Annotated in this window: 45 protein-coding genes; 25 read left to right on the forward strand and 20 right to left on the reverse strand. The window is 73.6% G+C overall.

What is annotated here, in order from left to right; translation table 11 throughout:
- Positions 1 to 409: 409 nt before the first annotated feature.
- Positions 410 to 859 carry a PTS sugar transporter subunit IIA gene (locus AC07DA_RS31640; protein ID WP_479131654.1) on the forward strand — a complete coding sequence of 150 codons (450 nt, stop codon included), beginning with the start codon at positions 410 to 412 and terminating at the stop codon, positions 857 to 859.
- Positions 860 to 937: 78 nt separating this feature from the next.
- A complete protein-coding gene (gene ptsP, locus AC07DA_RS31645; RefSeq protein WP_479131655.1) occupies positions 938 to 2,608 on the forward strand; it encodes a phosphoenolpyruvate--protein phosphotransferase in 1,671 nt (556 codons plus the stop codon).
- 72 nt (positions 2,609 to 2,680) lie between these two features.
- Here the strand turns inward: ptsP and AC07DA_RS31650 are convergent, their stop codons facing one another.
- Both AC07DA_RS31650 and AC07DA_RS31655 read right to left on the reverse strand, forming a co-directional pair.
- Entirely contained in the window at positions 2,681 to 3,565 is an 885-nt protein-coding gene (locus AC07DA_RS31650; protein ID WP_479131657.1) for a hypothetical protein, read from the reverse strand.
- A gap of 166 nt (positions 3,566 to 3,731) precedes the next feature.
- Positions 3,732 to 5,699 carry an acetoacetate--CoA ligase gene (locus AC07DA_RS31655; protein ID WP_479131658.1) on the reverse strand — a complete coding sequence of 656 codons (1,968 nt, stop codon included), beginning with the start codon at positions 5,697 to 5,699 and terminating at the stop codon, positions 3,732 to 3,734.
- A 212-nt stretch (positions 5,700 to 5,911) separates the two neighbouring features.
- Here AC07DA_RS31655 and AC07DA_RS31660 point away from each other — a divergent pair, with 212 nt between their 5' ends.
- Complete coding sequence (locus AC07DA_RS31660) at positions 5,912 to 8,278, forward strand: glycoside hydrolase family 31 protein (protein ID WP_479131659.1); 2,367 nt, start codon at positions 5,912 to 5,914, stop codon at positions 8,276 to 8,278.
- Positions 8,279 to 8,280: 2 nt separating this feature from the next.
- On the opposite strand, the gene AC07DA_RS31665 is transcribed toward AC07DA_RS31660, so the two are convergent.
- Positions 8,281 to 8,814, reverse strand: coding sequence for an NUDIX domain-containing protein (locus AC07DA_RS31665; RefSeq protein WP_479131660.1), 534 nt, complete (start codon positions 8,812 to 8,814; stop codon positions 8,281 to 8,283).
- 44 nt (positions 8,815 to 8,858) lie between these two features.
- The gene (locus AC07DA_RS31670; RefSeq protein WP_479131661.1) at positions 8,859 to 9,668 is read right to left on the reverse strand and encodes a M15 family metallopeptidase; all 810 of its coding nucleotides are present in this window, start codon (positions 9,666 to 9,668) and stop codon (positions 8,859 to 8,861) included.
- Positions 9,669 to 9,833: 165 nt separating this feature from the next.
- On the opposite strand from AC07DA_RS31670, the gene AC07DA_RS31675 reads away from it, so the two are divergent.
- The 5 genes from AC07DA_RS31675 to glpK all read left to right on the forward strand — a co-directional run bounded on the left by AC07DA_RS31675 (position 9,834) and on the right by glpK (position 16,553).
- A complete protein-coding gene (locus AC07DA_RS31675; RefSeq protein WP_479131744.1) occupies positions 9,834 to 10,259 on the forward strand; it encodes a Zn-ribbon domain-containing OB-fold protein in 426 nt (141 codons plus the stop codon).
- Positions 10,256 to 11,446, forward strand: coding sequence for a lipid-transfer protein (locus AC07DA_RS31680; protein ID WP_479131662.1), 1,191 nt, complete (start codon positions 10,256 to 10,258; stop codon positions 11,444 to 11,446). Before AC07DA_RS31675 ends, AC07DA_RS31680 begins: the two co-directional genes overlap by 4 nt.
- Positions 11,447 to 11,694: 248 nt before the next feature.
- Positions 11,695 to 13,392: an EAL domain-containing protein gene (locus tag AC07DA_RS31685; RefSeq protein ID WP_479131663.1), complete on the forward strand. Its 1,698-nt coding sequence runs from the start codon at positions 11,695 to 11,697 to the stop codon at positions 13,390 to 13,392.
- 826 nt (positions 13,393 to 14,218) lie between these two features.
- The gene (locus AC07DA_RS31690; RefSeq protein ID WP_479131664.1) at positions 14,219 to 15,016 is read left to right on the forward strand and encodes an MIP/aquaporin family protein; all 798 of its coding nucleotides are present in this window, start codon (positions 14,219 to 14,221) and stop codon (positions 15,014 to 15,016) included.
- Positions 15,017 to 15,035: 19 nt separating this feature from the next.
- Positions 15,036 to 16,553 carry a glycerol kinase GlpK gene (glpK, locus tag AC07DA_RS31695; RefSeq protein ID WP_479131665.1) on the forward strand — a complete coding sequence of 506 codons (1,518 nt, stop codon included), beginning with the start codon at positions 15,036 to 15,038 and terminating at the stop codon, positions 16,551 to 16,553.
- Between the two features lie 85 nt (positions 16,554 to 16,638).
- Here glpK and AC07DA_RS31700 read toward each other — a convergent pair whose 3' ends face one another.
- The 4 genes from AC07DA_RS31700 to AC07DA_RS31715 form a co-directional block, all read right to left on the reverse strand.
- Entirely contained in the window at positions 16,639 to 17,244 is a 606-nt protein-coding gene (locus AC07DA_RS31700) for a GTP-binding protein (protein WP_479131666.1), read from the reverse strand.
- A 220-nt stretch (positions 17,245 to 17,464) separates the two neighbouring features.
- Positions 17,465 to 17,860 (reverse strand): DUF742 domain-containing protein, encoded by a 396-nt coding sequence (locus tag AC07DA_RS31705; RefSeq protein ID WP_479131667.1) that lies wholly within the window; start codon positions 17,858 to 17,860, stop codon positions 17,465 to 17,467.
- Positions 17,861 to 17,869: 9 nt separating this feature from the next.
- Positions 17,870 to 18,304 carry a roadblock/LC7 domain-containing protein gene (locus AC07DA_RS31710; RefSeq protein ID WP_424874507.1) on the reverse strand — a complete coding sequence of 145 codons (435 nt, stop codon included), beginning with the start codon at positions 18,302 to 18,304 and terminating at the stop codon, positions 17,870 to 17,872.
- Complete coding sequence (locus AC07DA_RS31715; RefSeq protein WP_479131668.1) at positions 18,301 to 21,615, reverse strand: sensor histidine kinase; 3,315 nt, start codon at positions 21,613 to 21,615, stop codon at positions 18,301 to 18,303. Before AC07DA_RS31715 ends, AC07DA_RS31710 begins: the two co-directional genes overlap by 4 nt.
- A 422-nt stretch (positions 21,616 to 22,037) precedes the next feature.
- Between AC07DA_RS31715 and AC07DA_RS31720 the strand changes: the two genes are divergently transcribed.
- On the forward strand, positions 22,038 to 22,562 hold the full coding sequence (locus AC07DA_RS31720) for a hypothetical protein (RefSeq protein ID WP_479131669.1): 525 nt from the start codon (positions 22,038 to 22,040) through the stop codon (positions 22,560 to 22,562).
- A 23-nt stretch (positions 22,563 to 22,585) separates the two neighbouring features.
- On the opposite strand, the gene AC07DA_RS31725 is transcribed toward AC07DA_RS31720, so the two are convergent.
- Both AC07DA_RS31725 and AC07DA_RS31730 read right to left on the reverse strand, forming a co-directional pair.
- Positions 22,586 to 23,884, reverse strand: a complete 1,299-nt coding sequence (locus AC07DA_RS31725) for an NAD(P)/FAD-dependent oxidoreductase (RefSeq protein WP_479131670.1) — start codon at positions 23,882 to 23,884, stop codon at positions 22,586 to 22,588.
- 267 nt (positions 23,885 to 24,151) lie between these two features.
- Positions 24,152 to 24,475 carry a bifunctional 3-phenylpropionate/cinnamic acid dioxygenase ferredoxin subunit gene (locus AC07DA_RS31730; protein ID WP_479131671.1) on the reverse strand — a complete coding sequence of 108 codons (324 nt, stop codon included), beginning with the start codon at positions 24,473 to 24,475 and terminating at the stop codon, positions 24,152 to 24,154.
- Positions 24,476 to 24,783: 308 nt separating this feature from the next.
- On the opposite strand from AC07DA_RS31730, the gene AC07DA_RS31735 reads away from it, so the two are divergent.
- From AC07DA_RS31735 to AC07DA_RS31760, 6 genes are all read left to right on the forward strand, one after another.
- Positions 24,784 to 25,650, forward strand: a complete 867-nt coding sequence (locus tag AC07DA_RS31735; RefSeq protein ID WP_479131672.1) for an IclR family transcriptional regulator — start codon at positions 24,784 to 24,786, stop codon at positions 25,648 to 25,650.
- 227 nt (positions 25,651 to 25,877) lie between these two features.
- Positions 25,878 to 26,093, forward strand: coding sequence for a hypothetical protein (locus tag AC07DA_RS31740; protein WP_479131673.1), 216 nt, complete (start codon positions 25,878 to 25,880; stop codon positions 26,091 to 26,093).
- Positions 26,090 to 26,707, forward strand: a complete 618-nt coding sequence (locus AC07DA_RS31745; protein ID WP_479131674.1) for an MBL fold metallo-hydrolase — start codon at positions 26,090 to 26,092, stop codon at positions 26,705 to 26,707. The genes AC07DA_RS31740 and AC07DA_RS31745 overlap by 4 nt, the downstream gene beginning before the upstream one ends.
- Before the next feature lie 227 nt (positions 26,708 to 26,934).
- Entirely contained in the window at positions 26,935 to 29,385 is a 2,451-nt protein-coding gene (locus AC07DA_RS31750; RefSeq protein WP_479131675.1) for a GcvT family protein, read from the forward strand.
- Between the two features lie 12 nt (positions 29,386 to 29,397).
- Positions 29,398 to 30,621 carry an aromatic ring-hydroxylating oxygenase subunit alpha gene (locus AC07DA_RS31755; RefSeq protein WP_479131676.1) on the forward strand — a complete coding sequence of 408 codons (1,224 nt, stop codon included), beginning with the start codon at positions 29,398 to 29,400 and terminating at the stop codon, positions 30,619 to 30,621.
- Entirely contained in the window at positions 30,618 to 32,180 is a 1,563-nt protein-coding gene (locus AC07DA_RS31760; RefSeq protein ID WP_479131677.1) for an APC family permease, read from the forward strand. Before AC07DA_RS31755 ends, AC07DA_RS31760 begins: the two co-directional genes overlap by 4 nt.
- Positions 32,181 to 32,338: 158 nt before the next feature.
- Here AC07DA_RS31760 and AC07DA_RS31765 read toward each other — a convergent pair whose 3' ends face one another.
- From AC07DA_RS31765 to AC07DA_RS31780, 4 genes are all read right to left on the reverse strand, one after another.
- The gene (locus AC07DA_RS31765; RefSeq protein ID WP_479131678.1) at positions 32,339 to 36,967 is read right to left on the reverse strand and encodes a coiled-coil domain-containing protein; all 4,629 of its coding nucleotides are present in this window, start codon (positions 36,965 to 36,967) and stop codon (positions 32,339 to 32,341) included.
- Between the two features lie 60 nt (positions 36,968 to 37,027).
- Positions 37,028 to 37,909, reverse strand: coding sequence for a hypothetical protein (locus AC07DA_RS31770; RefSeq protein ID WP_479131679.1), 882 nt, complete (start codon positions 37,907 to 37,909; stop codon positions 37,028 to 37,030).
- A gap of 51 nt (positions 37,910 to 37,960) precedes the next feature.
- On the reverse strand, positions 37,961 to 39,487 hold the full coding sequence (locus AC07DA_RS31775) for a hypothetical protein (RefSeq protein WP_479131680.1): 1,527 nt from the start codon (positions 39,485 to 39,487) through the stop codon (positions 37,961 to 37,963).
- A gap of 71 nt (positions 39,488 to 39,558) precedes the next feature.
- Positions 39,559 to 40,254, reverse strand: a complete 696-nt coding sequence (locus tag AC07DA_RS31780) for a GntR family transcriptional regulator (RefSeq protein WP_479131681.1) — start codon at positions 40,252 to 40,254, stop codon at positions 39,559 to 39,561.
- A 174-nt stretch (positions 40,255 to 40,428) separates the two neighbouring features.
- On the opposite strand from AC07DA_RS31780, the gene AC07DA_RS31785 reads away from it, so the two are divergent.
- From AC07DA_RS31785 to AC07DA_RS31805, 5 genes are read left to right on the forward strand one after another with little or no spacing between them, the layout of a single operon-like run.
- A complete protein-coding gene (locus tag AC07DA_RS31785) occupies positions 40,429 to 41,730 on the forward strand; it encodes an MFS transporter (RefSeq protein WP_479131682.1) in 1,302 nt (433 codons plus the stop codon).
- Complete coding sequence (locus tag AC07DA_RS31790) at positions 41,727 to 42,554, forward strand: putative hydro-lyase (protein ID WP_479131683.1); 828 nt, start codon at positions 41,727 to 41,729, stop codon at positions 42,552 to 42,554. The genes AC07DA_RS31785 and AC07DA_RS31790 overlap by 4 nt, the downstream gene beginning before the upstream one ends.
- A 17-nt stretch (positions 42,555 to 42,571) precedes the next feature.
- A complete protein-coding gene (locus tag AC07DA_RS31795) occupies positions 42,572 to 43,330 on the forward strand; it encodes a LamB/YcsF family protein (protein WP_479131684.1) in 759 nt (252 codons plus the stop codon).
- Positions 43,327 to 43,944 (forward strand): 5-oxoprolinase subunit B family protein, encoded by a 618-nt coding sequence (locus tag AC07DA_RS31800; protein ID WP_479131685.1) that lies wholly within the window; start codon positions 43,327 to 43,329, stop codon positions 43,942 to 43,944. The genes AC07DA_RS31795 and AC07DA_RS31800 overlap by 4 nt, the downstream gene beginning before the upstream one ends.
- A complete protein-coding gene (locus tag AC07DA_RS31805; RefSeq protein ID WP_479131686.1) occupies positions 43,941 to 44,810 on the forward strand; it encodes a 5-oxoprolinase subunit C family protein in 870 nt (289 codons plus the stop codon). Before AC07DA_RS31800 ends, AC07DA_RS31805 begins: the two co-directional genes overlap by 4 nt.
- Positions 44,811 to 44,977: 167 nt before the next feature.
- Here the strand turns inward: AC07DA_RS31805 and AC07DA_RS31810 are convergent, their stop codons facing one another.
- The 5 genes from AC07DA_RS31810 to AC07DA_RS31830 all read right to left on the reverse strand — a co-directional run bounded on the left by AC07DA_RS31810 (position 44,978) and on the right by AC07DA_RS31830 (position 50,675).
- A complete protein-coding gene (locus AC07DA_RS31810; RefSeq protein WP_479131687.1) occupies positions 44,978 to 45,817 on the reverse strand; it encodes an SGNH/GDSL hydrolase family protein in 840 nt (279 codons plus the stop codon).
- Between the two features lie 236 nt (positions 45,818 to 46,053).
- Positions 46,054 to 47,229, reverse strand: coding sequence for a glycosyltransferase (locus AC07DA_RS31815; protein WP_479131688.1), 1,176 nt, complete (start codon positions 47,227 to 47,229; stop codon positions 46,054 to 46,056).
- Positions 47,226 to 48,353: a glycosyltransferase family 4 protein gene (locus AC07DA_RS31820; RefSeq protein WP_479131689.1), complete on the reverse strand. Its 1,128-nt coding sequence runs from the start codon at positions 48,351 to 48,353 to the stop codon at positions 47,226 to 47,228. Before AC07DA_RS31820 ends, AC07DA_RS31815 begins: the two co-directional genes overlap by 4 nt.
- A gap of 209 nt (positions 48,354 to 48,562) precedes the next feature.
- Complete coding sequence (locus AC07DA_RS31825) at positions 48,563 to 49,981, reverse strand: HEAT repeat domain-containing protein (protein WP_479131690.1); 1,419 nt, start codon at positions 49,979 to 49,981, stop codon at positions 48,563 to 48,565.
- A gap of 301 nt (positions 49,982 to 50,282) precedes the next feature.
- The gene (locus tag AC07DA_RS31830; RefSeq protein WP_094056373.1) at positions 50,283 to 50,675 is read right to left on the reverse strand and encodes an ankyrin repeat domain-containing protein; all 393 of its coding nucleotides are present in this window, start codon (positions 50,673 to 50,675) and stop codon (positions 50,283 to 50,285) included.
- A gap of 297 nt (positions 50,676 to 50,972) precedes the next feature.
- Here AC07DA_RS31830 and AC07DA_RS31835 point away from each other — a divergent pair, with 297 nt between their 5' ends.
- Both AC07DA_RS31835 and AC07DA_RS31840 read left to right on the forward strand, forming a co-directional pair.
- Entirely contained in the window at positions 50,973 to 51,167 is a 195-nt protein-coding gene (locus AC07DA_RS31835) for a hypothetical protein (protein WP_030843336.1), read from the forward strand.
- A gap of 52 nt (positions 51,168 to 51,219) precedes the next feature.
- Positions 51,220 to 53,166, forward strand: coding sequence for a hypothetical protein (locus AC07DA_RS31840; protein WP_479131691.1), 1,947 nt, complete (start codon positions 51,220 to 51,222; stop codon positions 53,164 to 53,166).
- 50 nt (positions 53,167 to 53,216) lie between these two features.
- Here AC07DA_RS31840 and AC07DA_RS31845 read toward each other — a convergent pair whose 3' ends face one another.
- On the reverse strand, positions 53,217 to 54,716 hold the full coding sequence (locus AC07DA_RS31845; RefSeq protein WP_479131692.1) for an SCO1417 family PLP biosynthesis transcription factor: 1,500 nt from the start codon (positions 54,714 to 54,716) through the stop codon (positions 53,217 to 53,219).
- Between the two features lie 102 nt (positions 54,717 to 54,818).
- On the opposite strand from AC07DA_RS31845, the gene yczE reads away from it, so the two are divergent.
- From yczE to AC07DA_RS31860, 3 genes are read left to right on the forward strand one after another with little or no spacing between them, the layout of a single operon-like run.
- On the forward strand, positions 54,819 to 55,472 hold the full coding sequence (yczE, locus tag AC07DA_RS31850) for a membrane protein YczE (protein ID WP_479131693.1): 654 nt from the start codon (positions 54,819 to 54,821) through the stop codon (positions 55,470 to 55,472).
- Positions 55,469 to 56,236, forward strand: coding sequence for a glycerophosphodiester phosphodiesterase family protein (locus AC07DA_RS31855; RefSeq protein ID WP_479131694.1), 768 nt, complete (start codon positions 55,469 to 55,471; stop codon positions 56,234 to 56,236). The genes yczE and AC07DA_RS31855 overlap by 4 nt, the downstream gene beginning before the upstream one ends.
- Positions 56,237 to 56,286: 50 nt before the next feature.
- Positions 56,287 to 57,633 (forward strand): MFS transporter, encoded by a 1,347-nt coding sequence (locus AC07DA_RS31860; protein ID WP_479131695.1) that lies wholly within the window; start codon positions 56,287 to 56,289, stop codon positions 57,631 to 57,633.
- Positions 57,634 to 57,671 lie beyond the last annotated feature (38 nt).

Raw genomic sequence — 57,671 nt, forward strand, 5'->3', positions numbered from 1 at the left:
GGCGTTGACTTTTGGCACGCTGTTGAGTTCTCAAGGAACGGTCGCTTCCTTTGTACTCACCCTCTCGGGCTTTCCTCCGGGCGCTTCCCTTCGGTGTTCCAAACTCTATCAGTGTTTTTCCGGCCCTCCGACCACCGTCCTGCGGGCATGCAGAAGGCGACCCAGAGATAGGATCTGACAAGTTGGATGCTGCCGGGCCGGGATGCGGACTCGCGTCGTTCAGCCCCAAGCAGGAGTACGACTGTACACGCGGCCAGGGAGCCGGTGCAAATCGGTATGCGGTATGGTCTAGACCACTCCGGAGTGCCCGCGCGGAACCGGCACTTCAGGTGACATACGCTGCTGAACAGTGTGCCGTCCGGTACCTACAGGGACGGCCATATCGATCTCCACCCCTGGGAGGCTTCCCATGACCACCGTGACGTCCCCGCTCGCCGGACGCGCCATCGGACTGGCAGCCGTGCCGGATCCGGTCTTCTCCCAGGCCATGGTCGGCCCGGGCACAGCCATCGACCCCGTGCGTGAGCCGTCCGAGGCCGTCTCGCCCGTGGACGGCGTCATCGCCTCCCTGCACCCGCACGCGTTCGTCGTGGTCGACGAGAGCGGGCACGGTGTGCTCACCCACCTCGGCATCGACACCGTGCAGCTCAACGGCGAGGGTTTCGAGCTGCTGGTGAACAAGGGGGACACCGTCCGGCGCGGACAGGGCGTCGTGCGCTGGAACCCGGCCGCTGTCGAGGCCGCCGGCAAGTCCGCCGTCTGCCCGGTCGTGGCGCTGGAGGCCACGGCGGAGGCCCTCTCCGATCTTCGCGACAACGGCGATGTGAAGGCCGGCGACAGTCTCTTCCTCTGGAAGTGACGTCAGTGCCGTCGTAGGACGGCGAGTACGACAACCAACGCGGCGGCGGGACCCGCCGCACTATCGGAGACGGGTGAGATGGAGACAACGCTGCGAGGCGTCGGTGTCAGCCACGGTGTGGCGATCGGCGAGGTTCGGCACATGGGAACGGCGGTGCTGGAGCCGCCCGCGAAGCAGATACCCGCGGACGAGGCGGAGCGTGAACAGGGGCGCGCCCGCAAGGCCGTGGAGGCCGTGGCCGCCGACCTGATGGCGCGCGGCAATCTGGCGGGGGGCGAGGCCCAGGCGGTGCTCGAGGCGCAGGCCATGATGGCTCAGGACCCCGAGCTGATGGCCGACGTCGAGCGGCGGATCGCGGTCGGGAGCACGGCCGAGCGTGGCGTGTACGACGCCTTCGCCTCCTACCGCGAGCTGCTGGCGGGTGCCGGTGAGTACCTCGCGGGCCGGGTGGCCGACCTCGACGACGTGCGGAACCGTATCGTCGCCCGGCTGCTGGGGGTGCCGATGCCCGGTGTCCCCGACAGCGACGAGCCCTACGTGCTCGTCGCCCGGGACCTCGCGCCCGCCGACACCGCGTTGCTCGACCCGACTCTGGTGCTCGGCTTCGTCACCGAGGAGGGCGGTCCCACCAGCCACAGTGCGATCCTGGCGCGGGCGCTCGGCGTTCCGGCCGTGGTGGCGTTGCCGGGTGCCGGTGAGCTGGCCGAGGGCACGATGATCGCCGTCGACGGCAGTACGGGTGAGATCTTCGTGGAGCCGAGTGACGAGAAGAAGGCCCAGCTCGAAGCCGCGGCCGCTGAGCGGCGGGCGGCGCTGGCGGCTTCGACCGGGCCCGGTGCCACGGCGGACGGGCACAAGGTGCCGCTGCTGGCCAACGTCGGCGGCCCCGCCGACGTGCCGGCCGCCGTCGAAGCCGGTGCCGAGGGTGTCGGCCTCTTCCGCACGGAGTTCCTCTTCCTGGACGACAGCAAGCAGGCGCCCTCCGAGGAGAAGCAGGTCGCCGCGTACCGGCAGGTGCTCGAGGCGTTCCCCGAGGGGCGCGTCGTGGTGCGGGTGCTGGACGCGGGTGCCGACAAGCCACTCGACTTCCTGACGCCGTCCGACGAGCCGAACCCGGCGCTGGGCGTGCGTGGTCTGCGGACCCTGCTCGATCACCCCGAGGTCCTGCGCACGCAGCTGACGGCGCTCGCCAAGGCGGCGGAGGGGTTGCCGGTCTACCTCGAGGTCATGGCCCCGATGGTGGCGGACCGTACCGATGCCAGGGCCTTCGCGGAGGCGTGCCGTGAGGCGGGGCTGCGGGCGAAGTTCGGCGCGATGGTCGAGATCCCGTCGGCCGCCCTGCGGGCGCGTTCGATCCTGCAGGAGGTCGAGTTCCTGTCGCTGGGGACGAACGACCTCGCGCAGTACACCTTCGCCGCCGACCGTCAGGTGGGTGCGGTCTCCCGGCTGCAGGATCCGTGGCAGCCCGCGCTGCTCGACCTGGTGGCGCTGTCCGCCGAGGCGGCGAAGGCCGAGGGCAAGAGCTGCGGCGTCTGCGGCGAGGCCGCGTCCGACCCGCTGCTGGCGTGTGTGCTGACCGGTCTGGGCGTCACCTCTCTGTCGATGGGCGCCGCGTCGATCCCTTACGTCCGGGCGACGCTGGCCAAGTACACGCTGGCGCAGTGTGAGCGTGCCGCCGCGGCGGCACGTGCGACGGACAGCGCGGAGGACGCGCGCAGTGCGGCGCAGGCGGTGCTGTCGGGCGAGTAGTCCGGCCCGGCCTGGTCGGCCGCGGCCCGCCGGAAGGGGCGCTCCACTGCGGTGGGGCGCCCCTTCGGCGTTTCAGTGGTGGTGTGCCTGTGGCTCCTCCCCGAGGTCGGGCGGACGGCAGTAGTCGACGTTGGATTCCGGGGCGATGGGATCTCCGGATTCGATGTCCGTGCAGTAGGCGTCGAAGACCTCGCCCGCGGTGAGGGGGTCGAGGCCGTGGGAGCGGAGCCGCCAGCCGTAGACGCGATCGGGAGTGCCCGGGGAACTGGCGCGCAGGACGAGTCCGCCGGGGCTCTCGGTGGCCAGGCCGAGGGCCAGGACGGTGGTGAACTCGAGGGCTTCCGTCTCGTCGAGGTCCAGCGAGTCGCCGGTGTCGGTGGCGTGGAGGGCCGCGACGAGGGTCTCGGGTGGTCCGGTGACGCTGCACACGAGGTGCCGGTCGCCGGGAGGGGCCGTGTCGAGGATGCGGGCGAGAAGGTCCGAGGCGCGGCCGAAGGCCGCTCGTCCGATGTCCTCGCCGCAGGAGGCGCAGGCGCCCAGGCGGGCGAGGAGCGTGGTCGCGTACTCCCAGGTGGCCTGCCGGACGGCCTCGTCCACCAGGGCCGCGAGGAGGTCGGCCAGCGGCTGGCCTTCGTACGGGAGGACCGGGCCGGTCCGAGCGAGGTGTGCCGTGAAGCGTGTGCGGCTGGACGGGAGGTCGGGGTCCAGGCTCTCCCGCCGGCAGAAGTCGGCGTACTCCTCCGGGTCGAAGAGGGTGACCGCGGTGTGGCCGCCCTGCAGGGCACGTGTCCTGAGCAGGCCCTCGATCTGTTCGAGGTAGGTCTCGTGGTCGTCGAAGGTGAAGGTGCGGTAGCGCCGCATGGCCCGGAAGTCGTGTTCGTCGGTGAGCAGGCCGATGGTGCCGGCGATTTCGCGGCGCAGGACGCGTCGCATGGTCCGGCTGTCGGTGTGCGCCATGTGTTCCCCCTGTGCACGGTCGATCAATGCTCACTCACAGTAATCGGCGGCACTGACAGCGAGGGCGGCGGCGGGTGATCCGGCGACCGAGGGACGCGCGAAGGCGCAGGTCACGGCGGTGTTCGTCGTGACCTGCGCCCGCAGCTTCGGTGACGGGGAGTGCGGGTCAGGCCCGTTTGCGGGCCAGGTCCTCGTAGAAGCCCAGCAGGTCGAGGTTGTCGATGGAGCCCGGGTTGACCGCCTTCTCCAGAGGGGTGCCCTGGAGCAGGCGCTTGACGGGGACCTCGATGCGCTTGCCGGTGAGGGTGTGCGGGATGCCGGGCACTTCGATGATTTCGTCGGGGAGATGGCGCGGGGACAGTTGCTCGCGGATGGTCCGCTTGATGCGGTCGAGAAGGTCCTCGTCGAGGGTGGCGCCGGGGGCCAGGTGGACGAAGAGGGGCATCCAGTAGCCGCCGTCGGGCTGCTCGATGCCGATGACGAGGGATTCCTTGATCTCAGGCAGGCGTTCGACGGCCTCGTAGATGTCGGCGGATCCCATGCGCACGCCCTGGCGGTTGAGCGTGGAGTCGGAGCGGCCGTGGATGACGACGGATCCGCGTGAGGTGACCGTGATCCAGTCGCCGTGCCGCCACACGCCGGGGTAGGTGTCGAAGTAGCTGTCGTGGTAGCGGCTGCCGTCGGGGTCGTTCCAGAAGTGGATGGGCATCGACGGCATGGGGTTGGTGACCACCAGCTCGCCGACCTCGTCGATCAGCGCGTTGCCGCTCGGGTCCCAGGACTGCAGGTCGGTGCCGAGGCAGGGGGCCTGGAGTTCGCCGACGTGGACGGGCAGGGTGGGGACGGCTCCGGCGAAACAGGAGCAGACGTCCGTGCCGCCGCTGACGGAGGCGATCCACAGGTCGTCGCGGACCTCGTCGTGGAGCCAGCGGAAGCCGTCGGGCGGCAGGGGCGAGCCGGTGGTGGCGACGCACTGGACGGAGGAGAGGTCGAAGTCGCGGGACGGGTGCACCCCGGCCTTGCGGCACGCCATGACGTAGGCCGCGGAGGTGCCGTAGAGGGTGGCCTTCGTGCGTTCGGCGATCCGCCACTGGGCGCCGGTGTCCGGGTATCCGGGGCTGCCGTCGTAGAGGACGACCGTGGTGCCGGTGAGCAGGCCGGAGACGAGGAAGTTCCACATCATCCAGCCGGTCGAGGTGTACCAGAAGAAGCGGTCCTCGGGGCCCAGGTCGCAGTGCAGGCCGAGCTGTTTGAGGTGCTCGACCAGGATGCCGCCCTGGGACTGGACGATGGCCTTGGGCAGGCCGGTCGTGCCGGAGGAGTAGAGCACCCAGAGGGGGTGGTCGAAGGGCACCTGCTCGAAGACCGGGTCCGTGTCCACGGAGGTGAGGGCGGACCAGTCCAGGGCCCCGTCGGGTGCCTCGGTGCCGAGGAGCGGGATGTGGACGACGGCGCGCAGGGTGGGCAGTTCGCGGCGCAGTTCGGCGACGACCTCGCGGCGGTCGTGTTCCTTGCCGCCGTAGCGGTAGCCGTCGACGGTGAACAGTACGATGGGTTCGACCTGCTGGAAGCGGTCCAGGACGCTGCGCGCTCCGAAGTCGGGTGCGCAGGAGGTCCAGACGCCGCCGACGGCCGCTGTGGCGAGGAGGGCGACCACGGCCTGCGGGATGTTGGGGAGGTAGCCGCTGACGCGGTCTCCGGGGCGGACGCCCAGGGCGCGCAGTTCGGCGGCCAGGGAGCCGACCTGGCGGCGCAGTTCCGCCCAGGTCACGGGGCGGGGTTCGTGCGTCTCGTCGACGTGGAGGAGGGCGGGCTCGTCGGCGCGGGTGCCGGCGGCGCGCAGGGCGTGTTCGGCGTAGTTGAGGGTCGCCCCGGGGAACCACTGGGCGCCCGGCATGGCGCGGTCGCCGAGCACGCGCGCGCAGGGCGTGGAGAAACGTACGTCGAACCACTCGGTGACGGCGGTCCAGAAGGCTTCCAGGTCGTCGACGGACCAGCGCTGCAGGGCCGCGTATCCGCCGTCGGCGGGGGCGCCGTGGTGCTCGGCGGCCCAGGCCTGGAACCTGGTGATCCGTGCCCGTGCGATGCGCTCGGGGTCTGGCTGCCAGAGCGGCTGGGGACTTTCGGTCGACATGGTCGGCTCCCGGACTGTGCGCGTCGTGTGCGTCCTCCGCGCACGGGCTGGGGTGTGCGCGTGACGCGGCTGGGACGGACAATGCCATCTGATCGACTTCGACACCAGGGTGCGCCCCACATAGTCCCTGTCGTGAAGATGTGGTCTTGGCACGGGTGAACGGCAGTTGAACGACACACTCCCGGGCGGCGGTCAGTGGCAGGGTGAGCAGCATGAACGGTCGTGGCCTGGTGCGTTCGGTGAAAGCGGTGGGTTCGGTGGGGGCGGCGCAGGGGGTGCGTACCGTACGAGCAGCGTGGCGCAGGCGGCGGGCCGACGCCACCGGGCTGCCGGCGCGCGGGGCGGAGCGGGCGCGGGTGCCCGGGCCCGTGCGGGAGGCGGAGCCGGGGCCGGGCGGCGGTGTCGTCCGGTTCAGCCGGTCCGACCTTCGGATCCTCGTCGCGGTGAACGGTGCCGTCTTCTGGGGCTGGGACGGTGCGGAGCCCGAGCCGTCGTACGCGCTGGCCGGCCGCTGTCCGGAGCCGGACCCGCGGGCGGCGCTGGAGCCGGACAAGGACGGCGGCTGGCGTGTGGTGGCGGAGCGGGTGACGGTCGTGGTCTCGCGGCACGGCGCCGTAGAGGTGCGCACGCCCGGTGGTGTGACGCTGCGGCGCGATCTGCCGCCGCGGTGGTGGGAGCCGGTCGACGGCGGCCCGGCACGGTGGATGCAGCGGTCGGAAGTGGCTGCCGACGCGCGGTTCTTCGGGCTCGGCGGGCGGACGTCGGGCCCGCGGCTGCCGGACGGCACCTACCGGCTGTGGAACACCGGCCCCGGCCGTGCCTTCGGGCCCGGCGACGATCCGTCGTCCATCACCATGCCGGTGCAGGTGGTGGTGGCCGACGGCGGTACGCACCTGGTGTTCCACGACAGCACGTGGGACGGCACGGTGACCCTGCGGGAGGGCGAGGAGGGCGCGGGTTCCGGCCATGACCGGGCCGGGACCAGTGAGCTGCGGATGGCCGGCGGTCCCCTGCGCTGCTGGGTGATGGTGGGCACCCCCGCGCGGGTGCTGTTCGGCTGGGCCTCGCTCACGGGGGCTGCCGCGCTGCCGCCCGTGTGGGCGCTGGGCCATCACCACGCGCGGTGGGGCTCCGGCAGTGAGCAGGAGGTGCGCCGGATCGTCGCGGGGTACGTGGAGCACGGTCTGCCGCTGGACGCCCTGCACCTGGACACCGATCACCTGGACGCGCAGCAGGTGTTCACGGTCGACCAGGACCGCTTCCCGAAGCTGCCCGTGCTGGCGGAGGAGCTCCGGCGGGACGGGATCCGGCTGGTGTCGATCGTCGGCCCGGCCGTCAAGGCCGTGCCGGGGAACGCGGTGTACGACGGCGGGACGGCCGAGGACGCGTTCGTGCGGGACGCGGCGGGGCGGGTCGTGGAGGGGGTGGCGCGCCCTGGGGAGGCGGTGTTCCCCGACTTCACGCACGCGCGCGTGCGTGCCTGGTGGGGCGGTCTGTACGCGGAGCGGCTCGCCCAGGGGTTCTCGGGCTTCTGGCACGACATGGACGAGCCCACGTCGTTCGCGGCCTTCGGGGAGCCGACCCTGCCCCGGTCGGCGCGGCACTCGCTGGAGGGGCGGGGCGGGGACCACCGCGAGGCGCACAACGTGTACGCCCTGTGCATGGCCAGGGCGGCGTTCGATGGGGTGCGGCGGCTCGCTCCCGAGGAGCGGCCGTTTCTGTTCTCGCGCTCCGGGTGGGCCGGGACGCAGCGCTACGGCGGGACGTGGTCGGGTGACGTGGCCACCGGCTGGCCGGGCCTGCGGGCGTCCCTGGCCATGGTCCTGGGGCTGGGGCTGAGCGGCGTTCCGTACTCGGGGCCGGACATCGGCGGCTGCGCCGGGGAGCCGTCGCCCGAGCTGTACCTGCGGTGGTTCCAGCTGGGATCCTTTCTGCCGCTGTTCCGCACCCACGCGGGTCCGCGGGCGGGGCGGCGGGAGCCCTGGGAGTTCGGTGCCGAGGTCCTGGAGCACGCGCGCGTGGCGCTCCTGGAACGCCGCCGGCTGCTGCCGTACTTCGTGACGCTGGCGCATCTGGCACGCCGTACCGGGGCGCCCTATGTGCGGCCGGTGTGGTGGACGGCGCCGGAGGACCGGGCCCTGCGCGACTGCGGGGACGCCTTCCTGCTGGGCGACTGCCTGCTGGTGGCACCGGTGCTCGCCCCGGGCGTGGAGCGGCGTGCGGTGCGGCTGCCTCGGGGGCGCTGGTACGACACGCTGACGGAGCGGGCGTACGAGGGGCCGGCGCAGGTGCTCGTGGACGCGCCCGTGTCGCGGATTCCGGTGTTCGCGCGCGCGGGTGCCGTGCTTCCCGTGCGCGGGGAGGACGGCGGACTGGAACTGGAGGTGTGGGCGCCCGCCCGGGGACGGACCGGGGGCGGGCTGGTCGTGCCGGACGGGGGCGGGGACCGGGGCGAGCCGGAGATCGAGCGCTACACCGCCCGGTGGCTGGGCGCGCGGGTGGTCGTCGAACGCGAGGGTGAGGACGGCGGGGGTGAGCCGCCCCACCCCGTGCGTGTGCGCGGGACCGGGGAGCGCTGAGCTCAGTAGCGGCCCTCGAACCAGGCCCGTACGGCCACCGTGTGCAGGGGGAAGGCGAGCTCCTCCGGCCGGCGCAGGAGGTGCCAGCCCTCCGTCTCGTCCGTGGCGGTGGAGGGCGGCAGGCCCTCGGCCGGGCGTTCCGGGAGGAGACCGAAGAGCAGCAGGTGCCCGTCGGGCGAGCTCATGGCGTCGACGAGGCGTACGTCCCGGCCGGCCGCGTCGATGCCGGTCTCCTCCTTGAGCTCGCGTACGACGGCCTGGCGCCAGTCCTCCTGGTGGTCGATGTAGCCGCCGGGCAGGGCGGTGCCCCCGCGCGCGGGGGCGACGGTTCGTGTGATGACGACCAGGGCGGTGCCCTTGGTGTCGTACACGGGCTGGAGGGCCACGGCGACCGGGAGGGGGTTGCGGTAGGCCACGGCGCCGCACACCGGGCAGGTGCGGGGCCAGCCGGAGAGGCCCTCTCCGTAGGGCGCGCCGCAGCTCGAACAGTGGGAGTCCGGCGCGGAGTTGGAAGTGGAGTGCTGAGTTTCGGACACGCGGCGGACTGTAGCCGATCACTCGGAGGGCGTCGCGGGCAGGCTCAGTGCCGGTGGGTGAGCGACTTCGCGGACACGGGGAAGTCGAAGTAGGTGTCCGGGTAGGGCTCCGGTTGGAAGGTGTAGTGCCACCACTCCTCCGCCAGGTTCACGAAGCCCCGGCCTTCCAGGGTGCGCTTGAGCAGCAGCCGGTTGGCGCGCTGCGTGCCCTGGACGCGCGGGTCGAGGGTGTGCGAGAGGGTGTCGAAGCAGTCGAAGCCGGTTCCCATGTCGACGGAGTTGTCGGGGAACCGTTCCCCCTGGGCGGCGTAGCACGGCACGAGGGGTTCCCCGGGGCGGTAGGGCCGGGTCGGCTGCGCCGGGAGCCGGACGAGGGTGACGTCCAGGGTCGATCCGCGACTGTGGCCGGACTTCTCGGCGATGTAGCCGTCCGTGAACAGCCGGGTCTTGTCGACGTTCGGGTAGAACTCGCCCTTCATCGCCTGGTCGTCGAGGTCCTGCGCCCAGCGGACGAAGTGGTCCACCGCGCGTTGCGGCCGGTAGCAGTCGTACACCTTCAGCGTGTAGCCCTGGCGGAGGAGCCGGCGTTGTGCCTGGTGGAGGGCGTCGGCGGCGGGGCGGGTGAGGATGCAGGTCGGCCGCGCGTAGCCGTCGATCCGCTCGCCGACGAAGTTGTGCGGCGTGTAGTAGCGCATCTCCTGGAGGATCGTCGGGTCCACGCTGCGGAGCGCCACGAAGTCCTGCGGTGCCTTGGGTTCCGTCCCGGCCTGGGCGGTCGCGGTCGGGACGGTGGCCGCCGGCAGGGTGACGAGTGCGGTGAGCAGGCCGCGGGCCACGGTGGTGAGTCGCGTCATGCCTCCTGCGTCTACCAGGAGCGGGGACCGCCGGGGAAGCACCTGGCGGGGAACCGCCGTTCGCGGACGGACCGGGTGGTCTGCCGATCTCGGGCGTGCCGTGCCACACTTCTGACGGTTCGTCAGGTCTGGTGGGGAGGCGTCGTGTCGCACAGACGGGAACCTGTGGTGGCGGGGTGGTTCACCGGAGACGGGGACGGCTTCCGGCTGCTCGGCACGCGGTGCGGGGCGTGCGCCTCGGTCTTCTTCCCTCGGGAGGACCAGCGGTGCCGCAACCCGGCCTGCGGGTGCGGGGAGTTGGCCGAGGTGCCGCTGTCACGGCGGGGACGCGTCTGGTCGTACACGGACAGTCGGTACCGCCCCCCGTCACCCTATGCGACCGACCCGGAACTTCCCTGGGAGCCGTGCGCGTTGATCGCTGTGGAGCTGGCGGCCGAGCGGATCGTGGTGCTCGGCCAGGCGGCTCCCGGTGTCGCCGTCGCGGACCTGACGGTGGGCATGGAGGCGGAGGTCGTGCCGGGTGTCCTGCATGAGGACGCGGAGACGACCTGGACGACGTGGCACTGGCGGCCGACGGGGGGCGTGGCATGACGGGGGACGTGGCGGTGCTGGGTGCGGGCATGCATCCGTGGGGCAAGTGGGGGCGGAGTTTCGTCGAGTACGGCGTGGCCGCCGCCCGGGCGGCGCTTTCCGACGCCGGAGTGGACTGGCGGGACGTCGGCGCGATCATCGGCGCCGACACCGTGCGCGGCGGCTACCCGGGATACGTGGCGGGAGCGACGTTCGCGAAAGCACTGGGCTGGCAGGGGGCTCGGGTGGCGAGTGTGTACGCGGCGTGCGCGTCCGGGGCCCAGGCCCTGGACGCCGCGCGGGCGCAGATCCTCGCCGGACTGGCCGACGTGGTGCTGGTGGTCGGGGCGGACGCCGCCCCCAAGGGATTCTTCCGCCCGGCGGGCGGCGAGCGGCCCGACGACCCCGACTGGCTGCGGTTCCGGATCCTCGGGGCGACCAACCCGGTGTACTTCGGGCTGTACGCGCGCAGGCGCATGGCGGTGCATGGCGACACACCGGACGACTTCGCCCGTGTGAAGGTGAAGAACGCGGCCATGGGAGCGCTGAACGCCAACGCGCGCTACCGGGACCGCGTCACTGCGGAGCAGGTCGCCGCCTCGGCCGTCGTGGCCGACCCGCTGCGGCTGCTCGACATCTGCGCGACGTCCGACGGCGGTGCGGCCGTGGTGCTCTCCAGCATGGAGTTCGCGCGGCGTCACGGGCCGGCCGGTCCGGTGCGGATCCGGGCCGTGTCGACCGTGACGCCGCGCTTCCCGAACACCGTCCTGGACCTGCCGGACATCGCCACGGACTCCGCTGTGGCGGTCGATCCGCCGGCGGAGCCGTTCCGGGAGTCGATCGCCCGGGCGGCCTACGAGGAGGCGGGCGTCGGACCGGAGGACCTGTCGCTGGCCGAGGTGTACGACCTGTCCACGGCCCTGGAGTTGCAGTGGTACGAGGATCTCGCGCTGTGCGGCCAGGGCGAGGGCGCCAGGCTGCTGCGGGAGGGGGCGACGGCGCTGGGCGGGCGGATACCGGTGAACGTCAGTGGTGGACTGGCCTCCTTCGGCGAGGCCGTTCCGGCACAGGCGATAGCCCAGGTGTGCGAGCTGACGTGGCAGTTGAGAGGCGAGGCGGGCGACCGCCAGGTCGCGGGGGCGCGCGTCGGCATCAGTGCGAACCAGGGGCTGTTCGGGCATGGGTCGGCGGTGGTCGCGGTGCGGTGAGGGGCGGTGAGATGTGATGCGGTGAGTCGTGGTGTGGGGCGGGACGGCTCCCCGGGGCGCGGTGGCCTCGATGGGTTCGCTCGCGGGCGGTGCACTGTGCGGGGGTTCGGGCGGGGTTCGGGCGGGCAGCCCAGGGGTTCGAGGTTCTCCCACCCCCTTGTTCCTACGCTCCGTGATCGCTCCGGAATGCTGCGTGAACGTCTCATGAACTGCGCTTGGGCGTGCGCCGGTCGCGTCATCATGCTCGCGTGCACTCCTGGACGGACACTCTCCGCTTCGCTTTCCAACCGGTGGTCAACCTGACGACCGGCGCGGTCGCCGGACTGGAGATACTCGCCCGCCCCGAGACCGGCGACATCCTGGCCGAGGCCCGCCGGGACCCCGAGCTGGACTGCCGGCTGGCGGTGTCGGCCGTCCGCACCGCGGTGCACAAGGAGACTCTGCTTCCGCTGTTCGTCAACGTCTTCGCGGGCACGCTCGCCGACCTGGGCGGGCTGCCGTCGCTGCACGACGCCGTGCGCGAGGCGGGAAGGCTCCCGTGGGAGGTGACGATCGACCTCTGCCCTCCCTTCACGCACGTGCCGCAGCCCGCGCTGCTGGAGGCGGTGGCCGCGCTGCGCGGCCAGGGCTTCCGGATCTGCGCGGACGGCGTCGGGGACGGGGACGTGCCCCTGCGGCTGCTCTGCGACCTCACCCCGGAGCTGGTGAAACTGGACGCGTCGCTGCTGGCCCGGCTGGCGGTGGTGCGGTCGATGCGGACGCTCTGCGACGAACTGGGGGCGCTGCTGGCCGTCGAGGGGGTGGAGACCGAGGGGCAGTGCGCCGCGGCACTGGCGGCCGGGGCGCAACTGGCGCAGGGCGAACTGTTCGCGCCGCCGGCCCGGCTGCCCGCCGCGGACGTCTACGTCCCGCCCCGCTCCCCCGCCGACCTCTGCGTGCCACGGTCGGGACCGTCGGTGCGGGAGTTCGTGCGGCCCGCCGCGCTGTTGCCCGCCACGGCGTCGGCGGGACAGGTGCGCGCCCTGCTGACCGGGTCACCGGACGTGTCCGGCGTGCTGCTCGTGGACGCCGCGGGCGTGCCCGTCCGGTCGGTGCACCGGTCCCGGTTCCTGTTGTCGATGTCGGGGCGCTACGGGCATGCCCTGTACGCCGACCGGCCCGCGGCCAAGCTCGGCGACACGCCGCGGACGGTGGGTGTCGACGCCACCGCCTGGGAGGTGCTGGACGTGGTGGCGGTCGGCGGGCGGGACCGCACCTCGGACGACGTGGCCGTGGTGGACGGGCACGGGCGGTGTGTGGGCGTCGTCCGGCTGGCGGACCTCGTGCGCGCGCTGGCCGAGACGCGCGTGGAGGAGGCGGTCGGGCTGAACCCGCTGACGCGGCTGCCCGGCTCGGACGCGATCACCGGCGAGGTGGACCGGCGGATCGCGGCGGGGCGGCCCTTCGCGCTGAGCTGGCTTGACGTCGACCACTTCAAGCAGGTCAACGACGGGGCGGGGTTCGCCACGGGCGACGAACTGATCCGGGCGGTGGGACGGGCACTGCAGCAGGCGGCGACGGGCGGTGTGCGCGTGGGACACATCGGCGGGGACGACTTCCTGGTCCTCACCGATCCGGACGACCTTGATCCGCTGGCCGCCGCCGTGCTGGACGCGCCCTGGTCGGCGGGCGGACTGCCGGTGACGCTCTCGCTGGCGACGGTGCTGTGCGCGCCGGGCAGCGTGGCCGGCCACCAGCAGGCTGCGGCATGCCTGGCACCGCTGAAGAAGGCGGCCAAGGCGTTGGGCGGGGCCAGTTGGGTACTGGGCCGGGCCGGTGTGCCCGGCCACGAGACGCGCCGCGGGGTGGCGTCGGCAGCGGTACCGGCGCCGGCGGGGTGTGTCGCGGCGGAGCCGGGAGGGCGTCAGGACGGGCGGGGTCGCGTGGCGGGGGCGTGGCCGCGGTAGGCCGTAGTCCTCGTGCCCCTCTCCGGCCGGAGGGCGGCCGCTCGCGGCACGTCCGGCGGGAGCGGCGTGGCCGGCGGCGCGGGACCCGGGACGAGGAGCCGCAGCCCCTGGGCCGGGCTGCGGGCAAGGTCGTCGACGGTACGAGGGACCCGTCGACGCCCCCTCCTGCCCGCGGCCCGGTCGCGAGGGGACGTCGGATCCCACGCCCGACCGGGCCCCACGCCCGACCTGGCCCCCACGCCCGACCGGGCCCTCGTGCGGCGGCCCAGAGCGGGAATCCGCTCGTCCGGTTGAGAAGCCGCCAGGTCAGGTAGATCCTGGACACTAGCAAGCTGGGTGTCGGGTACGGCTGATCGATCGCCGACGGCGAGGCTCGGTACCGGCCGGGCACCGAGCGGAGGCCGGACACCATCCGCCAGGGCTCGCGCGGCTCACCGGGGCGCGCGGGTCCGACCAGATCTGAAGAGTGACCCACCGGGCGCCGCCACGGCCGTGCCACCGGCCCCGGCCCGGCAGGAGCCCGCGACCGTCACATGGCCGTCAACCGTTGCGGTCGGCGACCTTGACGCCCCATGGGTGCCGGTGAACACTTCCGGTGTCAGCCGACATCGCCGTACATACACGGTGTATTCCGGCACTGCGGCGCGCGGACGCGCCTGCGCCAAGGCCCCTTCCCCCACGGGCGAGTCGGCTGCGACGGCACGCTCGTCACGGACGCCGGGCGGGGCGCGGGATCTCCCTGCCTTCGGCCGAAGTAGCCGTGGGAAACGCACCCTGCACGTGAGGCCCGGGGCGGACCGTCCCGGGTCACGGCCTAGGAGCCGCCATGAGCAACGTAGACATCTTCGTCGGCGAGATCATCGGCACGGCGATCCTCATCCTGTTCGGCGCCGGCGTGTGCGCCGCCGTCACCCTCAGATTCTCGAAGGCGCGAGCTTCGGGCTGGATCGTCATCACATTCGGTTGGGGCTTCGGTGTCCTGGCCGGCGCGTACACCGCCGCGCCGCTGTCGGGCGGCCACATCAACCCCGCGGTCACGTTCGGCCTGGCCGTCGACACCGGCGTGTGGGACAAGGTCTGGGTCTACGTGCTCGGGCAGATGGTGGGGGCGATGCTGGGAGCCGTCCTGGCCTACCTGTTGTACTTCGCCCAGTTCCGGGCCAACGTGCGGCAGACGGGCACCACGGACGGGACGGTGGACGAGCCGGTGCCGACCCTGGGCATCTTCTCCACCATCCCGGAGATCAGGAACCCGGTCGCGAACCTGATGACGGAGATCCTCGCGACCATCGCCCTGGTGCTGCCCATCCTCGCGCTCGTCGGCGACAACCGGGTCGTCCAGGGGGTCGGCATCGGCCCGATCCCGGGGGAGGGAGCCGGGATCTACGGCTCCGGCATCTCGATCCTGCTGGTGTCCCTGTTGGTCGTCGGCATCGGTCTTTCGCTCGGCGGGCCGACCGGTTATGCGATCAATCCGGCACGTGACCTGGGCCCGCGCATCGTGCACCAGTTCCTGCCCATCCCGAACAAGGGGGCGTCCGACTGGGGATACGCGTGGGTCCCGGTGGTGGGGCCTCTGGCCGGCGGAGTCCTCGCGGCCCTCATCTACAACGCAGCCTTCTGAACGAGCCCGAGGGGTAGTCATGACGGACAACGCCGAGAAGTACGTTGCGGCCATCGACCAGGGCACCACGTCGAGCCGCTGCATCGTCTTCGACCAGAACGGCGCGATCGTCGCCGTCGACCAGCGCGAGCACCGCCAGATCTTTCCCAAGCCGGGCTGGGTGGAGCACGACGCCACCGAGATCTGGTCCAAGACGCAGGCGGTCGTGGCCGGCGCGCTGGCCAAGGCCGGTCTGCGGGCCGGCCAGCTGAGCGCGATGGGGATCACCAACCAGCGCGAGACGACCTTGCTGTGGGACCGCGCGACGGGCAAGCCGGTGCACAACGCGATCGTCTGGCAGGACACGCGGACGGCGGCCCTGTGCAACCAACTGGGCGGCTCGGACGGGCAGGACCGCTTCCGCGAGCAGACGGGGCTGCCACTGGCCACGTACTTCTCCGGGCCCAAGGCCGCCTGGCTGCTGGACAACGTGCCCGACCTGCGCGCGCGTGCCGAACGCGGAGAGATCGCCTTCGGCACGATGGACTCCTGGCTGATCTGGAACCTCACCGGCGGCACGGACGGCGGGCAGCACGTCACCGACGTGACCAACGCCGGGCGCACCATGCTGATGAACCTGGAGACCCTCCAGTGGGACTCCTCGATCTGCTCGGCGATGAACATCCCGGAGGCGATGCTGCCGGAGATCCGGTCCTCGGCGGAGGTGTACGGCACCGCGGTCGGCCAGCTCTCGGGCGTGCCCGTGGCGTCCGCACTCGGCGACCAGCAGGCCGCCGTTTTCGGTCAGGCCTGCTACGACGTGGGCACCGCGAAGAACACCTACGGCACGGGAAGCTTCCTGCTGCTCAACACGGGCAACCGCCCGGTGGCGTCGAAGAGCGGCCTGCTGACGACGATGGGCTACAAGATCGGCAGTGAGGCGCCGGTCTACTGCCTGGAGGGCTCGATCGCCATCACGGGCGCGCTGGTGCAGTGGTTCCGCGACCAGCTCGGGATCATCCGCACCGCCGACGAGATCGAGCCGCTGGCCGCGAGCGTGGAGGACAACGGCGGCGCCTACATCGTGCCGGCGTTCTCGGGTCTGTTCGCGCCGTACTGGCGCTCCGACGCGCGCGGTGTGGTCACCGGCCTCACCCGGTACGTCACCAAGGCGCACCTCGCGCGCGCGGTGCTGGAGGCGACGAGCTGGCAGACCCGTGAGGTCGTGGACGCCATGTACCAGGACTCCGGGGTGCGGATCACCACCCTGAAGGTCGACGGCGGCATGACGAAGAACAACCTGCTCATGCAGCACCAGGCGGATGTGCTCGACGTTCCGGTGGTGCGGCCGAAGGTCTCCGAGACGACCTGTCTGGGCGCCGCCTACGCGGCCGGTCTGGCCACCGGCGTCTGGAACGACCTGGACGAACTCAAGGCCCACTGGCAGAAGGACGTCGAGTGGACGCCGTCCATGGAGGCGTCGGTACGCGACCGCGAGTACCACAACTGGCGCAAGGCCGTGGAGAAGAGCTTCGGCTGGGAGGAGGGCGAGAGCTGAGCACGCGCGCGTGGAGCGCCGTCCTCGTACGGCGGCCCGTACCCCTGTCGGCGGGGGTACGGGCCGTGCCCGCACCCCGGGAGCGTCAGTTGGCCACCGTCTGACGGCGGTCTGCCGCGTACGCCATCGCGTGCTGGACGACGCCGATGAGGGCCTCCTTGACCGACTCGCGATCGCGGGCGTCGCACATCAGCAGCGGTACGCCGGCGTCGAGGTCGAGGGCCTGGCGGACGTCCTCGACGGGGTAACGGGGCGCTCCCTCGAAGCAGTTGACGCCGACGAGGAACGGTATCGAGCGCCGCTCGAAGTAGTCGACGGCGGCGAAGCAGTCCTCCAGCCGCCGGGTGTCGGCGAGCACGACGGCTCCGAGCGCGCCCTCGGAGAGCTCGTCCCACATGAACCAGAACCGTTCCTGCCCGGGCGTGCCGAAGAGGTACAGCACCAGGTCCTCGCGCAGGGTGATGCGGCCGAAGTCCATGGCGACGGTCGTGGTGTGCTTGGACTCCACACCGCTGAGGTCGTCGACCGGGCGCCCGGCCTCGGTGAGCAGTTCCTCGGTGCGCAGCGGCCTGATCTCGCTGACCGCGCCGACGAGCGTGGTCTTGCCCACGCCGAAGCCGCCGGCCACCAGGATCTTGAGCGTGACCGGCTCGACCGGAGGCTTGCCGCGCTCAGAACGCCCGAAGATCATCGATCTCTTCTCCTGCTTGATGGGGGTCGGGCGACGGCGGACCGTGGCCTCCGCCGCCGGGGTCGCGATGACGGGTCGGATGGGCATCCGGCGAGGGAGCCCACGCCCGTGAACCGAACAGCCGGTCGTCCGGATGCCGCGCGGCGACGCCCGTGCGGGTGCCGCCCCGACCGGCCCCGGACCGCCGGCCCGTCACGTCGGTGCCCCGCCTGCACGCCGCTCACAGCGCCCGGAGGCCGTTGATCACGTCGCGCAGAATACTCTCGTCCGGAAGCTCGGCAGGAGGCACGGGCCGGTTCACGTGGACGAACTCGGCGTCCACGAGATCTCCGACGAGGACCCGTACCACCCCGATCGGCAGGTCGAGTTCCGCTGCGAGTTCGGCGACCGACTGCGGGTCCTCACGGCACAGTCGGACGATGTCCACGTGCTCCGGGGAGAGCATGTGGTCCGCCTCCGGGTCGTCCGCGTGCGGTTCGGCGACCACGACCGCGATCAGGTCCAGACGGTGCTGGCCCTGACTGCTGGTGCGGCCGCGCGTCATGGCGTACGGACGGACGACCGGCCCGGCCTCGTCGTCGAACCAGTGGCTTCTTCCCTGACCGTCAGCGCTCATGCCATCCCACTACCCGCCCGCGGGCAGATCGGTGCGCGGAGCGGCACCCAGATGCACACCCACCCGCTTCACGAGAAGCGTCATCTCGTAGGCGACCTGGCCGACGTCCGAGTCGGCGTCCGAGAGGACGGCGAGGCAGCTGCCGTCGCCGGCCGCGGTCACGAACAGGAAGGCGTCGTCGAGTTCGACGACCGTCTGGCGGACGTTGCCGGCCTCGAAGTGGCGCCCCACGCCCTTGGCGAGGCTGTGGAACCCGGAGGCGACGGCGGCGAGGTGCTCGCTGTCCTCCCTGGTCAGGTCCCTGGACACGCCCGTCGGCAAACCGTCGCCGGAGAGGACGAGGGCCTTGCGGATGCTCGCGACGCGGTCCACCAGGTCGTCGAGGAGCCAGTTCAGCTCCCCCTTGCTGTTCGCGGTGTGGCCGGTCGCCTTCGGTGCGGTCATCGACCGTCCCCCTCTGTCGTTCCTTGTGGTGCTGTGCCGCTGTGGGCGGCGTCGCCCGCGGCGTTCTCCCTACGGCCGCGCTGCCAGCCGCGCTGGAGCGAGGCCATACGGCTGCGTACTTCCTCGGCGTCCCGTTCGGCGGGCTCGGACCGGTCCTCGGTGCGCGGATCGGGGCCCCGCTTGAGCTGGGGGGCCAGGTTGGCCTGCCGGACGCGCCGGGGCAGCGGCGCGGTGCCGGCGCCGTCTCCCGGGCGTGAGGTGTCCTGTCCCGGCCGTGCGGCACCGTCCTCCGGGCGTGCGGTGTCCCGTCCCGGTCGCGCTCCGCCGTTCCCTGGGCGTGTGGCGTCCCGTTCCGGCCACGCGCCGCCGTCCCCGGGCCGTCCGCCGCCGGGTGCGCCGGCGGCCGGCTGCGACGGGCCGGCGCCGGTCCGGCGAAGCGGGGCGCCGGCGCCCGCACCGGGGAGCGCGGAGTCGGCGGTGCGCTCCTGCGTGGGGCCGGAGCGGCGGTCGGGTCCCTCGAAACCGCCGGGTCCCTCGAAACCGCCGGATCGCTCGGGGCCGCCGGCGGCGATCTCCGCGCGGCGGGTCCGCCGGGGCGGACCGGACGACTCCGCGGACGCGGCGCCGAAAGCGCTGCCCGCCGGGCCCGACGGGCCAGGCGTCCGCCCGGCCTCCTCGTTCGCGTCCCGTCCGGCCTCGCCGACGCCGCGGCCCGCCGCCCCGATGCCCCGCCCGGCGCTCTCCGTCCCCCGTCGGCGGGCCGGGAGCGGCGGGGGCGTGTCCGGCTGGCTCTCGCTCCGCCGGCCGCCGGCCGCGGGACCCTCGGTGCGGCGCCGGGCGGGAAGCGCGGACGCGGGCTCCGGCCCGGTCCTGCCCGCCGTACGGGCACCGGCGGCGTCCTCGCCGCGGCGGCGCGGCGGGAGCCCGGCCGCGGGTCCGGATTCGGTCCGGCCGGCCTCCGTGGCCTCCTCGTCGGCCTTGCCGCGCCGGGTGCGCTGTTCGGTGACCGGGCGGCCGTGCGAGCTGACCAGCTTGGGGGTGTGGCGGCGGGGCAGCGGGACCGGGGCGCCCGGCTCGTCACCGGTGTCGGCGCGGTCCCGTGCGCCGGGAGCGTCGGCGGACCGCGGGTGCGCGTCGGTACGGCGTCCGCTGCTCTCGTCGTGGGCGCGGGTGAGGGAGGGGCGGTGGCGGAAGAGGCCGCCGTCCTCGCCTTCGGTGGCGCCCGGGAAGTCGTCGTCGACGGCGTCCAGGTCGACGGGCGCCTCCAGTTCGACCGGTCCGTCCAGCAGGGAGGCCGGCAGGCCGGGCCGGGGCGCGGGCGCCTTGGACAGGGCGGTGCGGCGGCCCTCGTTCGGCTCGCTGCCGTGCGCCGCCAGCTGGGGGCGGTCGAGCCGGAAGCCGATGCCGTTCGTGTCGGGCACGTCGTCCGTGAGCAGGGCGTCGGGGATGAAGACGACGGCGGTCGTGCCGCCGTAGGGGGAGGGCTGCAGGGAGACCCTGACGTTCTGCCGCTGGGCGAGACGGCTGACCACGAACAGGCCGAGCCGGTCCGTGTCGGACAGCTCGAACTCCGGCGTCTCGGCGAGCCGGAGGTTGGCGTCGAGCAGCGCCTCGGCCGCCATGCCGAGGCCGCGGTCGTGGATCTCCAGGGTGAAGCCGTTGGCGACACGCTCGCCCAGGACCTGGACGGCGGTGTGCGGCGGGGAGAAGACCGTGGCGTTCTCCAGCAGTTCGGCCACGAGGTGTGTGAGGTCGGCGACCGCCGGGCCGGTGACGGCGATCCGCGGGAGGCGGCGGACCTCGATGCGCTCGTAGTCCTCGACCTCGGCGACGGCGGCGCGGACGACGTCCATGAGCTGGACCGGCTTGCGCCACTGGCGGGAGGGCGCCGCTCCGGAGAGGATCACGAGCCCTTCGGCGTGCCGGCGCATGCGGGTGGTCAGGTGGTCGAGGCGGAAGAGGTCGGCCAGTTCCTCGGTGTCCTCGGTCCTGCGCTCCATGGCGTCGAGCAGGGTGAGCTGCTTGTGCAGCAGGACCTGGCTGCGGCGCGCGAGGTTGACGAACACCTCGGAGACTCCGGCGCGCAGTTCGGCCTGTTTGACGGCGGCCTCGACGGCGGCGCGCTGCAGGGTGTTGAGGGCCTGGCCGACCTCGCCCATCTCGTTCTTGTCGTACTCCAGGCGCGGCACCTCGGTCTCGACGTCGACCTGCTCGCCAGCGGAGAGGCGGCGCATCACGCTGGGCAGCCGCACTCCCGACGCCTCGTGGGCCTCCAGGCGCAGCTGCCGCAGGTCGCGGATGAGGGTACGGCCGACGCGCACCGACAGGAACAGGGAGAGCAGCAGGGCGATCAGACCGAGGGCGCCGGCGATGACGGCCTTGGCGATGACGCCCACGGCCACCGGGTGGACGCGGTCCTGGTAGCGGTCGTTGGCCTGGTCGTTGAGGGTGCCCAGTTCGTCGAGCACGTTGCCGGCGGCGCTGTCCCAGCTCTTGGCGGTGACGCCGCGGGGCGTCCCGGTCCCCGAGTCGAGGGCCGCCTCCTCGGCGACGCGCAGCGGTGCGGAGGAGGCGTTCTTCCAGAAGGTCTGGTAGCGGTCGCGCTCGGCGACGGGCAGCAGTTGCAGGTTGACGTCGTACATGAGCGTGCGCTGGGCCACGAGGTCGGAGATGTCGCGCGCTTCGGAACGGGTGATGCGGCCGACGATCAGGGCCGAGCCGAGCAGGGCGTCCTCGCGGGAGAGCAGTTCGCGGGCGCGGGCGAGGTTGACCAGTGCGCGGTACTGCTTGTCGAGTTCGACGTTGTCGACCACGTGCAGGTTGGTCAGGAGCGCGTAACAGGGGTCGACGAGCCGGTTGTAGAGGTCGAGGGCCTGGGAGCGGTCGACGGTGCCGTCCTCGACGCTGCGGCGCAGCGACTCGATGCCCTCGAAGGCGTCCAGCACCGCGGTGAGGCGCTCGTCGGTGGCCTCGCCCATCGCGTCGCGCACGTCCGGGTCCCGGGCGTTGCGGCGGATGCCGCTCACGGCCTCGTCGGTGGCGGTGCGGCTGCGCCGGAGCGCGGCGAGCCCGTCGGAGGCGCGGGGGTCGGCGAGGTGGACCAGGGTCTGGCGGCGTTCCTCCTGGAGGACGCGGACGGTGTCCTCGATGGGGTAGCCGATCTTCTCCACGACGGTCGACACGTTGAAGAGGTCGGCCGCCTCACGCCCCGTGAGCACGGTGGCGAAGGACCAGATCGCGGTCAGGGACACCAGCGGCACGAGAAGCAGCGCCACGATCTTCCGGCGGATGGACTTCCCGCGAAAGCGCATGGCCTCCCCCAGCTCGGGCCCCCCGGGGCTACCGGGGGTACACGTGTGCGTCAACAAACGGCGCGAGCCTACTACCGACGCACAGGGAACTCGAAGACCGGGCCCGAGGCCGAAGTTCCGCGCCAGCGACGAGGCATGCCGAGTTGTCCGGGCATTGCGGGAGTTGTCTCCCCGAAACCGATGGTCGCAGCGTGCCTCCCTCATCGCAGTCCGCCAAGGTGGTTGGCCGAATTTTTTCGTAGCCCGGGAATCTTCGTGACGGGTTGTTCGTCCTTCACTACGGGAAACGGGGGCGGAATCGGCCACAGGAGCCGCATCCTGCACCCGGGCGGCGTAAAACAGCGCAAGCCGGGCAGCCGCTGGGGAGCACGGGTCTTCGGAAACGGGCGGGCGGTCTGCTGGCGGTGGGGAGTGACACGGTGATGGGCACGGCGGAACGGCGGCGCGTAGCGCCCAGGGCGGACGGGGCGCGGGTGACGGGGCATCGGATCCCCGAGGCGACCGATCGCGACCATCCGGCGGACGAGGCGAAGACCCCGGCGGACGAGCAGCGCTACTACCGGCCCCTGTGGGTGGAGGAGCCCGCGCGACGGCGCCGGTTGCCCGATCCGGTCCGTACGGCGGCCGTGCGGGCGGTGCTCCTCATAGCCGTGACGCTGATTCAGGCGATGGTGGCCTTCCTGTGCACGATGGCCGGGTCCTGGCTGGCCCTCCCCATGGTGATCAGCAGCGTGGTCAGCACGATCGCGGCCACCTGGGGCGCCCTGGACGTGTGGGTGACCCGGCAGGTGTGGAACCAGCGCCACGGCGTGGTGTCCGTGCCGAGCAGCACGGCGCGGGCACTGCGGCGCGAGCGGCGCCGGGCCCGGCGTCAGGAGCGGGCCGTGGCACGGACGCAGGAGCGGATACGGCGGCGGGGCGGGGCCGGGCAGCTGTCCCACTCGTAGCGCTATTGGAGGCCGTCCTCGCGTTATTCCACGGCGGCGTCGGCGGTCTCCCGGGCGAGTGCGCGTCTCGCCCTCGTGAAGGAGCGGGGGCGGTCGACCGCGAGGACCGCGGTCGTCCGGCCGTCACGCTCGTAGCGGGCGAGGAAACCGCCCTCGGCCGGTGCGCCGCCGGAGAGTTCGCCCTCGGTGACGCGGACGGTGTCGCCCTCGCCGCGCCGGCCGGCGAACTGGATGCGGGCGCCGTACTGGTCGGACCAGAAGTAGGGCACCGCGTCGACGGTCGTGGTCGTGCGTCCGGCGAGCAGGTTGGTCACGGCGACGCGGGGCTGCTCGGTGGCGGACGTCCAGTGCTCGGCGCGCACGCCGCCGACGCGGGCGACGTCACCGACGGCGACCACCTGCGGCAGGGCCGTCACACAGCCGTCGTCGCACAGGACGCCCTCGCGCAGGGCGAGCGTCGAACCGGCCAGCCAGGCGGTGTTGGGGGCGGCCCCGATCCCGACGATCACGATGTCGGCGGGGAGCGTGCGTCCGTCGCCGAGTTCCACGCCGGTGACGGTGCCGCGCAGCCCGGGGCCGCCGGTGGCGGTGGCCGTGGCCCGGAACGCGGTCACGTCGGTGGCAGCGGCAGCGGCAGCGGCGGTGGCAGTGGCAGCGGCGGTGGCAGTGGCAGTGGCAGTGGCAGTGGCCCGGAACCGGGTGATCCCGGTGCCGGTGACGAGTTCCACACCCCCGCGGCGGTGCAGCGCGGCGCACACGGCGGCCATGCCGGCGCCCAGTTGAGGCACGAGCGGGAGCGGAGCGGCCTCGACGACGGTGACGTGGTGGCCGAGCGAGGAGCAGGAGGAAGCGGTCTCGGCGCCGATGAAGCCCCCTCCGATGACCACGACCCGGCGCGGGCCCCCGGTGAGTTCCTCACACAGGGCACGGGCGTCGTCGAGCGTGCGCAGCGTGTGGACCCCGGCGAGACGGTCGCCGGGCAGACGGCGGGCCGAGGCCCCGGTGGGGATGACGACGCCGTCGGTGGACACGGCGCGGCCGTCGTCCAGCACGACGGTTCGGCCGCGGGCGTCCAGGGCCCGTGCGCGGACGCCGAGCAGCCACTCGGCGTCGAGTCCGGCGGTCTCCTCGTCGTCGGTGAGACGGAGCCGGCCCTCGTCGGTCCGGCCGGTGAGGAAGTCCTTGGAGAGCGGCGGCCGGTCGTAGGGGTGGTGTGGTTCGTCGCCTATGACGACGAGACGCCCCTCGTAGCCCTGGGCGCGCAGTTCCCGGGCGGCGTAGAGGCCGGAGAGCGATGCTCCGACGATGGTCACGGTGCGCATGCCTGGTGCCTCCTCGCGCCACGGGACCCACCGGCCGGGCCGGTCGGGCCGGTCACGCCGGTCGAACCGGTCGCGCGAGACCGGCGGGTGAGGTTGCCCGCACCGCCGACCGGGGTGTGCCGGGCCGGCCCGGCCTCGAGCGTGCCGACCCGGCGACCGCCGCTGGGACGGCCGCGCTCTTCCCCCCTCGCACGGCCCTGCCCCACCCCGCGCACAGGGCCGTGCCCCGTCCCGCGTACCCGGCGGCGCGGCCATACGCTCCCCCGCTCACGCGGCTGTTCCCTCTTCCGCCGTGAGGTGGACGTGGATGACGCCGTCGTCGACGGTGACGCGGTGGGTGCGGACGGCGCGGCGGGCCGGGAGGCACGTGGGCAGGCCCGTGCGCAGGTCGAACGAGGCGGCGTGCAGCGGGCATTCGACCAGGCAGCCCTCCAGCCAGCCCTCGGAGAGGGAGGCGTCCTGGTGGGTGCAGGTGTCGTCGATGGCGTGGAGCTCTCCGTCGTCGGTGTGGAACACGGCGACGGGCGGTGTCGTCTCTACGCGGACGGACTCGCCCTTGGGAAGGTCTTCGAGGCGGCAGACGGGAATCACGGGCCCCCCTCTCGGTCCGGGGCGTGGGCCGGACCGTTCGGCCAGACTGCAGGCAGGGTGTGAGTGCCGGACCGGGGCGGTTCCGGGCACGGGAGGGTGATGCTGCACGTCGTCCGGCCCCGGCGTCGGAGCCGAGCCCCAGGAGGGCGCTCGTCCCCTTACGGGATCCGGACGCTTCGGTAACATGATGTTTCACATGGCGCACGAGCAAGCGCTATGCGCAACAGAATCCGGGCGGGGCGACCGTCACGTCAAGGGTTTCCCTCAGATGCGGCCCGAACAGGGCCGCCAGGTGGTGAGAGTTGGCCATGGCCCGCACGCAGAAGCAGTCCGCCCGCGAGGAGCGTCCGACGGACGACGGGGCGAAGCGGAGCGGCGAAGGCGCGGCGAGCGGCAGAAGTGCGGCGAGCGGCAGAGGCGCGGCCAGCGCCGTCCAGTCGGTGGACCGCGCCGTGAGCGTGCTGGAGATCCTCGCCCGCCACGGCGAGGCGGGCGTCACCGAGATCGCCGACGAGCTGGACGTGCACAAGTCCACGGCGTTCCGCCTGCTCGGTGTCCTGGAGAACCGCGGCCTGGTGGCCCAGGCGAAGGACCGCGGCAAGTACTACCTGGGCGCCGGCGTCCTGCGCCTCGCGGGGGCGGCGGCGGTACGGCTGGACGTCTCCCAGGAGGGCGTCCCGGTCTGCCGGGAGCTGGCCGACGAGCTGGGCGAGACGGTCAACATCGCGGTGCTGGACGACGACGCGGCGGTCAACATCATGCAGGCCCGGGGGACGGCCTCCGTCACGGCGCAGAACTGGCTCGGCCGCCGCACCCCCCTGCACGCCACCTCCAGCGGCAAGGTGCTGCTCGCCCACCTGCCGCCCACCCTGCGCGAGGGACTGCTGGCGCGTCCGCTGCACCGCTTCACGGAGCGCACGGTCACGGGCGCGTCCATGCTGCGCGGCGAGCTGGACACCGTGGTGCAGCAGGGGTACGCGATCACGGTCGAGGAGCTGGAGATCGGGCTGGCGGCCGCGGCCGCCCCGGTCCGGGCGCACGACGGCAAGGTCATCGCCTCGCTCAGCGTCTCGGGGCCGGTCTACCGGCTGAGCCCGGAGCGCCTGCCGGAGGTGGCGAAGCGGACCGAGGAGGCGGCGGCCGAGCTGTCGCGTCGTATGGGCTACGGCTTCTGACGTAGTCCGGGCCGACGGCCCGGGCCGGCTGACTCACAGCGCGGGGCCAGGTGGAACACCTGGCCCCGCGCTGCCGTGTGTCGGGCGTGTTTCCCGGCTCCTCCGGTGTTTTCCCAAGGTTGACGCGAACCGGAGCCGTGCCCCTTGACGGCCCTCGACGGCGTTCCCACTATGTTCCCCATCGTGCAACCCATCGTGCACTGCGCAACAAGCGGAGGAGCTTGGTCGTGCCCCACGAGGTCCGTGCAGCAGTCGCCGTCGAGCAGGGCGCACCCGTCGAGGTGCGGACGAGCGTGGTCCCCGAGCCGGCGGGCCCGATGGGCTGCGGGGTGACGGCCCGCTACGACGCGTCCGTCGGCGCGACGAGCGCACCGGACCGGGCCGGGGAGGCGTTCGCGAGGACGCACCGGGGTGCGGTGCCGCGCCCGGTGGCCGTCCGGTGAGCGCCGTGCGCGTGCGGCGCGTGGTCACCTCCGGCACGTTCAGCCTGGACGGGGAGACGTTCGACGTCGCCAACAACGTCTGGCTCGTCGGCGACGACGAGGAGGTGCTGGTCGTCGACGCCGCCCACGACGCCCGAGCCGTCCACGAGGCCGTCGCCGGGCGCCGGGTCACGGCGATCGCGTGTACGCACGCCCATGACGACCACATCGGCGCGGCGCCCCGGCTGTCCGCGCTGACGGGCGCGCCCGTCCTGCTCCACCCCGGCGACCACGAGCTGTGGTCCCACACGCACCCCGCCCGCGGACCCGACGGCGACCTCGTCGACGGCCGTGTCCTCACGGTCGCCGGGATCGAGGTCCGGGTCATCCACACCCCCGGCCACACCTGGGGCAGTTGCTCCCTGTACACGCCCTTCCTCGACGCCGTGTTCACGGGGGACACACTCTTCCAGGGCGGTCCCGGCACCACCGGCCGCTCCCACTCGGACCGCCCGACGATCGAGGCGTCCCTGCGCGGCAGGCTGCTCACGCTGCCCGGCGACACCACCGTCCACACCGGGCACGGCCCGGACACCACGATCGCGGCCGAGCGACGGAACGTGCCGGCCCCCTGAGCCCGCCCACCCCCCACGCCTTCCTGCCCCCCACACCCATACACACCTTCCCGCCCACACCCCACCCCGCACGGCACCGGGCGGCGACCGGGATCCCGGCCTCCGCACCGGACCCGCCCCGAGCCCCCGAGACCCCGAGACCCCAGCCGACTCCGGCTGACCGGGCCCACGGTTCCCCGCACGCCTCACTCCCCCACCGCCTTCACACCGTCCCGGCAAGGAGGGGCATGTCCAGCACACCCGAGAATCCCCGCGTGGTCGTCGTCGGCGCCGGTATCGTCGGCTGCTCCCTCGCCGACGAACTGACCACCCGCGGCTGGACCGACGTCACCGTCCTTGAACAGGGGCCCCTGCCCGCCCCCGGCGGCTCCACCTCGCACGCGCCCGGTCTCGTCTTCCAGACCAGCCCGTCCAAGACCCTCACCACCTTCGCCCGCTACACGGTCGAGAAGTTCGGCTCCCTCGACGTCGACGGCGTCCGCTGCTTCCAGCGGGTGGGCGGCCTGGAACTGGCCACCACGCCGGAGCGTCTCGCCGAGCTGCACCGCAGGGCCGGGTACGCCGCCTCCTGGGGCGTGCGCGGCGAGGTCGTCAGCGCCGCGCGCTGCGCGGAACTGTGGCCGCTGATCGACGCGTCGGTGGTCCTCGGCGGCTTCCACACCCCGGACGACGGTCTGGCCCGCGCCCTGCTCGCGGCCCGGGCCCAGCTGGCCCGGGCCACCGCGCGGGGCGCGCGGTTCCTGGCACGGCACACGGTCACCGGGATCGAGCGTCGGAACGGCCGCGTGACCGCCGTCGTCACGGACCGGGCCACCTTCCCGGCCGACCACGTCGTGTCGGCGGCCGGCTTCTGGGGGCCGGTGATCGGCCGCATGGCCGGGGTCGACGTGCCGCTGCAGCCGCTGGCCCACCAGTACGCCAGGACCGTACCGCTCCCGGCGCTGAGCGGCGCCACCTCGGAGGCCTCGAAGCCGATCCTCCGCTTCCAGGACCGCGACCTGTACTTCCGCGAGCACACCGACCGCATCGGCATCGGTTCCTACGCGCACCGGCCCCTGCCCGTCGACCCGTTCGCGGTCCCGCCGTACGACGAGGCTCGCGCCCGCAACATGGACATGCCGTCCTCGTACCCCTTCACGGCAGACGACTGGGCCCCCGGCTGGGAGGACTGCCGGCGTCTGATGCCCGCGCTGCGGGACGCGGAGATCGAGTCCGGTTTCAACGGTGTCTTCTCCTTCACCCCGGACGGCATGCCGGTGCTCGGTGAGTCGCGGCACCTGCGCGGCTTCTGGCTGGCGGAGGCCGTCTGGGTCACGCACTCCGCCGGAGTGGCCCGGGCCGTCGCCGAGTGGATGGTGGACGGGCGGCCCTCGCTCGACCTGCACGAGTGCGACCTCACGCGCTTCGAGAAGGCGCAGCGTTCACCGTCGTACGTCCTGGAGCGCGGGGCGAGGCAGTTCGTCGAGGTGTACGACGTCATCCATCCGCTCCAGCCGATGGAACAGCCGCGTCCGCTGCGGGTCAGCCCCTTCTACGCCCGGCAGCAGCAGCTCGGCGCGTACTTCCTTGAGGGCGGCGGCTGGGAGCGTCCGCACTGGTACGAGGCGAACGCGCCGCTCGTGGACGCCCTCGGCCCGCTGCCGGAGCGCGACGCCTGGTCGGCCCGCCACTGGTCCCCGACCGCGGCGGCCGAGGCGAGGGCGACCCGCGAGCGTGTGGCCCTCTACGACATGACGCCCCTGCGCCGCCTGGAGGTCACCGGTCCCGGGGCCCTCGCCTTCCTCGACCACATGACCAGCAACAACCTCCGCAAGAAGCCCGGCGCGGTCACCTACACCCTGCTGCTCGACGAGTCCGGCGGCATCCGCTCCGACCTCACCGTGGCCCGCCTCGCCCCCGACCGCTTCCAGGTCGGCGCCAACTCCCCCGCCGACCTCGACCGGCTCCTGCGCCACGCCCCCGACGACGTGCGGATCCGGGACGTCACCTCCGGCACCTGCTGCGTGGGCGTCTGGGGACCGCTCGCCCGGGACCTCGTCCAGCCGCTCACCCCGGACGACTTCTCGCACGAGGCGTTCGGCTACTTCCGGGCCAAGGAGACGTACGTCGGGCACGTCCCGGTGACCGCGCTGCGGCTGAGCTACGTCGGGGAGCTGGGCTGGGAGCTGTACACCACGGCCGACCTGGGGCTCAGGCTCTGGGACACGCTGTGGGAGGCGGGCCGGGAGCTCGGCGTGGTCGCGGCCGGCCGCTCGGCGTTCAACTCGCTGCGCCTGGAGAAGGGATACCGGGCCTGGGGCGTCGACATGACCGACGAGCACGACCCGTTCGAGGCGGGCGTCGGCTTCGCCGTGCGCATGGACAAGGAGGGCTTCGTCGGGCAGGACGCGCTGCGCGACCGCCCGGAGCCCACCCGCCGCCTCACGCCCCTCCTCCTCGACGACCCGGCCGCCGTCGTCCTGGGCAAGGAGCCCGTGTACGTCGACGGGGCGCCCGCCGGATACGTCACCAGCGCGTCCTACGGCTACACGCTCGGCCGGTGCGTCGCCTACGCCTGGCTCCCGGCCGGGCTCGCCACCGGCACGGGCGTGCACATCGCGTACTTCGGCGAGAAGGTCCCGGCCACGGTCGCCGACGAGCCGCTGTTCGACCCGAAGATGACCCGCATTCGCCGGTAGGAGGCGTTCCCCGTGACGACGACCCCGATCCCCCCGAGCCTGATCGCCACCCTCCCCGGCCGCTACTACACCGACCCGGACGTCTTCCGGCAGGAGCAGGAACACGTCTTCGAGTCCCTGTGGTTCTGCGCGGTCCGCAGCGGTGACCTGGACCGGCCGGGCGCCTTCCGCACCGTCCAGGTCGGCCGCGAGAGCGTCATCATCACCCGGACCCGCGGGGGCGGACTGCGCGCCTTCCTCAACGTCTGCCGCCACCGCGGGGCCCGGCTGTGCACGGCGGAGTCGGGCGAGATCCGCCGCGCGCTCCAGTGCCCGTACCACGCGTGGACGTACGACCTCGACGGGAGGTTGATCGCCGCACCCAACCTGATCAAGATGCCGGACGTCGACCGCGTGGCGTACGGGTTGATCAAGGTCGCGCTGCGCGAATGGCTCGGCTACGCCTGGGTGTGCCTGGCGGACGAACCGCCCTCCTTCGAGGACACGGTCGTGCACGCCGCCGTGGAACGGCTCGGCGACGCCGCGGCGATCGAGCACTACGGCACGGACAACCTCGCGCTCGGCAAACGCATCACCTATGACGTGAGGGCGAACTGGAAACTGATCGTCGAGAACTTCATGGAGTGCTACCACTGCGCGACGATCCACCCGGAACTGACCGAGGTGCTGCCCGAGTTCGCCGACGGCTACGCCGCCCAGTACTACGTGGGGCACGGCGCCGAGTTCGGCGAGGAGGTGAAGGGCTTCACCGTCGACGGCAGCGAGGGCTTCGGCCGGCTCCCGGCGGTCGACGCCGAGCAGGACCGCCGCTACTACGCCATCACGGTCCGGCCGGCCGTGTTCGTCAACCTCGTCCCGGACCACGTCATCCTGCACCGCATGTTCCCGCTCGCCGAGGACCGCACGGTCGTCGAGTGCGACTGGCTCTACGCGCCGGAGGTGGTGGAGTCGGGGGCGGACGTGTCGAAGTCCGTCGAGCTCTTCCACCGGGTCAACGCCCAGGACTTCGCCGCCTGTGAGAGGACGCAGCCCGCGATGTCCTCCCGCGCCTACCGCGAGGGCGGCGTGCTGGTCCCCAGCGAGCACCACATCGGGATCTTCCACGCATGGGTCCTCGAACGGCTGGGGGGCGGGCATGCCGGACCAGAGCGCCCGCCCCACCACCCAGGGTTGGTTCGACCGGCCGAACCCGACCGGACCGCCCCGAGAGAACACCCATTGAGGAGCCGCCCATGAGAAATGCCGCGCAGTCCACCGGCACCCACGGCGACGACGACGCCGAACTGACCGAGTTCGGCTACAGACCCGAACTGAAACGCACCCTCGGCACCTTCCACACCTTCGCCGCCGGCATCAGCTACATCTCCATCCTGACCGGCACGTTCCAGCTGTTCTACTTCGGCTACGGCAGCGGCGGCCCCGCCTACTGGTGGTCGTGGCCGATGGTCTTCGCCGGCCAGTTCATGGTCGCGCTGTGCTTCGCGGAGCTCGCCGCCCGCTACCCCGTGGCCGGTTCCGTCTACAACTGGTCGAAGAGAACAGGCAATCCGCATCTGGGCTGGCTCGCCGGCTGGATGATGCTGATCGCCTCGATCGTGTCCATAGCGGCCGTGGCGCTGGCCTACCAGCTGACGCTGCCGCAGATCTCGTCGTTCTTCCAGTTCGTGGGGGACGGCACCGGTACGTACGACGTGGCGACCAACGCGGTCATCCTGGCCGCGGTGCTGATCCTGTTCACGACGCTGGTGAACGCCTTCGGCGTCAAGCTGATGGCCCGGATCAACACGGCGGGCGTGTTCATCGAGTTGATCGCCACCGTCGTCCTGATCGTCCTGTTCGCCGTCCACCTCACGCGCGGCCCGCAGGTCGTCATGGAGACGCACGGCACCGGCGCGGGCTACGGCAACGGGTACCTGGGCGCCTTCCTGGTGGCCTCGCTGGCCTCGGCGTACGTCATGTACGGCTTCGACACCGCCGCCTCGCTCGGCGAGGAGTCGCTGGACCCGACCCGCAACGCGCCCCGGGCGATCATCCGGGCGATCGTCGCGTCGTTCGTCCTCGGCGGGTTGATCCTGTTGCTCGCGTTGATGAGCGTGTCCACTCTGAACGGCGAGAAGCTGTCCACGGACGGCCTGCAGTACATCGTGCTGGACGTGCTCGGCCCGACGGCCGGCAAGGCGATGCTGTGGTGCGTGCTGATCGCGGTGACGGTGTGCGCGCTCGCGGTGCACACGGCGGCGGTCCGCCTGGCGTTCGCGATGGCCCGCGACAACAACCTCCCGGCGTCCGCGAAACTGGCCAAGTGCCATCCGCGGTTCCAGACCCCGGTCCTGCCGACCGTGATCATCGGGGTCCTGGCGCTGGCGATCCTGGTGGTCAACATCCGCCAGCCGCAGATCTTCACCGTCGTCACCAGCATCGGCATCGTCATGATCTACCTCGCCTACCTCGGTGTCACGGTGCCGCTGCTGATCGCCCGGGTGCGGGGCACCTGGCAGCCCGCCGGCGAGGGCCGTTTCTCGCTCGGCCGCTGGGGCCTGCCGGTCAACGTGCTGGCCGTGCTGTGGGGCGGGGCCATGACGCTCAACCTGATCTGGCCGCGGGCCGCCGTCTACAACGCCACCGAGCCCTACCACTGGTACCTGCGCTGGGGCGCGGTGCTGTTCGTCTCGGTCATCGCGGGCGGCGGCTTCGCCTACTACTGGTTCGTCCAGCGGCACCGCACCGGCGTGCTCGCCGAGCACCGCTCGCAGGTCGCGGCCGCCGCTCCCCTCGCGGCACCGGCGGCCGACTGAGGACCGGAGGAGGACCACGGGCGCGACCGAGTCCGGCCATGTCGTCGCCGACGGCGGCCGCGGACGGCTCGGTCGTGCCCGGCCTCGTCACCGTCAACCCTGCTGCCCGAGCATGCCGATCGGCGAGAGGTGCGCGGGCCTGGTGCCGGAGGGCACCCCTAGGACACGGGCCGCTTGTACATCCTGGTGGCCGTGATCTCGCTGTGCACCGCCTCCCCCGCCTGGGGCTGCTGCGGCAGGCCCGGGCGGAGGTGCTCCTCGACGCTGATGTACTTCAGGCCCGCCCTGAGATCGGCGTCGTTGCGCATGCGGATGACCAGCGGGAACTCCGCCAGTGCGGTGGTGTCGAACAGGCCCGTGGTGTACAGCAGCTGGACACCGAGGGCGTCCGACACCGCCCGCTGGAGTTCCAGCAGGTAGGTGGCGTTGGCTCGGCCGATGGGGTTGTCGAGGAACAGCGTGCCCGCGTGCCGGTGCTTGTCGCGCCCCCGGTCGTTCGAACGCAGCGCGGCCATCGTGCAGTACAGGGCGATGGCGGCGGTGAGCAGCTGGCCGCCGGAGAAGACGTCGCCCATCTGCCCCACGGGGACGCGCTCGGCGCGCAGCACCGCGTCGGGCTTGAGGATCTCGACGGCCACGCCCTTGGGCTGGAGGGCGGCCGCCACACCTCGCAGCAGCAGGGACATGCCGTCCCGGCGCAGGTCGGAGTTCTTCTTCACGGCGGCGCGGGTCGCCTCGTCGATGACCTCGCCGAGCCGCTCGGTGAGCGTGGCCTGGTCGGGCTCCTCGAAGCGGATGCGCAGGAACTCCTGTCCCGACCACTCGCCCAGGCCCTCGGGCAGCCGGGAGAGGCGCTGGGCGGAGCGGAGCGTGGCCAGGGCGGACTCGACCAGGCCGCGCAGCCGGTCCACGATCGAGTCGCGGTTGCGCTCCAGCTGCTCCAGCTCGTCGGTGAGCACCCTCAGCCGGGGCGCGAAGGCGTCCGCCCACTTCTGGGCGTGCTCGGGCAGCGCGGAGGCGGGCAGTTCGCGGATCTGCTGGCGGGCCGGGGTGCGCACCTGCTCGTAGCGCGTGGAGTTGGCGTGCCGCACGAGCACGTCGCTCGCCTCGCGGACGGCTGCCTCGGCGCCGGACAGGTCGGCGGCGCAGCCGCGCAGCGAGCGGCGGGCCTCGGCGGCGGACTGCCGGGCCTGCTCCAGGCTGCCGGGATACGGCTCCGTCTCCTCCTGCTCCTCCTCGGCAGGGTGCTCGCGCAGCAGGTCGCGGAGCATCGCGGCGATCTCGTCGAAGCCGCTCGCCGCGTCCTCGGCGGCGCGGTGGGCGTCGAGGAGCTCGGCGTGCGCCTCGCGGGCCTCGTCCAGCGCCTCGGTGTGGGCGGCGAGTTCGGCCGTGGCGGTGCGCAGCAGGGCCTGGGCGTGCTCGGCGTCGCGCGGCCGGAGCTCCTCGGGCAGGTCGGTGTGGGCCTCGCCGTCCCGCGGTGCCAGCCGTTCGGCCTCGCCGCGCAGCCGCCCGAGCTGCTCGCTGGCGCTGGACATGCGCGTCTCCAGGAGCTGGACCAGTTCCTCGGCCCGGGCGGCGGCGGCCTGGCGGCTGGGTCCGTCGGAGCCGTCGGGGGATTCGAGGAGCTGCTCCGCGCGCGTGCGGACCTTGTTGCTCAGCCGGTCCAGCTCCGCGCGGGCCGCGCTCTCGTCGCTCTCGGCGCGGGCCTGCTCGGCGCGCAGGTCGGCGCCCACACCGACCTTCTCGTACACCTGGGAAGCGGCCCGGTAGGCCTCGCGCAGCGCGGGCAGGGACGCCTTGGGGGTGTCGGGGCCGTCCTCGGGCACGTCGTCGGGGGCGCCGGCGATCTCGGAGCGCTCGGCGCGCAGGGCACGGGCGGTGCGGCGGGCGTCGTCGGCGGCGCGCTGGGCGGCACGCCGGTCCTCGTCGGCGGCCCGGGCCCGCTCCAGGCAGGCCTGGGCGCCGGCTTCGCACTCGGCCGCCTCGTCGGCCAGTTCGCGCAGTTTGACCTGCCAGCCGGCCCGCTCGCGCAGCCGGAAGGCGAGCCCGGCGAGGGCGTCGGCGGAGCGGCGTGCCTTCTGGGCGGCCTCCTGCCGCTCGTCCCGGACGCGGGCGGCCTCGGCGGCGGCCTCGTCGGCCTCGGCCCGGACCGTGCGCGCTTCGGCCAGCTCGGCCTCGGACTCCTCGGCGAACGCGCGGGTGTCGTGCGCCGCCCGGGCCAGCTCGGTCAGGCGGCCGGCGGGGCAGCCGGTGCGCCAGGAGGCGAGCCGGGCGGCCAGCTCGCGGTCCTTGCCGAGCCGGGCGGCGAGCGTGCGGATCTCCTCGTCCCGCTCGGCGGCCCGGGCGCGCAGCGCCTGCCGCTCCTCGTCGGCGGCGTGCTCGTCGTGCATGGCCGGGTTCGGTGGCACGAGGAAGACGTCGCCGTCGCCGGTGTCCGGCGCGGGCGTGGGGGCGAGCAGGGCGGCGGCGGTGCCGACGGCCACGGCGGAGCGGGGCAGCAGCGCCGCGTCGCCCAGGGCTTCGCGGGCCCGGGCGTGCGAGCCGGGATCGGTGATGATCACGCCGTCGACGAGTTCGGGCCGGGCGGCCAGCACGCGCGCGTGGTCGGCCGGGTCGACGGCCTGCGCGAGGTAGCGCCAGCCGGGCAGCGCGGGAATGCCGTGCTCGCCGAGGAACTCGACCGTGGCCAGCACGTCCGGGCCGGGCGGCAGCAGTCCTCCGTCACCGAGCGCGCCGAGGATGCGGGCGTCGTCGGCGGCGGCCGTGCGCAGGTCGAACAGCTGGCGTTCGGCGGAGGAGACGGCGTCGTCGAGGAGGGCGCGCAGGTCCTCGGCACAACGGTCGAGCTCCTCGGGGGCGAGTCCCTGTTCCGCGGCGGCGGGCGGGGCGGGCTGCTCGCCGTCCGTGCCGTGGCGGGGCTGCGGGATGCCGGGGCGCGCCCCGGGGGCCAGGCCGAGCAGTTCCGCCAGGCGCTCCTCGCCCGCCAGCGCCTCGGCGGTGCGGCGCTCGGCCTCGTAGGCACGCTCGGCGGCCGTGGCCGCGTCGGCCGCGCGGGCCGCGGTCAGTTCGGCCCGGGTCTCGGTGGCGGCGGCCTCACGTGCGTGCTCCGTGGCACGGCGGGAGGCCTCGCGGGCCGCGTCCCACGCCGCTACGGCGGTCTTCTCGGCGTCGCTGGCGGCGAGGGCCGCGCGGGCCGGGTCGGCGTCCGGGGCGCTGTCGTCGAGCCAGCCGGCCCGGACGGCCTCGGCGGTCTCCTGCTCGACCTCGGCGAGGCGCTGCTTGAGGTGCCCGATCTCGCTGCGGGCCCGCTGTGCCTGGGTGGCGGCGGCGGTGGAGTCCCGGTAGGCGGCGTCGCTGACCTCCTGGAGGGCGGCGGAGCGCTCCTCCTCCTCGTTGGCGAGCTGCTCGGCCCTCTCCGCTGCCGCGTGCAGGGCCCGGACGAGGTCGACGGCGGCTTTGGCACGGGCGGCCAGCGCCGGGGCGGCGTCCCGCTCCGCCTCCCGGATCGCGGCGGACACGCGGGCGACGCGGTCGGCGGCGGCCCGGTGGCGCAGCACGGCCTCGGCGGCCTGCCAGGCCGAGTACAGCGTGCGGGCGTCGGCGAGTTCGCGCTTCTGGGCGGCGGCGGACTTCTCCGCGGCGGCGAGGGCCAGGGACGCGTGCCGGTAGGCGAGTTCGGCGGAGATCAGCGCGCTGCGCTCGCGGGCCGCCTCGGCGTGCGTGACGGCGTACGCGGCGGCGGTGACCCGCTGGGCGAGGTCGGCCGCGCGGGCCCGCTCCTGAACACCGCGCGCGGACAGTCTGCGGGCCAGGGTGCGGGTGCGGCGCTCGGCCGCGGCGTGGACGTCCCGCGCGCGTGAGCGGGCCCCGGCGGCCTCGACGATGCGTCCCAGCAGGTCGACGGAGCCGGCCGTGAAGTCGCGTTCGGCCATCAGCTCGGCCCGCCGGCCCAGCTTGTTGCCGAAGCCGCTGACCAGGTCGGCGAGGCCGTCGGTGTCCCGGGTGTCGGTGACGGCGCGCAGCAGCAGGTCGGTGAAGTCGGAGTCCTTCTTGACCGCGAAGAGGCCGGCCGCCTCGCCCTCGTCGGCGTTCATCTCGCGCTGGTAGCGGAAGAGTTCGGGGTCGAGGCCGAGGTCGCCCAGGTGCTCGATCCAGCGGTCGTGGATCTCCTCCCAGTGCACCTCCAGGTGGGGGTACGTCTTGCCCGCCTCGGTGAGGGCGTCGCGGAAGCCCTTCATCGTGCGGCGCCGCCCGCGCGCCCCCGACTGGCCCTCGGCGGGGGGCCGTACGGCGGTGGACTCGGCGACGGGGAGGTTGTCGAGGCTGAGTCCGGGGCCGGGGCGGAAGGAGTACCAGGCCTCGGCGAACTTGCGCGGGTCGTTGGAGACCTGCCGGCCGCGCCACTCGCTGACCTTGCCGACGACGACGCACTCGCCGGTGAGCACGTGCTGCCACTCCAGCGCGACGTGCCCGCAGTCGTCGGCGAGGAGGAACTTGCGCAGCACGCCGGAGCTGGCGCCGCCGAGGGTGTTGCGGTGGCCCGGCAGCATCACGGAGAAGATGAGCTTGAGCAGGACCGACTTGCCGCCGCCGTTCTCCAGGAACAGCACGCCCGCGGGCGCGGGCCGGCGCGGCGGGCCGACCGGCTCCTCCTCGAAGAACTCCGCCTGCGTGGGCGCGGGGTCGGGCACGAGGTCGCCCACGCCGCGCAGGTCGAGCACGGTGTCGGCGTAGCGCGCGCCGGCGGGCCCGATGGAGTAGAGGCGGACGCGGGACAGCTCGTACATGGCGGACTCTCGTGGGTCTTCGTCAGGTGGGGGGAGGTCAGGGGGACGGGCGGGGGGAGTTCAGGAGGAGTGGAACGGCAGCCCGGCGTCGGCGACCAGGTCCAGGTCGTCGCTCTCCTCCGGGGGCAGCAGCGTCGGCGTGCCGTCGGTGACCGGGACGACGCCCAGTTCCAGCAGCTCGGCCAGGGCGGCGCTGCCGGCCATGTCACGGACCTGGAGCTGGTAGCGGGCGGTGGTGCGGTACGTGCCGCCGTTGTCGTCGCCGGTGCGCTGGAGGAAGCCGGAGTCGGTGAGGAAGGCGACGGCCTTGGCGACGATGCCGGTGGTGGAACCGGCGAGCCGGCGGGCGTCCTTGGTGGCGCCGGTCGCGCTGCGCCGCACCCAGATCCGCCAGGCGGCCTCCAGGCCGGGCGCGTCGGTGACCGGGTCGGTGTTCTCGCCCTGCTCGACGGCGCGCTCCTCCAGGCGGCGGCAGGCCTGGCGCACGAAGGCGTCCACGCCGTTGACCGTGACGCGGCCGATGTAGCCGTCGTCGGCGAGGTCCTCGGGGCGCGGGAACGCCATGGCGGCGACGGCGAGATGGGCCAGTCCGTGCAGGAAGCGGTCGCCGCCGTCGGCGGACGTACGACGCGCGTAGTCGCCCATGCGGACGGCGAACACCGAGTCCTCGGCGGCGGTCACGGCCATGCCCGCGCGCGGGGACACCTCCAGCACGATCAGGCCGAGGCCGGTCGCCACGGCGTCGGCGAGCCGTGCGAACGGCGGGTCGTCGCGGTAGCGCCGCAGCAGGTCCGCGTACTCCTGGTCGCGGGCGGGCTGCAGTTTGGGCTGCAGCCCGAAGGACACGAGCCGGGCCGCGTCGGCGGCGTCGGCGGGAGTGACGGCGGCGGTGGCCGCGGGGACCGTCCCGTCCGGCTCACTCCACTCGACGTGCTCGCTCACGGTCGGGACTCCTTGTGCCACTCGTACTGACTCATGCTGCTTCCGTCCGGCTCATGCCGCTTCGCTCCGGTCCGCCGCCATTCCCGCCGCGTCCAGCAGCGCGGTGCCGACGATCAGGTCGGCCCCGCCGAACTCCGGGTCGTCGAGCTCCACACCGTCGTCCACGGCGAACAGCAGCTTCTGCTCCCCCTGCCGGTACGCCGTGCCGACGGGCGGACTCGCGGCGTGCACCGCCAGCAACGCGACCAGGTAGGGCAGCTCGGGGTCCCGCCGTCTGGCCTCAGCCAGCAGTCCCGACAGGCGTCGCGGCGCGTCCGCGGGCAGGTCGAGCAGCTCCCGCGCCGCCGCCATCTGCTCCTCGCTGAACCGGCTGTCGTCCGGCGTGGCGATGAGGTCCGGCTCGGGCATCTCGGCGCCGAGGTGCTCCCGCTCGACGGGCGGCGTGAGCAGTATGTCGACGAGGTCGGCGACCCGGACGGACACGGGCGTGCGCAGCCCGGTGCCCCGGCCGAAGAACGCGTCCGTGACCCGCACGGCCCGCTCCAGCGGCAGGGGCAGGACGGGCGAGACGAGGTGCCCGTAAAGGTCTATCCCCGAGGTGGCCGTCGGCGTCGCGAAGGCCTGCCGGTCCTGCTCGGCGCGGAACAGCGGCCCGGCCTCCAGCAGCCGGGACTGCAGCTGGGTGTGCCGCCGGATGCAGTCCTTGACGATGTCGACCAGCTCGGCGGCGCGGCGCTTGTGCTCCGGGTCCTCGGACTCGTCGCGAGCCTTGCGGATGTTCGTGAGGATCGCGTTCTCGTGCCGGTAGCGGTCGGCCACGTGCTCCAGGGCCTCGGCGATCATGTCGGGGACCGCGCTGAGCCAGTCGACCGCGCGGACGTTGCGCCGGGTGGCGTCCAGGGCCCTGCGCAGGGTTTCGGAGTACTGCACGGTCCGGTAGCGGGCCTGCTCGGCCGCGAGCTGGGCGTCGGCGAGCCGGCCGCGGCTGATCAGCACCTCGAGCTTCACCTCGGCGGCGATCTGCGCGCTGGTGACGTCCGTGTCGAGGGCGCCCACGAGGACGTTGACCGCCTCGTCCGTGGTCCGCAGGTACACCGTGCCGCCCGGGCCGGGGACCTCCTCGATCAGCTTGAAGTCGTAGTCGCGGCGCACATAGGTGCCGTCCGCGCCGAACGTGCCGTACACCGCGCGGAAGCCGCGGTCGACGCTGCCGACGTTGATCAAATTCTCCAGGACCCAGCGGGCCACCCGCTCGTGCTCGGCGGCGGGGCGCTGCGGGGCCTGGGCGGCGATGCGCGGGATGAGGCGGGCGACGATCTGGTCGTGGTCCGCGCCCGTGTCGAAGTCCATGTTCAGTGTGACGAGGTCGATGGCGGCGAGGGCGACCTCCGCCATGCCGTACACCGAGTACTCGCCGGCGAGGTTGGCCTTGCGCGCATCGAGGTCGTGCAGCGGCGCGGTGCAGGCGAGCGCGCGCAGGCGGCGCGCCAGGCCCTCGTCGGCGGCCGGCCCCGGCGCGGGGCGCGGCCCCGCGCTGAGCTGGGGCGGAACGCTGTCCGTCGATGCAGGCGAAGTCACGGTGCACAGACTAGGTCCTGGGTCTGACATCGGCCCAAACGACGCGGTGCGCCTCTTCCGCCGCCCGGTTCTCAGCCGTCCTCGCCGACGCGACGGCGGTACACCTCGACGGCCCTCTCCAGCGAGTCGTCCAGGTACCCGGCGAGCAACTGCTCCGCCTGTGCGCGGTCTCCGGCCTGAAGGGCCTGGAGAATCGCGGCATTCCGCGCGATGTAGGGTTCGTGCAGCCGTTGCGGCTCGTCCACCACGTGGAAGGCGAGGCGCAGTTCGGCGAAGACGCTGCGCATCAGCTCGTCGGTGCGCTCGCTCGCGGCCAGCGCGACCAGTTCCCGGTGGAAGTGGATGTTCGCCGTACCCACTCCTTTCCAGTCACCCTCGCGGGCCGCCCGCCGCCCCTCCTCCACGGCGGCGGCCAGCCCGTCGAGACCGTAGGGCGGCTGCCCCAGACCCCTCACGACGGCGCACTCGACCAGCCGCCGGGTGCGGTAGATGTCCTCGACGTCCTCGACGGTCAGGACGCGGACGAAGACGCCCCGGTTCAGTTCGTGGACGAGCAGGCGCTCGTGGGTGAGCAGCCGGAACGCCTCGCGCAGCGTGTTGCGGGAGACCCCGAGCGCGCCGCCGATGCTGTCCTCCGACAGCCGCGTCCCGGGCGGGAAGTACCCCTCGGCGATGCGGCTGCGGAGGATGTCCGAGACCCGTTCCGCGGTGCTGGTGCGTCCCAGGAGGGCCCGGTCGTCGGCGAGATCCTTCAGCTGCTCTGCCATGCCGGAATTCAATCGCAGATCCCAAGAACGAACCAACATGGGTATTGAGGGATCGTTGAACAATCCTCTACGGTGCTACACACAGCGCCGCCGTCCCTCACCGCGGCGCCGACGGCTTCCGCACGGCACCGGCTCACGCCCCAGCACCCTCCGTCCTCCCTCTGCGAGGTGCCCATGAGCACGACCCCTCCACCGCAGGCCCTGACCGACGACCCGCGCTCCGCGCCCGCTGGGAACGCCTCCGACGGCGGGGCGTTCGGCTGGCTGCGGGCCCTGGGCCCGCGTGGCCGCCGCGCGTTCGCCGGCGCCTTCGGCGGCTATGCCCTGGACTCCTACGACTACTTCACGCTGCCGCTCAGCATGGTGGCGCTGTCGGCCTACTTCGGCCTGAACAGCGGCCAGACGGGCCTCTTCACGACGGTCACCCTGGTGGTCTCCGCGGTCGGCGGCGCCCTCGCGGGCGTCCTCGCGGACCGCATCGGCCGGGTCAAGGCCCTGATGATCACCGTGATCACGTACGCGGTCTTCACCGTCGCCTGCGGTTTCGCGCCCAACTACGAGACACTGCTGGTCTTCCGCGCCCTCCAGGGCCTCGGCTTCGGCGGCGAGTGGGCGGTCGGCGCGATCCTGGTCGCCGAGTACGCGAGCGCCAAGCACCGGGGCCGCACCCTCGGCGTGATCCAGAGTTCCTGGGCGGTGGGCTGGGGCCTCGCCGCGATCGTCTACACGGTCGTCTTCTCGCTGGTCGACGACGGCCTGGCCTGGCGCATCATGTTCTGGACCGGGGCGCTGCCCGCGCTGCTCGTCATCTGGCTGCGGCGCAGTGTGCACGACGCGCCCGAGGCCACCGCGGCGCGCGAACAGAGCGCGCAGAAGGGCTCCTTCAAGGCCATCTTCCAGCCCGGCCTGCTGCGGGTCACGGTCTTCGCCGGCCTGCTGTCGACGGGTGTCCAGGGCGGCTACTACACGCTGGCCACCTGGGTGCCGACGTACCTGAAGTCCGAGCGCGACCTGTCGGTGGTCGGCACCGGCGGCTATCTGACGTTCCTCATCTCGGGTGCCTTCGTCGGCTACCTGACGGGTGGTTACCTCACCGACAAGCTGGGCCGGCGGCGCAACATCTGGCTCTTCGCGCTGCTGTCGGCGATCTGCATCCTGGCGTACGCGAACATCCCGAGCGGCGCCAACACCCTGCTGCTGGTGCTCGGTTTCCCGCTCGGGTTCTGCATGTCGGCGATCTTCAGCGGCTTCGGTTCGTACCTGAGCGAGCTGTACCCGACGGCGGTGCGCGGCACCGGGCAGGGTTTCACGTACAACACCGGGCGCGCGGTGGGTGCCGTGTTCCCGACGACGGTCGGTTTCCTGGCGGACAGCTGGGGCGTGGGCGGCGCGCTGGTCTTCGGCGCGATCGGCTACGGCATCGCGGCACTGGCGCTGCTCGGGCTGCCCGAGACGCGCGGAAAGGAGCTCACGTGAACCGCACGAGCACCGAGGACCGTCCGGTGGTCCTTCTCGACGAGCAAGCGCGCGCGTGGCGCCCGGAAACGGCCCGGGCCCGCTTCCGCGACGGCCTCACCGGCCCCACCGCCGGGGTCGCGGCCGGCCACACCCAGGTCAACCTGATCTCGGTGCCCGCCGACTGGGCCTACGACATGCTGCTGTTCTGCCAGCGCAACCCCAAGCCGTGCCCGGTCCTCGACGTCACGGACGCCGGGTCCTGGACGACCGTGCTCGCCGAGGGCGCCGATCTGCGCACGGATCTGCCGCGCTACCGGGTCTGGCGGGACGGCGAGCTGGTGGACGAGCCGGCCGACGTCCGCGCGTACTGGCGGGACGATTTGGTGTCGTTCCTCATCGGGTGCAGCTTCACCTTCGAGTGGGCGCTGGGCGAGGCGGGCGTGCCGATCCGCCACGTCGAGCAGGGCCGCAACGTCCCGATGTACGTGACGGGCCGGCAGTGCCGCCCGGCGGGCCGGCTGCACGGGCCCCTGGTGGTGTCGATGCGGCCGGTGCCGCCCCGGCACCTGTCGGCGGCGATCCGGGAGAGCAGTCTGCTGCCGGCGGTGCACGGCAGCCCGGTGCACTGCGGCGATCCCTCGGCGCTGGGCATCGACGACCTCGGCCGCCCCGACTTCGGCGACCCGGTGGAGGCCGAGCCGGACGACATCCCGGTGTTCTGGGCCTGCGGGGTGACCCCGCAGGCGGCCGTCATGGCCTCCCGTCCGCCGTTCGCGCTCACCCACGCCCCCGGGCAGATGTTCCTCACCGACGCCCGCGACGAGCAGTACCGCGTGGCCTGACAGGAGACACTGGATTCATGGCCTGCATCGACCTGAACGCCGACCTCGGCGAGGGCTTCGGCCGCTGGCGGCTCACCGACGACGAACGCCTGCTGTCCGTCGTCACCAGCGCCAACGTGGCCTGCGGTTTCCACGCCGGGGACGCGGTCACCATGCGCCGGGTGTGCGCGCTCGCGGCCGAGCGCGGAGTGCGCATCGGCGCCCAGGTGTCCTACCGGGACCTGGCCGGGTTCGGGCGGCGGGCCATGGACGTGCCGCCCGCGGAGCTGGCGGCCGAGGTCGCCTACCAGATCGGCGCCCTGGAGGTGTTCGCACGCGCGGCCGGTTCCGGCGTGGCCTACGTCAAACCCCACGGCGCGCTCTACAACCGGGTCGTGCACGACGAGGAGCAGGCCGCGGCGGTCGTCGAGGGCGTGCTCCTGGCGGACGCCGCGCTGCCCGTCCTGGGCCTGCCCGGCTCGCGCCTGCTGGAACTGGCCGGGAAGGCGGGGCTGCCGGTGGTCACGGAGGCGTTCGCCGACCGTGCCTACACCGACGCGGGCACCCTCGTGCCCCGCTCCCGGGAGGGCGCCGTGATCACCGATCCGGACGCCGTCGTCGAACGGTCCGTGGGCCTGGCGGCCTCCGGCGAGGTCCTGTCCGCGTCCGGGGCGCGCATCGCGGTGCGTGCGCGGTCGCTGTGCCTGCACGGCGACACGCCCGGCGCGGTGGACCTGGCCCGCCGGGTCCGGGAGCGGCTGGAGTCCTCCGGGGTCCGGGTGGAGGCCTTCGCATGAAGGTGCTGCCCGTCGGCGAGGACGCCCTGCTCGTGGAGGTCTCCTCGGGCGAGGAGGCCCAGGCCCTGCACGCCGAGCTGCTGCGGCGCCGCGCGGAGGGCTCGCTGCACGCGCGCGAGATCGTCCCGGCGGCCCGCACGGTCCTCCTCGACGGCCTCGACGCACCGGGCCGGGTGGCCGCGGAACTGACCGCGGCCGACGTCCCGCCCGCTCCCCCGCCGACGGGCGACGTGATCGAGATCCCCGTGCGCTACGACGGCCCGGACCTGGCCGACGTCGCCGCGCACTGGGGCGTGCCGGAGCCGGAAATCGCCCGTATCCACGCGGGCACCGAGTTCCGGGTCGCCTTCTGCGGCTTCGCACCCGGCTTCGGCTACCTCACCGGCCTGCCGCCCCGCTACGACGTCCCGCGCCGTGCCACCCCGCGCACCTCCGTCCCGGCCGGGTCGGTCGCGCTGGCGGGCCCGTACACGGGCGTCTACCCGCGCTCGTCGCCGGGCGGCTGGCAGCTGATCGGCTCCACGGACGCCGTGCTGTGGGACCACGCGCGCGTGCCGGCCGCGCTGCTGTCGCCGGGCGCGCGCGTGCGGTTCGTCCCCGGGGCGGGGTCATGACGGACCGCGCGCTCGCCGTCGTACGCGCCGGGGCCCTCACCACCGTGCAGGACCGGGGGCGCCCCGGGCACGCGCACCTGGGCGTGCCCCGCTCCGGGGCGCTGGACGGGCCCGCGGCGGAACTCGTCAACCGGCTGACCGGCAATCCGCCCGGGGCGGCCGTGCTGGAGACGACCCTCGACGGCTGTGCCGTCCGGCCCCGTTCGGACGTCACGGTGGCGGTGGCGGGCGCGCCCTGCCGGGTCACGGTGGACGGACGACCCGTCGCCTGGGCCGCGCCGGTGCGGGTGCCCGGCGGCGCGCTGCTGGACGTCGGTCCGGCCCTCGCGGGCGTACGCGCCTACGTGGGCGTCTCGGGAGGCGTCGCCGTCGAGCCGGTGCTCGGCAGCCGCTCGACCGACCTGCTGTCCGGCCTCGGCCCGGTCCCCCTCACGGACGGCACGGTGCTGCCGCTCGGCCGGCCCACGGGCGTCCACGCGCGCGTGGACGTCGCCCCGCAGCCGGCACCACCGTCCGAACTGGTCCTGCGGGTGACACCGGGGCCCCGCGCGGACTGGTTCACGCCGGAGGCCGTACGGACCCTCGTCTCCCGGGCCTACCGGGTCTCCCCCGCGAGCAACCGCATCGGCCTGCGCATGGACGGGCCCGCCCTGGAGCGGGCCCGTCCCGGTGAACTGCCCAGCGAGGGCATGGTGCTGGGCGCCGTCCAGGTCCCGCCGGACGGCCGGCCGGTGGTGTTCCTGGCCGACCATCCGACGACCGGCGGCTACCCGGTGATCGCCGTCGTCCGCCCCGCCGACCTCCCGGCCGCCGCCCAGGCGGTACCCGGCACGCCCGTGCGGTTCGTGGCCGTACGCCGCCGCTAGGTCGGGTCCCCGGGGCCGGTACCGAGGGCGCCGGGCGGGGCCGGATCCGGCAGCCGCGCCCCGGGGCAGGTCTCGGTCGTGTGCCGTCTGCGGAGTGGTGGGGGTGGTTCGCGTACTTCCCGCGCCCCTCGGGGTACGGACACGCAGCCCCGACCGGACCAGCCGGCTCAGGCCACCTCCGTCCGCTCCCCCACCGGCAGCGCCGCCAGGGCCGCGGACACGGCCGCCGAGGCCCGCAGGTCGAGGCGGGCGCTGGTGCCCCGGGCGCGGTGCCGGAGTTCGTCGGCGGCCAGGGTCAGCAGCTGGGGCAGCAGATCGGTGCACCGGCGGGCCACCCAGCCGGTACCGGCCGTGGCCAGCCACCACAGGCTCGCCGACGCCGTCGGGCCGGGGGACTCCGGCTCGGGCGACGGCGCGGGCCCGGTGGCGAGGCCCTGCCCGGCGAGCAGCGTGTGGAAGCGCAGGGCCAGTCGGCGGTGTCCCCGCTCGCCCGGGTGCAGCCGGTCCACGCTCCACAGGGCCCGGTCGGTGGTCCAGTCGCCCTCGCAGGCGTGCAGGTGCAGCGCCCGGTACCGCTCGGACAGGGCGTGGACCACCGTGTTCACGGCCCGTTGCCGTCGCGCCAGTGGGTGCGCCAGCGCCCCCGGCAGTCCGAGCATGGCGCCCGGGTCGGGCAGGCAGGCGGTGAGCAGGACCGCGCCCTGCCCGGCGCAGGCCGCGTACACCTGGTCGAGCCGGGCCGCCACGGCCCGGATGTCGAAGGTGCAGCGCAGGGTGTCGTTGACGCCGACGACGACGGACACGAGGTCGGGCCGCGCCTGGAGGGCGGCGGGCAGCTGCCGTTCCAGCACGTCCCGGGTCTGCGCCCCGCTCACCGCGAGGTTGGTGAAGCGGACGGGTTCCGTCCGCAGCCCGGCGGCGAGGAGCGCGGCCCAGCCGCGCCACCCGTCGCCCACCGGGTCCCCCACCCCCTCGGTCAGGGAGTCCCCGAGGGCCACGAACCTCAAGGGCCCGCCGCTCCGGGAGAAACCGTCCCTCACAGGCCCGCCACGCCGGCAGGAACCGTCCGTCGAAGGCCCGCCGCGTCGAGTGGAACCGTCCCTCACAGGCCCGCCTCGCCGCCAGGAACCATCGCGCCGACAGAACCCGTCGCATCGGGGGCCGTCACAGCCCGGCCCGTCACAGCCCGGCCCGTCACATCGCGGGCCGTCACAGCGCGGGGCCCGCCCGTCCGGCGCGGGTCTCATGCCACGCCCCCGGGCGCGAACGGCCGCGCGGGGACGGCCGCGTCGTGGGCGGCGAGGAACGCGTCGACCGCCGCGTTCCAGCCGAAGCACTCCGCACGCGCGCGTGCCGCCTCGCGGCGGTCCGGCTCCAGGCGTTCCAGCAGCAGGTCCACGGCGTCCGCGAAGGCCTCCCCGTGGTCCGCGGCGACGGCCCCGGCGGAGCCGGTCACCTCGGGCAGCGCCGACGACGCGCTCGACACCACGGGCGTGCCGCAGGCCATGGCCTCCAGCGCGGCGAGCCCGAAGGTCTCGGCGGGCCCGGGTGCCAGGGCCACGTCGGCGGACGCCTGCAGCGCGCCGAGCAGGGCCCGGTCGGCGACGTGCCCGAGGAAGGTGACCGGCAGGCCGCTGACGCGCGCCCGCTGTTCCAGCCGCGTTCGCAGCGGCCCGTCCCCGGCCACCACCAGCACCGCCCGGCGGCCGCGCCGCCGCAGCGCCGCCAGGGTGTCCAGCGCCGTGCCGGGCCGCTTCTCCACGGACAGCCGCGAGCACATCACCAGCAGCGTCTCGTCCTCGCGCGCGTGCCGTGCCCGCAGCGCCGCGTCGCGCAGGGCCGGGTGCCGCTGCGCCAGGTCGACGCCGAGCGGGGCCCGGACGACGTTGCGCGCCCCGATCCGCACGAACTCCCGCTCGGCGAACTCGGTGGTGCACACCACGCGCGCGTACGTGTGCGCCGTACGGACGTTGAGGGCGTCGGCGGCGCGCCGGGCGGCCCCCTCGGGCAGACCCCAGGTGCGCAGGACGCCGTCGGCGGTCTCATGGGAGACCATCACGGCCGGGATCCGGGCCCGCCGCGCCCACTTGCCGGTCCACCGCAGGGTCGTGCGGTCGGACACCTCCAGCCGGTCTGGCGCGAGGTCCTCCAGCAGCCGGGCCACCCGCCGCCTGTCGGCCAGGACGCGGTAGCCGCCGGTGCCGGGCAGCAGCGGCCCCGGAAGCGTGATCACCCGGCCCTGCTCGGTCTCCCGGTCGCTCGTCCGCTCGCCGGGGACCACGAGGACGGGCTCGTGCCCCGCCGCCCTGAAGCCCTTGCCCAGTTCGCGCAGGGCGGTGCGCAGCCCGCCGGAGGCGGGGGCGACGAAGTTGGCGAGCCGGACGATCCGCAGCCCGCGGCCGGCGCTGTGGGCGTTCACGCCGCCACCGCCGTCCGGCGCCCGGCGAGCACGTCACCGTAGTGCCCGATCAGCCGGTCGCCGACGGCCGCCCAGGTGCGGCCCTCGACGGTGGCGCGTCCCGCGGCGCCGAAGGCGGTGCGCAGCGCGGGCTCGGCGGCCAGGGCGCGCACGGCGTCCCGTACGGCGGTCGCGTCGCGCGGCGGCACCAGCGTTCCGGTCTGTCCGTGGGCGACCAGGTCGAGCGGTCCGCCGGCCGCGGGGGCCACGACGGGCAGCCCGCTGGCCATGGCCTCCTGGACGGTCTGGCAGAAGGTCTCGAAGGGGCCCGTGTGCACGAAGAGGTCCAGCGAGGCGAAGACCCGGGCCAGGTCGTCGCCGGTGCGGCGACCGAGGAAGACGGCCCCGGGCAGCGCCTGCTCCAGGGAGGGCCGGCTGGGGCCGTCGCCGACGATCACCACCCGTACGCCGTCCAGGCCGCAGGCACCGGCGAGGAGCTCGACCTGCTTCTCGGGGGCGAGCCGGCCGACGTATCCGACGATCAGCTCACCGTTCGGGGCGAGGGCGCGGCGCAGGGCCTCGTCGCGGCGGTCGGGCCGGAACCGTTCGGTGTCGACGCCGCGGGGCCACAGCCGGACCCGGGGCACTCCGTGGGTCTGAAGGTCGCGCAGGGCCGCGCTGGAGGGGGCGAGGGTGAGGTCGGCGGCACCGTGGACGGAGCGGATGCGCCGCCAGGCCGCGGCCTCTCCGGCCCCCATGTAGGTGCGGGCGTATCCGGCCAGGTCGGTCTGGTAGACGGCGACGGCGGGGATGCCGAGCCGGGCGGCGGCGGCCATGCCGCGCACCCCGAGGACGAAGGGGCTGGCCAGGTGGACGACATCGGCCCGGTGCTCGATGAGGGTGGCGGCCAGGCGGCGGCTGGGGAGGGCGACGCGGACCTGGGGGTAGCCGGGGAGCGGGAGGGAGGGGACGTGGACGACGGGGCACGGCGCGGACGCGTCCGGCTTGTTCCCCGGGGCGGGGGCGGGGGCGACGACGACGGGGGCGTGACCGCGCTCGACGAGGTGCCGGGCGGTCTGGAGCGCGCAGTGGGCCACGCCGTTCACGTCGGGGGGAAAGGATTCGGTCACGATGACGACACGCATACCGGTGTTGTCGCCGTGCTGGACGTGGCCGCGTCAACGTCGATCTTTCCGGCCGAGGAACGTCCCATGAGCGTTGCGATGCCCGCCCGCGCAGGTCGGGCCGTGTCCATGCCCTCCTGACCCGCGGGTCACCCGACGTTCACCTCCATGGCCTGATGAGGTCTTGGCATTTCCGCGCGGAGGGGGTCACACGGTGGTTCTCCCGCGGGTCACACGGCGGTTCCCTCCGGGCCGATCCGGCTGCGTACGGCCGTCTGGACCTCGGCCTCCTCGGCGGGGTCGGCGGCGAGCCGGCGCAGGCGTTCGACGACGCGGGCGTCACCGGTCTCGGCGTGCCGGGCGGCGAGTTCCCGGGTGGTCTCCTCGCAGTCCCACAGGCATTCGACGGCGAAGCCGGTGGCGAAGGAGGGGTCGGTGGCGGCGAGGGCGCGGGCGGTCCGGCCGCGCAGGTGGGAGGAGGCGGTCTCGCGGTAGACGTGGCGCAGGACGGGCGCGGCGCAGGCGATGCCGAGCCGGCCGGTGCCGTCGACGAGGGTCCACAGGGTCGGTGCGTCGGGGCCTTCGCCCCGCACGGCCTCCCGGAGGGCCGCGAGGACCAGGTCGCGGTCCTTGGCGCCGCCCCGGCAGGCGAGGACGCGTCCGGCGGCGGCGCCGAGGGCGTCGGGCCGCCGGGCCCAGCCGCGCGCCCGGTCGACGGCGGCGAGGGAGCGCATCCGTTCGAATGCGTCGACGGCGGCGTCCACGACGACCGTCGAGCCGTTGGTCACGGCGCCCTCGATCAGGTCGAGGGCGTCGGGATCGTCGGCGTCGGCGAGGTAGCGCAGGGCGGTGCACCGGGCACCGTCACCGCCGTCCTTCGCCGCCTGGACGATCTCGGCCCGGTCCTCGGGCCCCGCCACCGCGGTGAGGCAGCGGGCGGCCGGGACGTGGAGCGCGGCGCCGCGTTCGAGGCCCTGCTGGGCCCAGTCGAAGACGGCCCGCACGCTCCATCCGGGGCGTGGTCCGGCCGGGCGCATCTGGCGCTGCCAGCGGTCGAAACAGCCGGCTTCGTGGGCGGCACGCACGCGCGTGGCGACGGATTCGCGGGGGTCCTCGGCCCACAGCCGCCACGGCCGGGGCTCGAAGGCGTCCCGGACGGCGGCGGCCAGCTCGGCCTCGCCCTCCGGGTCGGCCGGGAACCGCGCGAGGACGGGGGCGGCGAGCGCGCGCAGGCCCGCGTCGTCGTCCCGCAGGGCCAGCTCGTCGAGGGCCCAGGCCCAGTTGGTGCCGTGGGCGGCGTACCTGCGCAGCAGGGCGAGGGCGTCCCGCCTGCCGTAGGAGGCGAGGTGTCCGAGGACGGCGAGGGCGAGCCCGGTGCGCGACTCGTCGGCGTCGAGGACGTCCTCGGCGTCGAAGAGGTGGGCCTCGATCTCGTCCAGCTCGCCGTTCAGGTCGAGGTAGAGGCGGGCGTAGTAGAGGGAGCGGTTCTCCACCTGCCAGTCGTGGCGGGGATCGCGCAGCACGCAGTGGTTCAGCGCCGCGAGCGCCTCGGGGCGCGGGGCGGTGAGCGCGTGCAGTGTGCCGTCGCCGCGGCCCCGCTGGAGCAGGCCGAGCAGCGTACCGCTGGGCGCTATGACCGGATCGAACATGGGAAACAGCCTCACATCAAGCGTCGACGCAACCGGGGACGTGTCACTACCTGGCCGCGCGACAACACGTCGGAGTGCCCGCCGTTTCCTGCTTGCTGTAGACCATCTTCCTCTGCCTCTCGTCGGTGGCCCTCGCGGACCGCGTCACGGCCCGCGCGGTGCGGCAAACCCTGCCCAACCATCACGTCCGTGAACCACGTCGTCATGATGACTCGGCACTTCCGTCTGCCGCGACCGAAATTTCGGCGGCCCCGTTCCGCCTCCCCCGTTTCTCGTGTCGTTCCAGGTCAGACCGGCCGGCCTAGTGCTCGCCGAACAGTTCGAGCAGTTCGGTCCGGCCGAACATCCGGGCCGTGTCGACGGCCGAGGGCGTCCCGGCGGACGGGTCGGCCCCGCCTTCGAGGAGGGCCTTGATCACGTCCGTCTCGCCCTTGAAGACGGCCCCGGCGAGCGGGGTCTGGCCCCGGTCGTTCACCCGGTCGGCCTCGGCGCCGCGGGCGAGCAGCGCGCGCACCGCGTCGGAGTGGCCGTGGTAGGCGGCGAGCATCACGAGCGAGTCGCCGCGGTCGTTGGTGAGATTGGCCGGGACACCCGCGTCGACGTACGCCACGAGCGCCTCGGTCTGTCCCCGCCGGGCCAGATCGAAGATCTTGGTCGCCAGCTCCACGACCTCGGGGTCGGGGACTTCGGTCATCTGCCGGACCGCCTCTCCACTCACGTCACGTCGGGTGCGTACGCCTGCGCCGGGTGCAGCCGTACGAGTGAATCGCCAGGGTACTGGCTCGCGCGGCACATGACCCGATGTGCCCGAGGTAAAGATCACCACAGACGTGGCCGGGCGCAACAGCCGAGCTCGACCGGATCACGGACCACTCCGCCACCCGGGGGAAATGGTCCGAATTTCACCCAGTTGCACCTTTTATCGTATGGATACATCCTGTGAGCCTGGAAGTACTCATGGTGACTGTCCCCGCGAACCAGGAGAACTCAAATGATCCTGTCCATCTCAGGCGTGGTCCTGCTCGGCATCGTCGTCTTCATCTTCTTCCGCAAGGACGGCCTGAAGGCCTCCCACGCGGTGGTGGCGATGCTCTTCGGCTTCTACCTGGCGAGCACGGCCATCGCCCCGAGCATCAAGGCGGGCGGCGAGAGCCTGGCGAGCCTCCTCGGCGGCATCAAGTTCTGACGGCCCCACTCCCCGTACGCACCCCGCCCGTACGCACCGACTGGAGGCATCAGTGGCCCGGCGCCCCCTCCCCCGCATTCTGAGCAACGGCAGCGCCCAGCTCGCCCGGAGCCGGGAGCTGGCCCGGACGGCCGCCGACAGCGCCACCGACGTCCTCCACCCGCTGATCACGATCGCGCGGGGTCTGCGCCGGCTGGCAGCGGCCGGACGGCGCAGATGGACCGGGACCCCGAAGGAGAAACGGGGGGCGCTGCTGTTCCTGGTGGCCTCCGTGATCCTCGTGGTGGCCCTGGTGCCGTACGGGCCGCTGCTGGCCGCCATCACCCTGATGGCGGCCGCGGCCTGGCAGGGCCGGGACCGCACGCCGGCGGCTCCCGACGGGCCCGACGAAGCGCAGGCCGAGCGCCTGAAGTCGCTGTACGAGGCGCTCGTGCCGTACTTCTCCACCCCGGAGGACCCCGAGCCGCTGTACGCGCACGGCGGCGCGTGGGACCAGGCCTTCCCCACCTACGCGTTCGACGGCGGCGGCCGGATCTCCCACCTGGTGGTGCGCTACCCGGCGTACTTCACCGACGGCGAGGCCGAGGCCCGCGCGCGGATCGAGCACCTCCTCGCGGCCAAGTCGGGCCGCGGCCGCGAATACCACTTCGCGTGGGACGAGGAGGGCAACCAGTTGACGCTCGGCGTGCTGCTGCCCCTCCCCGTCGGCATCACCGCCCAGCGCTTCGTCACCGCTCCCGGCGAGACGGTCCTGGGCTTCACCGACCCGACCCAGGTCCGCCGCACCCTCCCCCTCGGGTTCGGTGAGCAGCGGCGGGACGTGCCCCCGGTCGTCTGGCGCACGGGCCTGCGCTCCACGGAGCCGCACCTGCTCGTCCTGGGGCAGCCGGGCAGTGGCGTCTCGACGCTGCTGCGCTCCATCGCGCTGCAGGTCCTCCAGCACGGCGACGTGGTGATCGTCGACGGCGGCGGCACCGGCGAGTACGCCTGCCTGACCGGCCGGGACGGCGTGCTGGCCGTCGAGTGCGGCCTCAGCGGGGCGACGGCCAGCCTGGAGTGGGCCGCGACCGAGACGGAGCGCCGCCTCATCGCCGCCAACCGCGCCCACCAGGCGGGCCACCCCGCGCCCGAGGACACCAAGCGGCCCCTGTGGATCCTGCTGGACCGGCCCACCGCGTTCACCCACCTGGCCGCGGCGGACGACCGCAAGGACCCGCAGTCCCTCCTCCAGGTGCCCCTGCGCCACGGCCGGCCGGCGAACGTGACGGTGGTGGTGGCCGACCAGCTGGACAGCTTCGAGGCCCTGGGCGAGCCGGTGCGGCGGCGCACCCGCGCGCGGGTGGTCCTCGGCCCGGCGACGGCGGACCAGCTGGAGTCGGTCCTGGGCGCGCCCCCGCACACCACGCCGATCGACGAGATCCCGCCCGGTCGCGGGTACGCGCGGCTGGGCACGGGCCCGGTGCACCGCCTCCAGGTCCCGGCCACGCCGAACCCCTTCGACGACGCGGCCCCCGAGGCGCATCGCGAGGCGGTCCTCGCCCTCCTCCCGCCGCGCACGACACCGGCGGACGGGGAGACGGTCCCGGAGCCGGACGGATCGCCCGGAGAGCCGGAGCCGGTACCGACGGAACAACGACCGGAGCCCGTCCCGTCGGTAGTGGTCGCCGAGCCGGTCCCGTCGACGGTGATCGCCGAGCCGGTCCCGTCGACGGTGATCGCCGAGCCGGTCCCGTCGGCGGTGAACGCCGAGCCGGTCCCGTCGGCGGTGAACGCCCCCGCCCCCGCCCCGGTGACCTCGGAGCCCGTCCCCACCGCGGTGACCGCGGAGCCCGGTCCGGCGGCTCCGGCGGTGACCGCGGAGCCGCAGCCACCGGCCCACCCACAACCGCAGCAGCCACAACCACAGCCACAGCCGGAACCGGTGCCGGTCCCCGCCAAGGACCCCCTGCCGGACCCGGTCCCGGTCTTGACCAAGCCGACTGAGGGGAAGCGCGGCTAGTCCTGCCGGGCGATGCCGGGGGGCGGGCCTCCCTCTCCCGCCGGCCCCTCCTACGCCACGAACGTGCGCGGCGCCTCCGCGCCCCCCACCCCGCCCGACTCCACCAGTCCCGCGGCCGCGGCCAGCCGCGCCGCCGCCTCCTCGGCCACCGCACCGCCCACGGTGAACGGCAGCCGCACATACCCCTCGAACGCCCCGTCCACCCCGAACCGCGGCCCGGACGGCACCCGCACGCCCACGCGCTCCCCCGCCTCCGCGAGCCGGGAGCCGGACAGCCCTCCGGTGCGCACCCACAGGGTCAGCCCGCCCCGCGGCACCTCGAACTCCCACCCGGGCAGCTCGCGGCGCACGGCGGCCACCAGCTCGTCCCGGTTCGACCGGGCCTGCGCCCGGCGCACCTCGACGGCCTGCTCCCAGCCGCCCGTGCCGAACAGCCAGTTCACGGCCAGCTGCTCCAGCACGGGCGTACCCAGATCGGCGTAGGCCCGCGCCGCGACCAGGCTGCGGATCACGTCCGGTGCGGCCCGGACCCATCCGATGCGCATGCCGGCCCAGAACGCCTTGCTCGCCGACCCCACCGTGATCACGGTCGATCCGGCCGGGTCGAAGGCGCACACCGGCCGCGGCATCTCCACCTGCGGATCGAGCCACAGCTCGCTCATCGTCTCGTCGGCGATCAGCACGGTCCCCGCGGACCGCGCCGCGTCCACCAGGCGCCGCCGCTGGTCCTCGTCGGCGAGCGCGCCCGTCGGGTTGTGGAAGTCGGCGACGACGTAGGCGATCCGGGGCGCGGCGTCCCGCAGGACCTGCCGCCAGCGGTCCATGTCCCACCCGGCGAGCCCCTCGGCCATCGCGACGGGCACCAGCCGGGCCCCGGCCTCCCGCATCAGCTGGAGGATGTTGGCGTAGGAGGGCGACTCGACGGCGATGCGCTCGCCGCGGCCGGCGAAGAGGTGGCAGATCGCGTCGATCGCGCCCATCGCCCCGGTCGTCACCATGATCTGCTCGGGCATGGTCGGGATGCCGCGCGCGGTGTAGCGCTCGGCGATCATCGCCCGCAGCGCGGGCAGCCCGGCGGGATAGTCGCCGTGCGTGTGCGCGTACGGCGGCAGTTCCTCCAGCGCCCCCTGCACGGCCCGGGTGAGCCAGGGCTCGGGGGCGGGCAGCGCGGCGCAGCCGAGGTCGATCATCGAGCCGAGGGCCTCCGGCGGCAGTGGCTCCAGTCCGCGCGCGGGCAGCGGGTTCCCGGCGGGTACGGCGGTCCAGCTGCCCGCGCCCCGCCGCGACTCCAGGAACCCCTCGCTGCGCAGTGCCTCGTAGGCTGCGGCGACCGTCGTGCGGCTGACGGAGAGGGAGAGGGCCAGTTCCCGCTCGGCGGGCAGCCGGGCGGCCACCGGGACACGCCCTTCGAGCACCAGCAGGCGGATGCCGTCGGCGAGCGCGCGGTAGGCCGGAGGGCGCCGCGTGCCGGGTCCCGCCGGGCGGTCCTGCTGGGAGTTGAGCAGCCGGGCGAGCTGTGCCGCCCCCACGGCCGAGGTCCACTGCGCCATCGGAATCAGTCCACCTTCCCCGGATTGGCCCTGGATGGCAGCTCCATCCAAGCCACAGGGTGTCATGCGTCAGGCCACTACCACCACACGGGGGGGCACATCATGGCCACGCGGGGACACCTCGCCCGGCGGCTCGTCCAGCTCTACGCCGGTCTCACGCTGTACGGCGCGAGTTCCGCGCTGCTCGTCCGGTCGGGGCTCGGCCTGGAGCCGTGGAACGTCCTGCACCAGGGACTCGCCGGGCGGACGGGCCTGTCCATCGGCGTCGTCCTGACGATCGTGGGCGCGGCCGTGCTGCTGGCGTGGATCCCGCTCCGCCAGCGGCCGGGCCTCGGCACGGTCTCCAACGTGCTGGTGATCGGCATGGCGATGGACGCGACCCTGGCCCTGGTCCCCGACGCCCACGGCTGGGCCCTGCGCGTGAGCCTGATGGCCGCCGGAATCCTCCTGAACGGCGCGGCGACCGGCCTCTACATCGCCGCGCGCTTCGGCCCGGGCCCGCGCGACGGACTGATGACCGGGCTGCACCAGCTCACGGGCGTCTCGATCCGCCTGGTGCGCACGGGGATCGAGCTCACGGTCGTGGCGACCGGCTTCGCCCTGGGCGGCACCGTCGGGGTCGGCACGCTGCTGTACGCGCTGTCCATCGGCCCGCTCGCCCAGCTGTTCCTGCGCGTGTTCGCCGTCCCCGTGGCATCCCCCGGCAGCACGGTCGTTGCCACCGGTCAACCGGAAGGAGCGATACTGCGTCCGTGACCCCGCGGATACGCCACCCCTACCTCGACCATCCCGGCCCGATCCCCTTCGCCCACCGGGGCGGGGCCGCGGACGGCCTGGAGAACACGGTGCGGCAGTTCCGCACCGCCGTCGAGGCCGGCTACCGGTACATCGAGACCGACGTGCACACCACGCGGGACGGCGCACTCGTCGCCTTCCACGACACGACGCTGGACCGGGTGACCGACGGCGCGGGCCGGATCGCCGACCTGCCGTGGCGGGAGGTGCGGCAGGCCCGGGTGGCGGGGCGCGAACCGGTGCCGCTCTTCGAGGAGCTCCTGGCGACCTTCCCGGACGTGCGCTGGAACGTCGACGTCAAGGCGGAGGCCGCCCTGCTCCCCTTCCTGGACTTCGTCGGCCGCACCGGCTCCTGGGACCGGGTCTGCCTCGGCTCGTTCTCCGAGGCCCGGGTGGTGCGCGCCCAGCGGCTGGCCGGCCCGCGGCTGGCCACCTCGTACGGCACCCGGGGCGTGCTCGGTCTGCGGCTGCGCTCCTGGGGTCTGCCGGCGGCGGTGCGCCGCTCCGCCGTCGCCGCGCAGGTGCCGGAGGTCCAGTCGGGCATCCAGGTCGTCGACCGCCGCTTCGTGCGCGCCGCCCACGCGCGCGGACTCCAGGTGCACGTCTGGACGGTCAACGACCCCGAACGCATGCACCGGCTTCTCGGCCTCGGCGTGGATGGCATCATGACCGATCACATCGACACATTGCGGAAGGTCATGGAGGACCGCGGCGTCTGGGTCTGAGACCCCGGGCCCGGGCGCCTTCGCGCGTTCACGGGGAAGCGAGGGCACGGGTGGGCACCGACACCCTGCGGACACCGCCCGCCGGCGGGGCGGATCTCAGACGCGAACAGCGCGGCTGGTACTTCTACGACTGGGCGTGCTCCGTCTACTCGACGAGCGTGCTCACCGTGTTCCTCGGCCCCTACCTGACATCGGTCGCCGAGTCGGCCGCGGACGCCGACGGGTACGTCCACCCTCTCGGCATCCCGGTGCGCGCCGGTTCCTTCTTCGCGTACTCGGTGTCCCTGTCGGTGATCGTGGCCGTGCTCGTGATGCCCCTGGTGGGGGCCGCCGCGGACCGCACCGGCCGCAAGAAGCCCCTCCTGGCGGCCGCCGCGTACACGGGGGCGGGGGCGACGACGGCGATGTTCCTCCTGGACGGCGACCGCTACCTGCTCGGCGGCGTGCTGCTGGTCGTCGCCAACGCCGCGCAGTCGGTGGCGATGATGCTGTACAACTCCTACCTGCCGCAGATCGCCCCGCCCGAGCAGCGGGACGCGGTGTCCTCGCGGGGCTGGGCCTTCGGGTACGCGGCGGGCTCGCTGGTCCTCGTCGCGAACCTGGTCCTCTACACCGGTCATGAGAGCTTCGGCGTCTCGGAGGGCACGGCCGTGCGCATCTGCCTGGCGTCGGCCGGTCTGTGGTGGGGTGCCTTCGCGCTGATCCCGCTGACGAGGCTGCGCGACCGCGGGTCCGCCGCGCGGGAGGCGGCGGCCCTCCCGGGCTTCCGGCAGCTCGCCGCGACCGTGCGCGACATGCGCCGCCACCCCCTGACCCTCGCCTTCCTGCTCGCCTACCTCGTCTACAACGACGGCATCCAGACGGTGATCTCCCAGGCCTCGGTGTACGGCTCCGAGGAGCTGGGTCTGGGTCAGTCCACCCTGATCGGCGCCGTGCTGCTGGTGCAGGTGCTGGCCGTGGCCGGTGCGCTGACGATGGGCCGGCTGGCCCGGACGTACGGCGCCAAGCGCACGATCCTCGGCTCGCTGGTCGCCTGGACCGTGACGCTCGCGGCCGGGTTCTTCCTGCCGGCCGGCGCACCGGTGTGGTTCTTCGTGCTGGCCGCCGGGATCGGCCTGGTCCTCGGCGGCAGCCAGGCGCTGTCCCGCTCCCTGTTCTCCCATCTGGTCCCGCCCGGCAAGGAGGCCGAATACTTCTCCGCGTACGAGCTGAGCGACCGCGGGATGAGCTGGCTCGGGCCGCTGCTGTTCGGGCTCACCTACCAGCTCACCGGGAGCTACCGGGACGCGATCATCTCCCTGGTGGCCTTCTTCGTCCTCGGATTCGCCCTGCTCGCCCGGGTCCCGGTACGGCGTGCGATCGAAGAAGCGGGGAATCCGGTTCCTGACAGGATTTAGCACTCGGCGCGAAAGGGCTGTAGTGTACGCGTTTGGCC

This window comes from Streptomyces sp. NPDC044921 (assembly GCF_056432865.1).

Excerpts from the sequence above, each read along its gene's own strand:
- AC07DA_RS31690 (WP_479131664.1), top strand. The coding sequence starts at position 14,219 with ATGAGCAACGTAGACATCTTCGTCGGCGAGATCATCGGCACGGCGATC.
- AC07DA_RS31670 (WP_479131661.1), bottom strand. The coding sequence starts at position 9,668 with ATGACGCGACTCACCACCGTGGCCCGCGGCCTGCTCACCGCACTCGTC.
- AC07DA_RS31710 (WP_424874507.1), bottom strand. The coding sequence starts at position 18,304 with ATGACCGCACCGAAGGCGACCGGCCACACCGCGAACAGCAAGGGGGAG.
- AC07DA_RS31680 (WP_479131662.1), top strand. The coding sequence starts at position 10,256 with ATGACGGGGGACGTGGCGGTGCTGGGTGCGGGCATGCATCCGTGGGGC.
- AC07DA_RS31640 (WP_479131654.1), top strand. The coding sequence starts at position 410 with ATGACCACCGTGACGTCCCCGCTCGCCGGACGCGCCATCGGACTGGCA.
- AC07DA_RS31725 (WP_479131670.1), bottom strand. The coding sequence starts at position 23,884 with ATGCGCACCGTGACCATCGTCGGAGCATCGCTCTCCGGCCTCTACGCC.
- AC07DA_RS31720 (WP_479131669.1), top strand. The coding sequence starts at position 22,038 with ATGGGCACGGCGGAACGGCGGCGCGTAGCGCCCAGGGCGGACGGGGCG.
- AC07DA_RS31705 (WP_479131667.1), bottom strand. The coding sequence starts at position 17,860 with ATGAGCGCTGACGGTCAGGGAAGAAGCCACTGGTTCGACGACGAGGCC.
- yczE (WP_479131693.1), top strand. The coding sequence starts at position 54,819 with ATGGCCACGCGGGGACACCTCGCCCGGCGGCTCGTCCAGCTCTACGCC.
- AC07DA_RS31700 (WP_479131666.1), bottom strand. The coding sequence starts at position 17,244 with ATGATCTTCGGGCGTTCTGAGCGCGGCAAGCCTCCGGTCGAGCCGGTC.
- AC07DA_RS31750 (WP_479131675.1), top strand. The coding sequence starts at position 26,935 with ATGTCCAGCACACCCGAGAATCCCCGCGTGGTCGTCGTCGGCGCCGGT.
- AC07DA_RS31715 (WP_479131668.1), bottom strand. The coding sequence starts at position 21,615 with ATGCGCTTTCGCGGGAAGTCCATCCGCCGGAAGATCGTGGCGCTGCTT.
- AC07DA_RS31780 (WP_479131681.1), bottom strand. The coding sequence starts at position 40,254 with ATGGCAGAGCAGCTGAAGGATCTCGCCGACGACCGGGCCCTCCTGGGA.
- glpK (WP_479131665.1), top strand. The coding sequence starts at position 15,036 with ATGACGGACAACGCCGAGAAGTACGTTGCGGCCATCGACCAGGGCACC.
- AC07DA_RS31650 (WP_479131657.1), bottom strand. The coding sequence starts at position 3,565 with ATGGCGCACACCGACAGCCGGACCATGCGACGCGTCCTGCGCCGCGAA.
- AC07DA_RS31660 (WP_479131659.1), top strand. The coding sequence starts at position 5,912 with ATGAACGGTCGTGGCCTGGTGCGTTCGGTGAAAGCGGTGGGTTCGGTG.
- AC07DA_RS31845 (WP_479131692.1), bottom strand. The coding sequence starts at position 54,716 with ATGGCGCAGTGGACCTCGGCCGTGGGGGCGGCACAGCTCGCCCGGCTG.
- AC07DA_RS31835 (WP_030843336.1), top strand. The coding sequence starts at position 50,973 with ATGATCCTGTCCATCTCAGGCGTGGTCCTGCTCGGCATCGTCGTCTTC.
- AC07DA_RS31760 (WP_479131677.1), top strand. The coding sequence starts at position 30,618 with ATGAGAAATGCCGCGCAGTCCACCGGCACCCACGGCGACGACGACGCC.
- AC07DA_RS31785 (WP_479131682.1), top strand. The coding sequence starts at position 40,429 with ATGAGCACGACCCCTCCACCGCAGGCCCTGACCGACGACCCGCGCTCC.
- AC07DA_RS31795 (WP_479131684.1), top strand. The coding sequence starts at position 42,572 with ATGGCCTGCATCGACCTGAACGCCGACCTCGGCGAGGGCTTCGGCCGC.
- AC07DA_RS31655 (WP_479131658.1), bottom strand. The coding sequence starts at position 5,699 with ATGTCGACCGAAAGTCCCCAGCCGCTCTGGCAGCCAGACCCCGAGCGC.
- AC07DA_RS31805 (WP_479131686.1), top strand. The coding sequence starts at position 43,941 with ATGACGGACCGCGCGCTCGCCGTCGTACGCGCCGGGGCCCTCACCACC.
- AC07DA_RS31800 (WP_479131685.1), top strand. The coding sequence starts at position 43,327 with ATGAAGGTGCTGCCCGTCGGCGAGGACGCCCTGCTCGTGGAGGTCTCC.
- AC07DA_RS31735 (WP_479131672.1), top strand. The coding sequence starts at position 24,784 with ATGGCCCGCACGCAGAAGCAGTCCGCCCGCGAGGAGCGTCCGACGGAC.
- AC07DA_RS31830 (WP_094056373.1), bottom strand. The coding sequence starts at position 50,675 with ATGACCGAAGTCCCCGACCCCGAGGTCGTGGAGCTGGCGACCAAGATC.
- AC07DA_RS31820 (WP_479131689.1), bottom strand. The coding sequence starts at position 48,353 with ATGCGTGTCGTCATCGTGACCGAATCCTTTCCCCCCGACGTGAACGGC.
- ptsP (WP_479131655.1), top strand. The coding sequence starts at position 938 with ATGGAGACAACGCTGCGAGGCGTCGGTGTCAGCCACGGTGTGGCGATC.
- AC07DA_RS31765 (WP_479131678.1), bottom strand. The coding sequence starts at position 36,967 with ATGTACGAGCTGTCCCGCGTCCGCCTCTACTCCATCGGGCCCGCCGGC.
- AC07DA_RS31825 (WP_479131690.1), bottom strand. The coding sequence starts at position 49,981 with ATGTTCGATCCGGTCATAGCGCCCAGCGGTACGCTGCTCGGCCTGCTC.